Annotated in this window: 48 protein-coding genes (2 of these 48 cut by a window edge); 16 read left to right on the top strand and 32 right to left on the bottom strand. The window is 72.1% G+C overall.

Annotated elements, in window-relative coordinates; all coding sequences use genetic code 11:
- The 4 genes from ACZ7L1_RS23955 to ACZ7L1_RS23940 all read right to left on the bottom strand — a co-directional run.
- On the bottom strand, positions 1–1508 hold the beginning of the coding sequence (locus tag ACZ7L1_RS23955) for a hydantoinase B/oxoprolinase family protein (protein ID WP_471439967.1). The gene continues 2200 nt to the left of window position 1, outside the view; only the first 1508 of its 3708 coding nucleotides appear in the window; the start codon lies at positions 1506–1508; its stop codon lies off the left edge, out of view.
- A 102-nt stretch (positions 1509–1610) separates the two neighbouring features.
- The gene (locus ACZ7L1_RS23950; protein ID WP_471439965.1) at positions 1611–2006 is read right to left on the bottom strand and encodes a DUF742 domain-containing protein; all 396 of its coding nucleotides are present in this window, start codon (positions 2004–2006) and stop codon (positions 1611–1613) included.
- Between the two features lie 9 nt (positions 2007–2015).
- Positions 2016–2456, bottom strand: coding sequence for a roadblock/LC7 domain-containing protein (locus ACZ7L1_RS23945; RefSeq protein WP_471439963.1), 441 nt, complete (start codon positions 2454–2456; stop codon positions 2016–2018).
- On the bottom strand, positions 2453–5242 hold the full coding sequence (locus ACZ7L1_RS23940; protein ID WP_471439962.1) for a sensor histidine kinase: 2790 nt from the start codon (positions 5240–5242) through the stop codon (positions 2453–2455). Before ACZ7L1_RS23940 ends, ACZ7L1_RS23945 begins: the two co-directional genes overlap by 4 nt.
- A 422-nt stretch (positions 5243–5664) precedes the next feature.
- On the opposite strand from ACZ7L1_RS23940, the gene ACZ7L1_RS23935 reads away from it, so the two are divergent.
- The gene (locus tag ACZ7L1_RS23935; RefSeq protein WP_471439961.1) at positions 5665–6180 is read left to right on the top strand and encodes a hypothetical protein; all 516 of its coding nucleotides are present in this window, start codon (positions 5665–5667) and stop codon (positions 6178–6180) included.
- Between the two features lie 95 nt (positions 6181–6275).
- Here ACZ7L1_RS23935 and ACZ7L1_RS23930 read toward each other — a convergent pair whose 3' ends face one another.
- The 4 genes from ACZ7L1_RS23930 to ACZ7L1_RS23915 all read right to left on the bottom strand — a co-directional run bounded on the left by ACZ7L1_RS23930 (position 6276) and on the right by ACZ7L1_RS23915 (position 14207).
- Entirely contained in the window at positions 6276–10910 is a 4635-nt protein-coding gene (locus ACZ7L1_RS23930) for a coiled-coil domain-containing protein (RefSeq protein ID WP_471439960.1), read from the bottom strand.
- Positions 10911–10958: 48 nt separating this feature from the next.
- Positions 10959–11837 carry a hypothetical protein gene (locus ACZ7L1_RS23925; RefSeq protein WP_471439958.1) on the bottom strand — a complete coding sequence of 293 codons (879 nt, stop codon included), beginning with the start codon at positions 11835–11837 and terminating at the stop codon, positions 10959–10961.
- Between the two features lie 46 nt (positions 11838–11883).
- On the bottom strand, positions 11884–13410 hold the full coding sequence (locus tag ACZ7L1_RS23920; RefSeq protein WP_471439956.1) for a hypothetical protein: 1527 nt from the start codon (positions 13408–13410) through the stop codon (positions 11884–11886).
- Positions 13411–13496: 86 nt separating this feature from the next.
- Positions 13497–14207, bottom strand: coding sequence for a GntR family transcriptional regulator (locus tag ACZ7L1_RS23915; RefSeq protein WP_471439954.1), 711 nt, complete (start codon positions 14205–14207; stop codon positions 13497–13499).
- Between the two features lie 171 nt (positions 14208–14378).
- Here ACZ7L1_RS23915 and ACZ7L1_RS23910 point away from each other — a divergent pair, with 171 nt between their 5' ends.
- The 5 genes from ACZ7L1_RS23910 (at position 14379) to ACZ7L1_RS23890 (ending at position 18869) form a co-directional block, all read left to right on the top strand.
- The gene (locus tag ACZ7L1_RS23910; RefSeq protein WP_471439953.1) at positions 14379–15698 is read left to right on the top strand and encodes an MFS transporter; all 1320 of its coding nucleotides are present in this window, start codon (positions 14379–14381) and stop codon (positions 15696–15698) included.
- Complete coding sequence (locus ACZ7L1_RS23905) at positions 15695–16564, top strand: putative hydro-lyase (RefSeq protein WP_471439951.1); 870 nt, start codon at positions 15695–15697, stop codon at positions 16562–16564. Before ACZ7L1_RS23910 ends, ACZ7L1_RS23905 begins: the two co-directional genes overlap by 4 nt.
- Positions 16565–16636: 72 nt before the next feature.
- Entirely contained in the window at positions 16637–17389 is a 753-nt protein-coding gene (locus ACZ7L1_RS23900; RefSeq protein WP_471439949.1) for a LamB/YcsF family protein, read from the top strand.
- The gene (gene pxpB / locus ACZ7L1_RS23895; protein ID WP_471439948.1) at positions 17386–18000 is read left to right on the top strand and encodes a 5-oxoprolinase subunit PxpB; all 615 of its coding nucleotides are present in this window, start codon (positions 17386–17388) and stop codon (positions 17998–18000) included. Before ACZ7L1_RS23900 ends, pxpB begins: the two co-directional genes overlap by 4 nt.
- Positions 18000–18869 carry a 5-oxoprolinase subunit C family protein gene (locus ACZ7L1_RS23890; protein ID WP_471439946.1) on the top strand — a complete coding sequence of 290 codons (870 nt, stop codon included), beginning with the start codon at positions 18000–18002 and terminating at the stop codon, positions 18867–18869. Before pxpB ends, ACZ7L1_RS23890 begins: the two co-directional genes overlap by 1 nt.
- Before the next feature lie 9 nt (positions 18870–18878).
- On the opposite strand, the gene ACZ7L1_RS23885 is transcribed toward ACZ7L1_RS23890, so the two are convergent.
- From ACZ7L1_RS23885 to ACZ7L1_RS23865, 5 genes are all read right to left on the bottom strand, one after another.
- Complete coding sequence (locus ACZ7L1_RS23885; protein WP_471439944.1) at positions 18879–19733, bottom strand: SGNH/GDSL hydrolase family protein; 855 nt, start codon at positions 19731–19733, stop codon at positions 18879–18881.
- Entirely contained in the window at positions 19730–20941 is a 1212-nt protein-coding gene (locus ACZ7L1_RS23880) for a glycosyltransferase (RefSeq protein ID WP_471439942.1), read from the bottom strand. The genes ACZ7L1_RS23885 and ACZ7L1_RS23880 overlap by 4 nt, the downstream gene beginning before the upstream one ends.
- Complete coding sequence (locus ACZ7L1_RS23875; protein WP_471439940.1) at positions 20938–22065, bottom strand: glycosyltransferase family 4 protein; 1128 nt, start codon at positions 22063–22065, stop codon at positions 20938–20940. Before ACZ7L1_RS23875 ends, ACZ7L1_RS23880 begins: the two co-directional genes overlap by 4 nt.
- Positions 22066–22204: 139 nt before the next feature.
- Complete coding sequence (locus ACZ7L1_RS23870) at positions 22205–23623, bottom strand: HEAT repeat domain-containing protein (protein WP_471439938.1); 1419 nt, start codon at positions 23621–23623, stop codon at positions 22205–22207.
- A 300-nt stretch (positions 23624–23923) separates the two neighbouring features.
- Positions 23924–24316 (bottom strand): ankyrin repeat domain-containing protein, encoded by a 393-nt coding sequence (locus tag ACZ7L1_RS23865; protein WP_389000899.1) that lies wholly within the window; start codon positions 24314–24316, stop codon positions 23924–23926.
- Between the two features lie 301 nt (positions 24317–24617).
- On the opposite strand from ACZ7L1_RS23865, the gene ACZ7L1_RS23860 reads away from it, so the two are divergent.
- The gene (locus ACZ7L1_RS23860) at positions 24618–24812 is read left to right on the top strand and encodes a hypothetical protein (RefSeq protein WP_263228856.1); all 195 of its coding nucleotides are present in this window, start codon (positions 24618–24620) and stop codon (positions 24810–24812) included.
- Positions 24813–24848: 36 nt separating this feature from the next.
- Positions 24849–26492, top strand: coding sequence for an ATP-binding protein (locus ACZ7L1_RS23855; protein WP_471439936.1), 1644 nt, complete (start codon positions 24849–24851; stop codon positions 26490–26492).
- A 25-nt stretch (positions 26493–26517) separates the two neighbouring features.
- On the opposite strand, the gene ACZ7L1_RS23850 is transcribed toward ACZ7L1_RS23855, so the two are convergent.
- A complete protein-coding gene (locus ACZ7L1_RS23850) occupies positions 26518–28029 on the bottom strand; it encodes an SCO1417 family PLP biosynthesis transcription factor (RefSeq protein ID WP_471439934.1) in 1512 nt (503 codons plus the stop codon).
- Positions 28030–28171: 142 nt separating this feature from the next.
- On the opposite strand from ACZ7L1_RS23850, the gene yczE reads away from it, so the two are divergent.
- The 4 genes from yczE to ACZ7L1_RS23830 all read left to right on the top strand — a co-directional run bounded on the left by yczE (position 28172) and on the right by ACZ7L1_RS23830 (position 31616).
- On the top strand, positions 28172–28819 hold the full coding sequence (yczE, locus tag ACZ7L1_RS23845) for a membrane protein YczE (RefSeq protein ID WP_471439932.1): 648 nt from the start codon (positions 28172–28174) through the stop codon (positions 28817–28819).
- The gene (locus ACZ7L1_RS23840; RefSeq protein WP_471439930.1) at positions 28816–29583 is read left to right on the top strand and encodes a glycerophosphodiester phosphodiesterase; all 768 of its coding nucleotides are present in this window, start codon (positions 28816–28818) and stop codon (positions 29581–29583) included. The genes yczE and ACZ7L1_RS23840 overlap by 4 nt, the downstream gene beginning before the upstream one ends.
- 44 nt (positions 29584–29627) lie before the next feature.
- On the top strand, positions 29628–30974 hold the full coding sequence (locus tag ACZ7L1_RS23835; RefSeq protein WP_471439928.1) for an MFS transporter: 1347 nt from the start codon (positions 29628–29630) through the stop codon (positions 30972–30974).
- Between the two features lie 267 nt (positions 30975–31241).
- The gene (locus ACZ7L1_RS23830; protein WP_003977404.1) at positions 31242–31616 is read left to right on the top strand and encodes an RNA polymerase-binding protein RbpA; all 375 of its coding nucleotides are present in this window, start codon (positions 31242–31244) and stop codon (positions 31614–31616) included.
- 142 nt (positions 31617–31758) lie between these two features.
- Here the strand turns inward: ACZ7L1_RS23830 and fxsA are convergent, their stop codons facing one another.
- The 4 genes from fxsA to ACZ7L1_RS23810 all read right to left on the bottom strand — a co-directional run bounded on the left by fxsA (position 31759) and on the right by ACZ7L1_RS23810 (position 35898).
- On the bottom strand, positions 31759–32316 hold the full coding sequence (gene fxsA, locus ACZ7L1_RS23825; protein WP_471439926.1) for an FxsA family membrane protein: 558 nt from the start codon (positions 32314–32316) through the stop codon (positions 31759–31761).
- Between the two features lie 74 nt (positions 32317–32390).
- A complete protein-coding gene (locus tag ACZ7L1_RS23820; RefSeq protein WP_471439924.1) occupies positions 32391–33191 on the bottom strand; it encodes a polyprenol monophosphomannose synthase in 801 nt (266 codons plus the stop codon).
- A gap of 602 nt (positions 33192–33793) precedes the next feature.
- Positions 33794–35410: an amidohydrolase gene (locus ACZ7L1_RS23815; RefSeq protein WP_471439922.1), complete on the bottom strand. Its 1617-nt coding sequence runs from the start codon at positions 35408–35410 to the stop codon at positions 33794–33796.
- A gap of 47 nt (positions 35411–35457) precedes the next feature.
- A complete protein-coding gene (locus ACZ7L1_RS23810) occupies positions 35458–35898 on the bottom strand; it encodes an Lrp/AsnC family transcriptional regulator (protein WP_103842293.1) in 441 nt (146 codons plus the stop codon).
- 267 nt (positions 35899–36165) lie between these two features.
- Between ACZ7L1_RS23810 and ACZ7L1_RS23805 the strand changes: the two genes are divergently transcribed.
- Positions 36166–36603: a hypothetical protein gene (locus ACZ7L1_RS23805; protein WP_471439921.1), complete on the top strand. Its 438-nt coding sequence runs from the start codon at positions 36166–36168 to the stop codon at positions 36601–36603.
- 102 nt (positions 36604–36705) lie between these two features.
- Positions 36706–36969 carry a hypothetical protein gene (locus ACZ7L1_RS23800; protein WP_403623420.1) on the top strand — a complete coding sequence of 88 codons (264 nt, stop codon included), beginning with the start codon at positions 36706–36708 and terminating at the stop codon, positions 36967–36969.
- Here ACZ7L1_RS23800 and ACZ7L1_RS23795 read toward each other — a convergent pair.
- The 3 genes from ACZ7L1_RS23795 to ACZ7L1_RS23785 form a co-directional block, all read right to left on the bottom strand.
- Complete coding sequence (locus tag ACZ7L1_RS23795) at positions 36932–38104, bottom strand: acyl-CoA dehydrogenase family protein (protein ID WP_471439996.1); 1173 nt, start codon at positions 38102–38104, stop codon at positions 36932–36934. The genes ACZ7L1_RS23800 and ACZ7L1_RS23795 overlap by 38 nt on opposite strands.
- A gap of 366 nt (positions 38105–38470) precedes the next feature.
- On the bottom strand, positions 38471–39130 hold the full coding sequence (locus ACZ7L1_RS23790; RefSeq protein WP_471439919.1) for a TetR/AcrR family transcriptional regulator: 660 nt from the start codon (positions 39128–39130) through the stop codon (positions 38471–38473).
- 143 nt (positions 39131–39273) lie between these two features.
- Positions 39274–40632: a peptidase C39 family protein gene (locus tag ACZ7L1_RS23785; protein WP_471439918.1), complete on the bottom strand. Its 1359-nt coding sequence runs from the start codon at positions 40630–40632 to the stop codon at positions 39274–39276.
- 282 nt (positions 40633–40914) lie between these two features.
- Between ACZ7L1_RS23785 and ACZ7L1_RS23780 the strand changes: the two genes are divergently transcribed.
- Complete coding sequence (locus ACZ7L1_RS23780) at positions 40915–41556, top strand: uridine kinase family protein (RefSeq protein WP_471439916.1); 642 nt, start codon at positions 40915–40917, stop codon at positions 41554–41556.
- Between the two features lie 453 nt (positions 41557–42009).
- The gene (locus tag ACZ7L1_RS23775; protein WP_471439914.1) at positions 42010–43872 is read left to right on the top strand and encodes an AAA family ATPase; all 1863 of its coding nucleotides are present in this window, start codon (positions 42010–42012) and stop codon (positions 43870–43872) included.
- Between the two features lie 52 nt (positions 43873–43924).
- Here ACZ7L1_RS23775 and ACZ7L1_RS23770 read toward each other — a convergent pair whose 3' ends face one another.
- The 11 genes from ACZ7L1_RS23770 to ACZ7L1_RS23720 all read right to left on the bottom strand — a co-directional run.
- Positions 43925–47653, bottom strand: a complete 3729-nt coding sequence (locus tag ACZ7L1_RS23770) for an NACHT domain-containing protein (protein ID WP_471439912.1) — start codon at positions 47651–47653, stop codon at positions 43925–43927.
- Positions 47646–48446 carry an SIR2 family protein gene (locus ACZ7L1_RS23765; RefSeq protein WP_471439910.1) on the bottom strand — a complete coding sequence of 267 codons (801 nt, stop codon included), beginning with the start codon at positions 48444–48446 and terminating at the stop codon, positions 47646–47648. Before ACZ7L1_RS23765 ends, ACZ7L1_RS23770 begins: the two co-directional genes overlap by 8 nt.
- Positions 48443–49567, bottom strand: a complete 1125-nt coding sequence (locus ACZ7L1_RS23760) for a polyprenyl synthetase family protein (RefSeq protein ID WP_471439908.1) — start codon at positions 49565–49567, stop codon at positions 48443–48445. The genes ACZ7L1_RS23765 and ACZ7L1_RS23760 overlap by 4 nt, the downstream gene beginning before the upstream one ends.
- Positions 49564–50865, bottom strand: coding sequence for a B12-binding domain-containing radical SAM protein (locus ACZ7L1_RS23755; protein WP_471439906.1), 1302 nt, complete (start codon positions 50863–50865; stop codon positions 49564–49566). The genes ACZ7L1_RS23760 and ACZ7L1_RS23755 overlap by 4 nt, the downstream gene beginning before the upstream one ends.
- Positions 50866–51326: 461 nt before the next feature.
- On the bottom strand, positions 51327–52418 hold the full coding sequence (locus ACZ7L1_RS23750) for a hemolysin family protein (protein ID WP_471439904.1): 1092 nt from the start codon (positions 52416–52418) through the stop codon (positions 51327–51329).
- Positions 52415–53752: a hemolysin family protein gene (locus tag ACZ7L1_RS23745; protein ID WP_471439902.1), complete on the bottom strand. Its 1338-nt coding sequence runs from the start codon at positions 53750–53752 to the stop codon at positions 52415–52417. Before ACZ7L1_RS23745 ends, ACZ7L1_RS23750 begins: the two co-directional genes overlap by 4 nt.
- Positions 53753–53977: 225 nt before the next feature.
- On the bottom strand, positions 53978–54433 hold the full coding sequence (locus ACZ7L1_RS23740) for a PH domain-containing protein (RefSeq protein ID WP_471439901.1): 456 nt from the start codon (positions 54431–54433) through the stop codon (positions 53978–53980).
- Positions 54434–54447: 14 nt separating this feature from the next.
- Positions 54448–55296 (bottom strand): ATP phosphoribosyltransferase, encoded by an 849-nt coding sequence (hisG, locus tag ACZ7L1_RS23735; protein WP_471439899.1) that lies wholly within the window; start codon positions 55294–55296, stop codon positions 54448–54450.
- 63 nt (positions 55297–55359) lie between these two features.
- Positions 55360–55632 (bottom strand): phosphoribosyl-ATP diphosphatase, encoded by a 273-nt coding sequence (locus ACZ7L1_RS23730; protein ID WP_125496055.1) that lies wholly within the window; start codon positions 55630–55632, stop codon positions 55360–55362.
- Between the two features lie 34 nt (positions 55633–55666).
- Positions 55667–56152, bottom strand: a complete 486-nt coding sequence (gene ribH, locus ACZ7L1_RS23725; RefSeq protein WP_263228872.1) for a 6,7-dimethyl-8-ribityllumazine synthase — start codon at positions 56150–56152, stop codon at positions 55667–55669.
- A gap of 19 nt (positions 56153–56171) precedes the next feature.
- On the bottom strand, positions 56172–57197 hold the 3' portion of the coding sequence (locus ACZ7L1_RS23720; protein ID WP_471439897.1) for a bifunctional 3,4-dihydroxy-2-butanone-4-phosphate synthase/GTP cyclohydrolase II. It continues 267 nt past the right edge of the window; the window shows 1026 of its 1293 coding nt (coding positions 268–1293); its start codon lies beyond the right edge, outside the window; the stop codon is at positions 56172–56174.

Below are 57197 nucleotides of genomic sequence, written 5' to 3'. Positions count from 1 at the left end.
AGCACTCCCGCCATGGGCGGTACGAGGACGGTGCGGATGCCCAGGGAGTCGGCGACCAGGCACGCGTGCTGGCCGCCTGCCCCGCCGAAGGTGGTGAGCGCGTAGCGGGTGACGTCGTGGCCCTTCTGGACGGAGATCCGTTTGACGGCGCCCGCGATGTCGGCGACGGCGATCTGCAGGTAGCCCTCGGCGACCTGCTCGGGGGTGCGGTCGTCCCCGGTCCGCTCGCGGATGTCGCGGGCGAGGGCGGCGAACCGCTCGCGGACGAGCGCGTCGTCCAGGGGCTGGTCTCCGCCGGGGCCGAACACGCGCGGGAAGTGCGCGGGCTGGATGCGCCCGAGCATCACGTTGGCGTCGGTGACGGTCAGCGGGCCGCCGCCGCGATAGCAGACGGGTCCTGGGTCCGCACCCGCCGAGTCCGGCCCTACGCGGTAGCGGGAGCCGTCGAAGTGGAGGATCGAGCCGCCGCCCGCCGCGACCGTGTGGATGTCGAGCATGGGGGCGCGCAGCCGCACTCCGGCGATCCTCGTGGTGAAGACGCGTTCGTACTCGCCTGCGAAGTGCGAGACGTCCGTGGAGGTGCCGCCCATGTCGAAGCCGATGACACGGTCGTGACCGGCGAGCTGCGACATCCGCGCCATGCCGACGATGCCGCCCGCGGGCCCGGACAGGACGGCGTCCTTGCCGCGGAACTGTCCGGCCTCCGCCAGCCCGCCGTTGGACTGCATGAACATCAGCCGTACGCCCCGCAGTTCGTCGGCGACGTGCTGGACGTAGCGGCCCAGGACGGGCGAGAGGTAGGCGTCCACGACGGTCGTGTCGCCGCGCGGTACCAGTTTCATCAGGGGACTGACCTCGCTGGACAGCGAGATCTGCGGGAAGCCGGTGCGGGCGGCCAGCTCACCGATGGCCTGCTCGTGGGCGGGGTGCAGATGGCTGTGCACGCACACCACGGCGATCGCGCGGATCCCGTCGCCGTACGCCTCCCGCAGCGGTCCGGCGAGGGCGTCCAGGTCGGGGGCGCGCAGGACGGTGCCGTCGGCGGTGATGCGTTCGTCGACCTCGACGACCCGCTCGTACAGCAGCTCGGGCAACTCGATCGCGCGGGCGAAGATGTGCGGGCGGTTCTGGTAGGCGATGCGCAGGGCGTCGCGGAAGCCGCGGGTGATGACGAGGAGGGTGCGTTCACCTTTGCGTTCCAGCAGGGCGTTGGTGGCGACGGTGGTGCCCATGCGGACGGCGTCGACGGGGCCGCCGTCCTTGAGGAGTGCGCGTACGCCCGCGACGGCGGCGTCCGCGTACCGGTGGGGATTGTCGGACAGCAGCTTGTGGGTGAGCAGCCGGCCGTCCGGGCGGCGCGCGACGACGTCGGTGAAGGTACCGCCGCGGTCGACCCAGAACTGCCAGCCCGTGGTCACGTCCGTCTCTCCGATCGCGCTGCTCGGAACCCTGCCCGCAGGTCGGTGATCGGCACGCTGCGGTGGGTGGCCGACGATCACTTGGATCATATCGGGACGGGAGTTGCGGCGCCGGTCCGCGCGCGGGAGGGCACGTCGGCGCCGCCCTCGGGGGCGACCGCGCACTCGGCCGGAGCGCGCGGCACCCCCGGCTCACAAAGCTCGCAGGCCGTTGATCACATCGCGCAGGATGCTCTCGTCCACCAGTTCGGCGGGCGGTACGGGACGGCTGACGTGGACCAGTTCCTCGTCCACCAGGTCCCCGACGAGCACGCGCACCACGCCGACGGGCAGATCGAGCTCGGCGGCGAGCTCGGCGACCGACTGGGGAGTGTCACGGCACCGTTCGACGATGTCCACGTGCTCGGGGGACAGCGACGGGTCCCTCTCGGGATCGTTCACGTGCGGCTCGGTGACGACCACCGCGATCAGGTCGAGGCGGTGCTGCACCTCGTGGCTGGTGCGGCCGCGCGTCATGGCGTACGGACGGACGACCGGTCCGGCCTCGTCGTCGAACCAGTGGCTGCTTCCCTGACCGTCTCGGCTCATGCCGTTCCACTACCCGCCCGAGGGCAGATCGGTGCGCGGAGCGGACCCCAGATGTGTACCGACCCGCTTGACGAGAAGGGTCATCTCGTAGGCCACCTGTCCGACGTCGGAGTCGGCGTCCGACAGGACGGCGAGGCAGCTGCCGTCGCCAGCGGCGGTGACGAACAGGAAGGCCTCGTCGAGTTCGATGATGGTCTGTCGGACTCCGCCGGCGTCGAAGTGGCGGCCGACGCCCTTGGCGAGGCTGTGGAATCCGGAGGCGACCGCGGCCAGGTGTTCGCTGTCCTCCCGGCTCAGCTCCTTGGAGACCCCTGTCGGCAGACCGTCGCTGGAGAGCACGAGTGCCTTGCGGATGCTGGCGACGCGCTCCACCAGGTCGTCGAGGAGCCAGTTCAGCTCCCCCGACGCCTTGCTGGTCGCGGTGGACCCTGTGGCCTTCGGTGCGGTCATCGACCGTCCCCCTTTGTCGTTCCTCGTGCTGAGCCGTTCTGGGCCTCGTCGCCCGCGGCGTTCTCCTCGCGGCCGCGCTGCCAGCCCCGCTGGAGCGAGGCGAAACGGCTGCGAACCTCGTCGGCGTCCCGCTCGGCGCGCCCCGCCCGGTCCTCGGTCCCCGACTGCTCGCGTTCGGCGCGCCGGCCGGGCCCGTCCTTCAACTGCGGGGCGAGGCTGGCCTGCCGGACCCGGCGCGGCAGCGGGTCCGCCCCCACGTCCGCCCCTCCGGCCGACGTGTCCCGGTTGGCCATGGTCCCGTCCGGGCCGGACGGGGGCGGGGTGCGGCGCCGCCGGGGCAGGGCAGGAACCTCGGTCCGATCATCGTTCGAATGGACGGCGCCGGCCTTGGGTTCCCCGGAGCGGCCGGACGGCCGACGGTCTTCGTGGAGCCCCGTCACGCCGCGGTCGGGCGGGCTCTGCTCCTCTTCGGCCGCGGACCGCCGCAGTCCCTTTCCGGTCACCGGGCGGCCGTGGGAGCTGATCAGCTTGGGGGCGCGCCGGCGGGGCAAGGGGACCGGGGCGCCCGGGCGGTCGGTGTCGCCAAGGCGGGCGGCCTCGCGACGTGTGTCGCGCGCCTGCTGGTGTTGCTCGCCCGGGGTGTCCGCGAGGGAGCGGCGGGGCCCGAAGACGCCAGGTTCGTCGTCCTGCTCGTCGAGGGCGCTCGCGAAGTCGTCGAGCGCGTCCAGGTCGATGGGGGCTTCGAGCTCGACGGGGCCGCCCAGGATCGACGCGGGGACACTGGGGAGTCCGACGGGGGCGTGGGACAGTGCCGAGGCGCGGCCCCTGCGGGTGCCGGACGCCGTGTCGGGCCGGGCGCGGTCGAGACGGAAACCGATGCCGTTGGTGTCCGGGACGTCGTCGGTGAGGAGTGTGTCGGGAATGAAGACGACGGCCGTGGTGCCCCCGTACGGGGACGGCTGGAGGGAGACGCGGACGCTCTGCCGCCGGGCCAGCCGGCTGACGACGAAGAGGCCGAGCCGGTCGGTGTCGGAGAGCTCGAATTCCGGCGTTTCGGCCAGCCTCAGGTTGGCGTCCATGAGCGCCTCCGCGGTCATGCCGAGACCGCGGTCGTGGATCTCCAGGGTGAAGCCGTTGGCGACGCGCTCGCCGACGACCTGCACGGCGGTGTGCGGAGGCGAGAACACCGTGGCGTTCTCCAGAAGCTCGGCCACCAGGTGGGTGAGGTCGGCGACGGCGGGCCCGGTGACGGCGACGCGGGGCAGCCGGCGCACCTCGACACGTTCGTAGTCCTCGACCTCGGCGACGGCGGCGCGAACCACGTCCATGAGCTGGATGGGCTTGCGCCACTGCCGGGAGGGGGCGGCTCCGGACAGGATGACGAGACCCTCGGCGTGGCGGCGCATGCGCGTGGTGAGGTGGTCGAGACGGAACAGGTCGGCGAGTTCCTCGGTGTCGTCCGTCCTGCGCTCCATGGCGTCGAGCAGGGTGAGCTGCTTGTGCAGCAGGACCTGGCTGCGGCGGGCGAGGTTGACGAAGACCTCGGAGACCCCGGCGCGCAGCTCGGCCTGCTTGACGGCGGCCTCCACGGCGGCGCGCTGCAGGGTGTTCAGGGCCTGGCCGACCTCGCCGATCTCGTTCTTGTCGTACTCCAGGCGGGGCACCTCGGTTTCGACGTCGACCTGTTCGCCCGCCGAGAGGCGGCGCATGACACTGGGCAGCCGCACCCCGGACGCCTCGTGGGCCTCCAGGCGCAGCCGACGCAGGTCACGGATGAGGGCACGACCGACCCGGACGGACATGATCAGGGACACCAGCAGGGCGATGAGGCCCAGGACGCCGGGGATGGCCGCTTTGATGACGACGTTGACGGCGAGGGGGCGGACGCGGTCCTGGTAGCGGTCGTCGGCCTGCGTGCTCATCCGGTCCAGGTGGTCCAGGACCTGGCCGGCGGCCTCGTCCCAGCTCTTGGCGGTGACGCCGTGCGGGCTGCCGGGAGCCGCCTCGACAACGGCCCGTTCGGCCACGCGCAGGGGCGCGGTGTCGGCGTTCTTCCAGTAGCGCTGGAAGCGTTGGCTCTCCGAGGCCGGCAGCAGCGGCAGGCTGACGTCGTACATCACGGAACGCTGGGTGACGAGGACGGAGACGTCGCGGATGTCGTCGCGGGTGAGCCGGCCGGCGACGAGTGCGGAACCGAGGAGGGCGTCCTCGCGGGAGAGCAGTTCGCGGGCGCGGAAGACGTCGACCAGAGCGCGGCCCTGTTTGTCCATCTCCACGTTGTCGAGGAGGTGGAGATTGGCCAGCAGCGTGAAGCAGGGGTCGACGAGGCGGTTGTAGAGGTCGAGGGCCTGGGAGCGGTTGACGGTGCCGTCCTCGACGCTGCGGCGCAGCGACGCCATGCCGTCCAGGGCGTCGAGGATGGAGGTGAGGCGCTCGGCGGTGCTCTGCCCCATGTCCTCGTGGAGATCCTCGTCCTTGCTGTTGCGACGGAGCTTGGCCACCGTCTCGTCGGTGGCGGCGCGGCTGCGGCGGAGCGCGGCGAGGGAGTCGGAGGCGCGCGGGTCGGCGAGATAGACGAGGGTCTGGCGGCGTTCCTGCTGCAGGACGCGGACGGTGTCCTCGGTGGGGTAGCCGACCTCTTCGACGATGTGGGACACGTTGAACAGCGACTGGGCCTCACGGCCGGTGAGAACCGTCGCGAAGGCCCAGATGGCGGTCAGGGACATCAGCGGCACGAGAAGCAGCGCCACGATCTTCCGGCGGATGGACTTCCCGCGAAAGCGCATGGCCTCCCCCAGCTCGCCCCCCTCCGTCCCGGGGGTACACATGTGCGTCAACAAACGGCGTGAGCCTACTACCGACCCACGGGTATCTCGAAGGAGCGAGCGGGCGCGCCGCCCGCGGAAGGCCAGCAGCAGGTGGGCAGTTGTCCTGCCATTACGGCACTTCGCCTCCCCTCGACCGGCGCGCGGTGCGGCGGGGCATCCGGCCGGGAATTGGGGGCTCCTTGGCCGGAATTTTTCGTTCGCTGGGAATCTTCGCGGAACGACGATCGTCTTCCTGTACGGGAATTGGGGCGGAATCGGCCACAGGCGCCGTATGCCGCACTCGGGCGGCGTAAAACAGCGCAAGCCGGGCAGCCACTGGGGAGGCGGTGTCGGGTGACACCGGGACGAGTGGTCTGCGGGCGGTGGGGAGTGACGGGTTGATGGACACGGCGGAGCGGCGCGGGGCACCCGGGACGGGCGCCGCGGCGCCCACAGCAGCGCGACGGGGCCCCCAGGCACCGGATCGCGACACCACGGCGGGCGTGGAGCAACGGGACGCGCCGTCCTACCGGCCGTTGTGGGTGGAGGAGCCCGCGCGTCGGCGGCGGCTACCGGATCCCGTGCGGACGGCGGCGGTGCGGGCGGTCCTCATCATCGCCGTGACGCTGATCCAGGCGGTGGTCGCCGTGCTGTGCACGCTGGCCGACTCCTGGCTGGCGTTCCCCATGGTGCTCAGCAGCGTGGCGAGCACGGTGGTGGCGACGTGGGGCGCGCTGGACGTCTGGGTGACGCGCCAGGTGTGGAACCAGCGCTATGGAGTGGTGTCGGCCCCGAGCAGCACGGCCCGCGCCCTGCGCCGTGAACGCCGCGCGGCCCGCCGCCGGGCACGGGTGGCGGAGCGGGCTCAGGAGCGCATGCGCCGGCGGGGCGGGACCGGGCAGTTGTCGCATCCGTGACGGGATGAGGGCCCCACGCTCCCGGGAGGGCAAGCGGGGGCACGGCGTGCGGTGGGCGGGCCGCGACCGGGCCCGCCCCACGCTCACGCGGGCAGTCACGTGGGCCGCTTGAACATCCGGGTCGCCGTGATCTCGCTGTGTACCGCCTCTCCGGCCTGGGGCTGCTGCGGCAGTCCCGGCCGGAGGTGTTCCTCCACCCGGATGTACTTCAGGCCGGCTCGCAGGTCGGCGTCGTTGCGCAGCCGGATGACCAGCGGGAACTCGGCGAGGGCGGTCGTGTCGAACAGGCCGGTGGTATAGAGGAGTTGCACTCCGAGGGCGTCCGAGACGGCCCGCTGCAGCTCCAGCAGGTACGTGGCGTTGGCCCGTCCGATGGGGTTGTCCAGGAACAGCGTGCCCGCGTGGCGGTGCTTGTCGCGGCCCCGGTCGTTCGAGCGCAGGGCGGCCATCGTGCAGTACAGCGCGATGGCGGCGGTGAGCAGCTGGCCGCCCGAGAAGACGTCTCCCATCTGTCCGACCGGCACCCGCTCGGCACGCAGCACGGCGTCCGGCTTCAGGATCTCGACGGCGACGCCCTTGGGTTGGAGTGCCGCGCTGACGCCGCGCAGGAGAAGGGACATGCCGTCGCGGCGCAGGTCGGAGTTCTTCTTGACGGCTGCGCGGGTCGCCTCGTCGATGACCTCGCCCAGCCGTTCGATGAGCGTGGCCTGGTCGGGCTCCTCGAAGCGGATCCGCAGGAACTCCTGCCCCGACCACTCACCGAGCCCCTCGGGCAGCCGGGACAGGCGCTGGGCAGAGCGCAGGGTCGCCAGCGCGGACTCCACGAGGCCGCGCAGCCGGTCCACGATGGAGTCCCGGTTGCGCTCCAGTTGCACCAACTCGTCCGTCAGGACCCGGAGTCGGGGCGCGAAGGCCTCCGCCCAGCGCTGCGCGTGCTCCGGCAACGCGGATGCGGGCAGTTCGCGGATCTGCTGGCGGGCGGGTGTGCGAACCTGCTCGTACCGTGTGGAGTTGGCGTGCCGTACGAGTACGTCGCTCGCCTCGCGTACGGCGGCCTCGGCGGCGGACAGGTCGGCGGCGCAGCCACGCAGGGAGCGGCGGGCCTCGGCGGCGGTCTTCCGGACCTCCTCCAGGGTGCCCGGGTAGGGCTCCGGCTCCTCGTGTTCCTCCTCCGGGGCGTGTTCGCGCAGCAGGTCGCGGAGCATCGCGGCGATCTCGTCGAAGCCGCTCGCCGCGTCCTCGGCGGCCCGGTGGGCCTGAAGGAGTTCGGCATGGGCGTCGCGGGCCTGGGTCAGCGCCTCGGTGCGGGAGGCGAGTTCCGCCGTCGCGGTGCGCAGCAGGGCCTGGGCGTGCTCGGCGTCGCGCGGCACCATCTCCTCGGGGAGTTCTGTGTGGGCCTCGCCGTTCTCGGGTGCGTGCCGCTCGGCCTCACCGCGCAGTCGGCCGAGTTGCTCGCTGGCGGAGGACATCCGGGTCTCCAGGAGCTGCACCAGCTCCTCGGCGCGGGCGGCGGCGGCCTGCCGGGACGGCCCGTCGGAGCCGTCCGGGGAGGCGAGGAGCTGTTCGGCGCGGGTGCGCACCTTGTTGCTGAGCCGGTCCAGTTCGGCGCGTGCCGCGGACTCGTCGCTCTCGGCCCGCGCCTGCTCGGCGCGCAGGTCGGCGCCGACGCCGACCTTCTCGTAGACCTGGGAGGCGGCCCGGTAGGCCTCGCGGAGGGCGGGCAGGGACGCCTTCGGCGCGTCCCTGTCGTCCTCCGGTACGTCGTCGGGGGCTCCCGCGATCTCCGAGCGCTCGGCGCGCAGCGCACGCGCCGTGCGGCGGGCGTCGTCGGCGGCGCGCTGGGCGGCGCGCCGGTCCTCGTCGGCGGCGCGGGCCCGCTCCAGGCAGGCATGGGCGCGGGCCTCGGCCTCGACGGCCTCGTCGGCCAGTTCGCGCAGCTTGACCTGCCAGCCGGCGCGTTCACGCAGCCGGAAGGCGAGTCCGGCGAGGGCGTCGGCGGCGCGGCGGGCCTTCTGCGCGGCCTCCTGGCGCTCGTCGCGCACCTGGGCGGCCTCGGCGGCCGTCTCTTCGGCCTCGGCCCGGGCGGTGCGTGCCTCGGCCAGTTCCGCCTCGGCCTCCTCTGCGAACGCGCGGGCGTCCCGGGCGGCCTGCGCCAGCTCGGAGAGCCGGCCCGCCGGGCACCCCGTGCGCCAGGAGGCGAGCCGGGCCGCGAGCTCGCGGTCCTTGCCGAGCCGGGCCGCGAGCGTCCGGATCTCCTCGTCCCGCTGGGTGGCGCGGGCGCGCAGCGCCTGTCGCTCCTCGTCGGCGGCGTGCTCGTCGTGCATGGCCGGGTTCGGCGGGACGAGGAACACCTCGCCACTGTTGTCGCGTCCGTCGACGGGCGGGGTCGGGGCGAGCAGCGCGGCGGCGGTGCCGACGGCGACGGCGGAGCGGGGCAGCAGCGCGGCCTCGCTCAGCGCCTGACGGGCCCGGACGTGCGACTCCGGGTCGGTGATGATCACGCCGTCGACCAGCTCGGGCCGGGCCGTCAGCACGCGTGCGTGGTCTGCGGGGTCGACGGCCTGCGCGAGGTAGCGCCAGCCGGGCAGCGCGGGAATGCCGTGTTCGCCGAGGTACTCGACGGTGGCGAGCACGTCCGGGCCGGGGGGCAGCAGCCCGCCGTCGCCGAGGGCACCGAGGATGCGCGCGTCGTCGGCCGCCGCGGTCCGCAGTTCGAAGAGCTGCCGCTCGGCGGAGGAGACGGAGTCGTCGAGCAGTTCGCGCAGTTCGTCGGCGAAGCGGTCCAGTTCCTCGGCGGTGAGGGCGCCGTCCGGTGCCGTCGGGGTGTCGGCCTCGCCGGTTTCCTCGTCGCGCCGGGGCCCGGGGACCCGGGGGCGGGCGCCGGTGCCGGACAGGCTCAGCAGTTCCGCCAGGCGCTCCTCGGCCGCCAGCGCCTCGGCGGTGCGCCGCTCGGCCTCGTACGCCCGCTCGGCGGCCGTGGCCGCGTCGGCGCCGCGGGCCGCCGTCAGCACCGCCCGGGACTCGGCGGACGCCGCCTCCCGCGCGTGCTCGGAGGCCCGGCGGGAGGCCTCACGTGCGATGTCCCAGGCGGCGACGGCGGTCTTCTCGGCGTCGCTCGCGGCGAGCGCCGCCCGCGCCGGGTCGGCGTCGGGGGCGCTGTCGTCCAGCCAGCCCGCGCGCACGGCCTCGGCGGTCTCCTGCTCGACCTCGGTGAGCCGCTGGCGCAGATGCCCGGCCTCGCTGCGGGCGCGCTGCGCCTCGGTGGCGGCGGAGGTCGAGTCCCGGTAGGCGGACTCGCTCACCTCCTGCAGGGCGGCGGACCGCTCCTCCTCCTCGTTGGCGAGGGACTCGGCGCTCTCGGCGGCCGCGTGCAGCGCCCGTACGAGATCGACGGCGGCCTTGGCGCGGGCGGCGAGCGCAGGCGCGGCGTCCCGTTCTGCCTCCTGGATGGCGGCCGACACGCGCGCCACCCGGTCGGCGGCGGCACGGTGCCGGAGCACCGCCTCGGCGGCCTGCCACGCGGAGTACAGCTGGCGGGCGTCGGCCAGTTCGCGCTTCTGCGCGGCGGCGGCCTTCTCGGCACCGGCGAGCGCCAACGAGGCGTGGCGGTAGGCGAGTTCGGCCGCGACGAGCGCACTGCGCTCGCGGGCGGTCTCTGCCTGGGTGACGGCGTGCGCGGCCGCGGTGACCTGCTCGGCGAGGTCGGCGGTGCGCATCCGCTCCTGCACCCCGCGCGCGGTCAGGCGCCGCACCAGCGTGCGTGTCCGCCGCTCGGCGCCCGCGTGGATGTCACGCGCCCGCGACCGGGCCTCGGCGGCGTCGACGATGCGTCCGAGCAGATCCACGGACCCGGCGGTGAAGTCCCGTTCGGCGATCAGCTCGGCCCGTCGACCCAGCTTGTTGCCGAAACCGCTGACCAGGTCCGCGAGTCCGTCGGTGTCCCGGGTGTCGGTGACGGCGCGCAGCAGCAGGTCCGTGAAGTCGGAGTCCTTCTTGACCGCGAAGAGACCGGCGGCCTCACCCTCGTCCGCGTTCATCTCCCGCTGGTAGCGGAAGAGTTCCGGGTCCAGGCCGAGGTCCGTCAGGTGCTCGTTCCAGCGGTCGTGGATCTCCTCCCAGTGCACCTCCAGGTGCGGATAGACCTTCCCCGCCTCCATGAGGGCGTCCCGGAAGCCCTTCATGGTGCGGCGCCGCCCCTGAGCCCCGGAGGTGCCCTCGACGGGCGGCCGTACGGCGGTGGACTCGGCGACGGGCAGGTTGTCCAGGGTGAGTCCGGGGCCCGGGCGGAAGGAGTACCAGGCCTCGGCGAACTTCCGCGGGTCGTTGGACACCTGGCGCCCGCGCCACTCGCTGACCTTGCCGACGACGACGCACTCTCCGGTCTGCACGTGCTGCCACTCCAGGGCCACGTGTCCGCAGTCGTCGGCGAGCAGGAACTTGCGCAGCACGCCGGAGCTGGCACCGCCGAGCGTGTTGCGGTGGCCCGGCAGCATCACGGAGAAGATCAGCTTGAGCAGGACGGACTTGCCGCCGCCGTTCTCCAGGAAGAGCACGCCCGCGGGGGCGGGCCTGCGCGGCGGCCCGGTGGGCTCCTCCTCGAAGAACTCCGCCTGGGTGGGCGCGGGTTCGGGCACCGGATCACCCACGCCCCGCAGGTCCAGCACGGTGTCGGCGTAGCGCGCACCGGCCGGGCCGATGGAGTAGAGGCGGACCCGGGACAGCTCGTACATGGCGGCGGACTCTCGTCGTAAGTCTTGCTGGTGTTCGGAAAAAGCGGTTCAGGAGTGGAACGGCAGTCCGGCGTCGGCCACGAGCTCCAGGTCGTCGGTGTCTTCGGCGGGCAGCAGGGTCGCCGTGCCGTCGGTGACCGGGACGATGCCCAGCTCGAGGAGTTCGGCCATGGCGGCGCTACCGGCCATGTCGCGCACCTGGAGCTGGTAGCGGGCCGTCGTGCGGTACGTGCCGCCGTTTTCGTCGCCCGTGCGCTGGAGGAAGCCGGAGTCGGTGAGGAACGCGACGGCCTTCGCGACGATGCCGGTGGTCGAGGCGGCCGGTCGGCGCGCGTCCTTGGTGGCCCCGGTCGCGCTGCGTCTGGCCCAGACCCGCCAGGCGGCCTCCAGTCCGGGCGCGTCGGTGGCCGGGTCGGTGTTCTCCCCCTGCTCCTCGGCCCGCTCCTCCAGGCGGCGGCAGGCCTGGCGGACGAAGGCGTCGACGCCGTTGACCGTGACGCGCCCGATGTAGCCGTCGTCGGCGAGGTCCTCCGGGCGCGGGAACGCCAGGGCGGCGACGGCCAGATGGGCGAGCCCGTGCAGGAAGCGGTCGGCGGAGTCGGCCGCCGTGCGACGCGCGTAGTCGCCCATGCGGACCGCGAACACCGAGTCCTCGGCCGCGGTGACGGCCATGCCCGCGCGCGGGGACACCTCCAGGACGATCAGGCCGAGCCCGGTGGCGACGGCGTCGGCGAGCCGCGCGAACGGCGGGTCCTCGCGGTAGCGGCGAAGCAGGTCCGCGTACTCCTGGTCGCGTGCGGGCTGCAGCTTGGGCTGCAGCCCGAAGGCGACGAGCCGCGCCGCGTCGGCGGCGTCGGCGGGGGTGACAGCGCCGCCCACCGGCGCGGCGGCGGCCTCCGGCTCACTCCACTCGACGTGCTCGGTCACGGTTGGGGCTCCTTGGTGCGCTGGTGCTTGCTCGTGGTCATCGGCGTCATGCCGCTTCCGTCCGGTCCGCCGCCATGCCCGCCGCGTCCAGCAGAGCCGTGCCCACTATCAGGTCGGCCCCGCCGAACTCCGGGTCGTCCAGCTCCGTGCCGTCGTCCACCGCGAACAGCAGCTTCTCCTCCCCCTGCCGGTACGCCGTGCCCACCGGCGGGCTCGCCGCGTGCACGGCCAGCAGGGCGACCAGATAGGCCAGGTCGGGGTCCTTGCGGCGAGCCTCGGCCAACAGCCCCGACAGCCGCCGTGGCGCGTCCGCCGGCAGGTCGAGCAGTTCCATGGCGGCGGCCATCTGCTCCTCGCTGAACCTGCTGTCGTCCGGTGTGGCGATCAGGTCCGGCTCGGGCATCTCGGCGCCCAGGTGCTCGCGCTCCACCGGAGGCGTCAGCAGCAGGTCGACGAGGTCTCCGAGCCGCACGGAGAACGGCGTACGCAGTCCCGTACCGTGTGTGAAGAAGGTGTCCGTGACGCGGGTCGCCCGCTCGAGCGCCAGGGGCAGCACTTGCGCGACGAGATGCCCGTACAGGTCGATCCCGGACGTCGCGGCGGGCGTGGCGAACGCCTGCCGGTCCTGCTCGGCGCGGAACAGCGGGCCCGCTTCCAGGAGCCGGGACTGCAGCTGGGTGTGCCGGCGGATGCAGTCCTTGACGATGTCGACGAGTTCGGCGGCGCGCCGCTTCTGCTCGGGGTCCTCGGACTCGTCTCGGGCCTTGCGGATGTTGGTGAGGATCGCGTTCTCGTGGCGGTAGCGCTCGGCGACGTGGTCCAGGGCCTCGGTGATCATGTCGGGGACCGCGTTGAGCCAGTCCACCGCGCGGACGTTGCGCCGGGTGGCGTCCAGGGCCTTGCGCAGGGATTCCGAGTACTGCACGGTCCGGTAGCGCGCCTGCTCGGCGGCGAGCTGGGCGTCGGCGAGGCGGCCCCGGCTGATCAGCACCTCCAGTTTGACCTCTGCGGCGATCTGGGCGCTGGTGACATCGGTGTCGAGGGCGCCGACGAGGACGTTGACCGCTTCGTCCGTCGTCCGCAGGTAGACGCCTCCGCCGTAGCCCGGGACCTCCTCGATCAGCTTGAAGTCGTAGTCGCGGCGGACATACGTGCCGTCCGGGGCGAACGTGCCGTAGACGGCCCGGAAGCCGCGGTCGACGCTGCCGACGTTGATCAGGTTCTCCAGGACCCAGCGGGCCACGCGCTCGTGTTCGGCGGGCGGGCGCTGCGGGGCCTGGGCGGCGATGCGCGGGATGAGGCGGGCGACTATCTGGTCGTGGTCCGCGCCCGTGTCGAAGTCCATGTTGAGCGTGACCAGGTCGATGGCGGCGAGGGCGATCTCCGCCATGCCGTACACCGAGTACTCACCCGCGAGGTTGGCCTTGCGCGCGTCCAGGTCGTGCAGCGGCGCGGTGCAGGCCAGCGCGCGAAGCCGCCGGGCCAGCCCCTCGTCGGCGGCCGGCCCCGAAGCGGGGCGCGGCCCCGTGCTGAACTGGGGCGGAACACGATCCGTCGATGCAGGCGAAGTCACGGTGCACAGATTAGGTCCTGGGTCCGACAACGGCCCAAATCGCCGGGTGCGCTCCGTCGGCGGCCCCCGGGGCAAAGCCGCCGGTGTCAAGCCCCGCGCCTCTGACCTGTGTCGGCCACCCGGCGCCCGTACACCTCGACCAGGCCCGCTCTCGAGTCGTCGAGGTAGACCGTCAGGAGCTGCTCGGCGCTCTCGCGCTGCCCGGCCTGCAGGGTCCGGAGAATCTGTTCGTTGCGAGCCAGGTAGGGCTCGTGCAGCCGCCGCGGGTCCGCCACCACGTGGAACGCCAGGCGCAGTTCGGCGAAGACGCTGCGCATCAGTTCGTCCGTGCGTTCACTTCCGGCGAGCGCCACCAGTTCACGGTGGAAGTGGATGTTGGCCGTCGAGACGCCTTTCCAGTCACCTTCGCGCGCCGCCCGCTGCCCCTCCGCGACCGCCGCCGCGAGACCTTCCAGGGCGTACGGCGGCTGCCCGAGGCCCCGTACGACGGCGCACTCGACGAGCGTGCGGGTGCGGTAGATGTCCTCGACGTCGTCCACCGTCAGGACCCGTACGAAGACGCCCCGGTTCAACTCGTGGACGAGCAGCCTCTCGTGCGTGAGCAGCCGGAAGGCCTCCCGCAGCGTGTTGCGCGAGACGCCGAGCGCGCCGCCGATGCCGTCCTCCGACAGCCGGGTGCCGGGCGGGAAGTAACCCTCGGCGATACGGCTCCTGAGGACGTCCGACACCCGCTCGGCGGTGCTGGTGCGCCCGAGCAGCGCGCGGTCGTCGGCCAGTCCCGTCAGCTCCTCTGCCATGCCCGGAATTCAAGCGCAGAGACAAGGCCGAGACAACATGGGTATTGAAGGATCGTTCAACGATCCTCTACCTTGCTGGGCACGGCACCGCTCCGCTCACCGTGGCGTCGCGGCTTCCGCACCGCACGGCTCATCCCGCAAGCACCCTCCGTCCCTCACTGCGAGGTGCCCATGAGCACGACTCCCTCCTCCCCGGCCCCGACCGCCGACGCCCGCTCCGGCGCCGGTGAAGGCGACGCTGACGACGGCGCGTTGGGCTGGCTGCGCGCCCTCGGCCCGCGTGGCCGCCGTGCCTTCGCGGGCGCCTTCGGCGGCTATGCCCTGGACTCGTACGACTACTTCACGCTGCCGCTGAGCATGGTCGCGCTGGCGGCGTACTTCGGTCTGAACAGCGGCCAGACCGGCCTGTTCACCACGGTCACCCTGGTCGTCTCGGCGGTCGGCGGCGCCGTCGCGGGTGTGGTCGCCGACCGCGTCGGACGGGTGAAGGCCCTGATGATCACCGTGGTGACGTACGCCGTCTTCACGGTCGCCTGCGGCTTCGCTCCGACCTACGAGACCCTGCTGGTCTTCCGTGCCCTCCAGGGCCTCGGCTTCGGCGGCGAGTGGGCGGTCGGCGCGATCCTGGTCGCCGAGTACGCGAGCGCCCGGCACCGGGGCCGTACGCTCGGCGCGATCCAGAGCTCCTGGGCCGTCGGCTGGGCGCTGGCCGCGGTCGTCTACACCCTGGTCTTCTCGTTCCTGGGCGACGACCTGGCCTGGCGGGTGATGTTCTGGACCGGTGCGCTGCCCGCGCTGCTGGTGATCTGGATGCGCCGCCGGGTGCACGACGCGCCGGAGGCGACGGCCCAGCGCGAACAGAGCGCCGACAAGGGCTCGTTCGCCGCGATCTTCAAGCCGGGCAGGGGCGGGCAGCCCGGCCTGCTGCGCACGACGGTCTTCGCGGGGCTGCTCTCCACCGGTGTCCAGGGCGGCTACTACACACTGGCGACCTGGGTGCCGACGTACCTGAAGTCGGAGCGAGGCCTGTCGGTCGTCGGTACCGGCTCCTACCTGACGTTCCTGATCTCCGGGGCCTTCCTCGGCTACCTCACCGGCGGCCACCTCACCGACCGGCTCGGCCGCAGGCGCAACATCTGGCTCTTCGCCCTGCTGTCGGCGATCTGCATCCTGGCGTACGCGAACATCCCGAGCGGCGCCAACACCCTGCTCCTGGTGCTCGGTTTCCCGCTCGGGTTCTGCATGTCGGCCATCTTCAGCGGCTTCGGGTCGTACCTGAGCGAGCTGTACCCGACGGCGGTGCGCGGCACGGGGCAGGGCTTCACCTACAACGCCGGCCGCGCGGTGGGCGCCGCCTTCCCGACCCTGGTGGGCTTCCTGGCCGACAGCTGGGGCGTGGGCGGTGCACTGGTCTTCGGGGCGATCGGGTACGGGATCGCGGCTCTGGCGCTGCTGGGCCTGCCGGAGACGCGCGGGAAGGAGCTGCGGTGAACCGCACGGAAGACCACTCCCCCGCCCCCGCAGAAGACCACTCCCCGACCCTCACGGAAGACCGACCGCTGATCCTCGTCGACGAGCACGCGCACACGTGGAGCGCGAAGGACGCCCGGGCCCGTGTCCGGGAGGGCCTGAGCGGCCCCACCGCCGGGGTCGCCGCCGGCCACACCCAGGTCAATCTGATCTCGGTGCCCGCCGACTGGGCGTACGACACCCTGCTGTTCTGCCAGCGCAACCCCAAGCCCTGTCCGGTCCTGGACGTCACCGACGCGGGCTCCCCCATGACGGTCCTCGCCGAGGGCGCCGACCTGCGGACCGATCTGCCGCGCTACCGGGTGTGGCGGGACGGGGAACTGGTGGACGAGCCGACGGACGTGCGCGCGCACTGGCGGGAGGACCTGGTGTCGTTCCTCATCGGGTGCAGCTTCACCTTCGAGTGGGCGCTCGGCGAGGCGGGCGTGCCCCTGCGCCACATCGAGCAGGGCCGCAACGTCCCGATGTATCTCACCACCCGCCCCTGCCGTCCGGCAGGGCGGCTGTACGGCCCCATGGTGGTGTCCATGCGCCCGGTCCCGCCACGGCACCTGCCCGCCGCGATCCGGGAGAGCAGTCTGCTCCCCGCGGTGCACGGCGGCCCCGTACACTGCGGCGATCCCTCGGCCCTCGGCATCGAGGACCTCGGCCGGCCCGACTTCGGCGACCCGGTGGACGCCGAAGTCGACGACATCCCGGTGTTCTGGGCCTGCGGGGTGACCCCGCAGGCCGCGGTGATGGCCTCGCGCCCGCCGTTCGCCATCACCCACGCACCGGGGCAGATGTTCATCACCGACGCCCGCGACGACCAGTACCGCGTGGTCTGACGACGACCGGTACCACGTCGCCCGAAGACGACCGGTACCGCGTCGCCCGACGGCGCCCGACCAGGAGGGACCATGATCGATCTGAACGCCGATCTCGGCGAGGGCTTCGGCCGCTGGCAGCTCACCGACGACGAACGGCTCCTGTCGGTCGTCACGAGCGCCAACGTGGCCTGCGGGTTCCACGCGGGGGACGCGGCCACCATGCGCCGGGTGTGCGAACTGGCGGCCGAGCGCGGCGTACGGATCGGCGCCCAGGTCTCCTACCGCGACCTGGCCGGTTTCGGGCGGCGCTCGATGGACGTGCCGCCCGACGAACTGACCGCCGAAGTCGCGTACCAGATAGGCGCGTTGGAGGTCTTCGCGCGCGCGGCGGGCTCCCGCGTGTCCTATGTGAAGCCGCACGGCGCGCTCTACAACCGGGTGGTCCACGACGAGCGGCAGGCCCAGGCGGTCGTGGACGGTGTGCTGCTCGCCGACGCCGCGCTGCCGGTGCTGGGGCTTCCCGGGTCGCGTTTCCTGGAGGTGGCCGGCAAGGCCGGGCTCCCGGTCGTCACCGAGGCGTTCGCGGACCGCGCCTACACCGAGGAGGGCACGCTCGTGCCGCGTGGCCGGGACGGGGCGGTGATCACCGACCCCGACACGGTCGTCGCGCGCTCGGTGGGCCTCGCCCGTGCCGGGACCGTCGCCGCCCACTCGGGGCGTGAGATCCCGGTGCGCGCGCGCTCCTTGTGCCTGCACGGCGACACACCGGGCGCGGTCGACCTGGCCCGCCGGGTGCGCGCCGAGCTGGAGGCCTCGGGCGTGCGGGTGGAGGCCTTCGCATGAGGGTGCTGCCCGTCGGGGACGAGGCGCTGCTGGTCGAGCTCTCCAGCGGCGACGAGGCACAGGCCCTGCACGCCGAGCTGCTGCGCCTTCGGGCCTCTGGTCGGCTGACCGCGCGTGAGGTCGTCCCCGCGGCCCGCACGGTCCTCCTCGACGGCGTCGCCGAGCCCGCCCGGCTCGCGGCCCGGATCACCGGGTGGGACATCCCGCCGGTCGCCACGCGCGCGGAGAAACCGGTCGAGATCCCCGTACGGTACGACGGTCCCGATCTTCCGGAGGTGGCCGCCGCGTGGGGCGTATCTCGACAGGAGGTGGCGCGGATCCACGCGGCGGCCGAATTCCGGGTCGCCTTCTGCGGGTTCGCGCCGGGGTTCGGCTATCTCACCGGCCTGCCGGACCGGTACCACGTGCCGCGCCGGGCCACCCCGCGCACGGCCGTCCCGGCGGGCTCGGTGGCGCTCGCGGGCCCGTACACCGGGGTCTATCCACGCTCGTCGCCGGGGGGCTGGCAGCTCATCGGCACGACCGACGCGGTGCTGTGGGACCACGCGCGCGTGCCGGCCGCGCTACTCACCCCGGGCGTCAGCGTCCGCTTCGTCCCGGTGGGATCCTGATGGCGGACCGTGCTCTCGTCGTCGTACGCGCCGGGCTGCTGACCACCGTGCAGGACCGGGGCCGGGCCGGCCACGCCCATCTCGGGGTGCCGCGTTCCGGGGCGCTCGACGCGCCCTCGGCGGCGCTCGTCAACCGGCTGGTCGGCAACCCACCGGAAGCCGCCGTCCTGGAGACCACGCTCAACGGCTGCGCGCTGCGCCCGCGTTCGACGGTCACCATCGCGGTCGGCGGCGCGCCCTGCACGGTCACCGTGGACGGCCGCCCCGCCCCGTGGGGAGCGCCGGTCCGCGTGCCGGGCGGGGCGCTGCTGGAGGTGGGGCCCGCACGGGCCGGAGTACGCGGCTACGTCGCAATCGCGGGCGGAGTGGCCGTGGAGCCGGTGCTCGGCAGCCGCTCCACCGACCTGCTCTCCGGTCTCGGCCCGCCGCCGCTCACGGACGGTGCCGTGCTGCCCCTGGGGGTGCCGGCCGGCCCTCACGCGCGCGTGGACACCGTTCCCCAGCCGGCTCCGCCGGCCGAGCTGGTGCTGCGTGTGACGCTGGGGCCGCGCGCCGACTGGTTCACCCGGGACGCGCTCCGCACGCTCGTCACGGGCGTGTACCGGGTGTCCGCCGCGAGCAACCGCATCGGCCTGCGCACGGAAGGACCCGCCCTGGAGCGTGCCCGGACCGGTGAACTCCCCAGTGAGGGCATGGTGCTGGGCGCGGTGCAGGTGCCGCCCGACGGCCGTCCGGTCGTCTTCCTGGCCGACCATCCGACCACCGGGGGGTACCCGGTGATCGCGGTCGTCCGCACCGCCGACCTCGCGGCCGCCGCCCAGGCGGCCCCGGGCACCCCCGTGCGGTTCACGGCCGTGAGCCGTCGGTAGGCGGGCCGCTCACGCCGCGTCCGGCTGCTCCGCGACCGACAGCGCGGCCAGTGCGGAGGCCACCGCGTGCGAGGCGGTCAGGTCCAGTCGGGCGCTGGTCCCCCTGGCCTTGTGGCGGACCTCGTCGGCGGCCAGTGTGAGCAGCTGCGGCAGCAGATCGGTGCACCGCCTGACCACCCAGCCCGTCCCGGCGGTGGCCAGCCACCAAAGGCTCGCCGAGCGGCTCGGCGCCGGAAACTCGGGTTCCACCGAGGGCACGGCACCGGTGGCGAGGCCCGCCTCGGCGAGCAGCGCGTGGAAGCGCAGGGCGAGCTGCCGGTGCCCGCGCTCCCCCGGATGCAGCCGGTCCGCGCTCCACATCGCGCGGTCGCTGATCCAGTCCCCGTCCGCCCCGTGCAGATGCACCGCCCCGTGCCGTTCGGACAGCGCGTGCACGACCGCGTTGACGGCCCGCTGCCGCCGCGCCAACGGGCGCGCCAGCGCCCCGGGCAGCCGCAGCATCGTGCCCGGGTCGGGCAGGCAGGCCGTGAGCAGCACCGTGCCCTGAGCGCGGAACGCGGCGTACACCCGGTCGAGGCGGGCGGCCACGGCGTGGATGTCGAAGGTGCAGCGCAGGGTGTCGTTGACGCCTATGACCACGGAGACGACGTCGGGGCGCAGGTCGAGCGCGGCCGGGGTCTGCCGCTCCAGGACGTCCCGGGTCTGGGCGCCGCTGACGGCGAGGTTGGTGAACTCCGCGGGGCTGTCCGCCGGGGCGAGCCCGTCGGAGAGGAGCGCGGCCCACCCCCGCCAGGTGTCCCCGACGGGGTCTCCCACGCCTTCCGTGAGCGAGTCGCCGAGCGCGACGAACCGCAGGGGTCTCATCGCGCGCCCTCCCGGGCCGCCTCCCGCGGGCGGGCGTCACCGACCGCCGTCGGAGCGTCGAACGGCAGGGCGTCGTGGGCCGCGAGGAACGCGTCCACCGCCGCCTTCCAGCCGAAGCACTCGGCACGCGCGCGTGCCGTCTCCCGGCGCTCGCACTCGGACCGCTCCATGAGCAGCTCCACCGCGTCGGCGAAGGCATCACCGGTGTTCACGGCGGTCGCCCCGGCCGAGCCGATCACCTCGGGCAGCGCGGACAGGGCGCTGGCCACCACGGGGGTGCCGCACGCCATCGCCTCCAGGGCGGCGAGCCCGAAGGTCTCGGCGGGTCCCGGGGCCAGGCACACGTCGGCCGTGGCCTGCAGCGCGCCGAGCAGGTCCCGGTCGGCGACGTGGCCGAGGAAGGTGACGGGCAGCCGCCGCTCCTCGGCCCGCTGTTCGAGCCGGGCGCGCAGCGGCCCGTCCCCGGCGACCACCAGCACCACCCGCCGTCCGCGGTGCAGCAGGGCCTCCAGGGCGTCCAGGGCCGTGCCGGGCTTCTTCTCCACGGACAGCCGGGAGCACAGGACGAGCAGCGTCTCGTCCCCGCGCGCGTACCGTGTGCGCAGCCCCGCGTCCCGCAGCGCCGGGTGCCGCTGGTCGAGGTCGACGCCCAGCGGTGCCCGTACGACGTTGCGGGCGCCGATCCGCACGAACTCCCGCTCGGCGAACTCCGTGGTGCACACCACGCGCGCGTAGGTGTGCGCCGTACGGATGTTGAGGGCGTCGGCGGCGCGCCGGGACATGGTCTCGGACAGGCCCCAGGTGCGCAGAACACCGTCTGCGGTCTCGTGGGAGACCATCACGGCGGGGACCCGGGCGCGCCGGGCCCACTTGCCGGTCCAGCGCAGGGTCGTGCGGTCGGAGACCTCCAGACGGTCGGGGTCCAGTTCCTCCAGGAGTGCGGCGACGCGGCGCTTGTCCACGAGGACGCGGTAGCCGCCGGTGCCGGGCAGCAGCGGACCGGGCAGGGTGATGACCCGGCCCTGCTCGGTCGTCTCGTCGGTGTGGCGCTCGCCGGGCACGATGAGCACCGGCTCGTGCCCGGCCTCCTTGAAGCCCTTGCCCAGCTCGCGCAGCGCGGTGCGCAGACCGCCGGACGCCGGGGCGACGAAGTTGGCGAGCCGCACGATGCGCAGCCCGGCGCCGGTCCGCTCGGTGGCGAAGCTCATGCCGCCACCACCGTCCTGCGCGTGGCGAGCACGTCCGCGTAGTGGCCGATGAGCTGGTCGCCGACGGCAGCCCAGGTGCGGCCCTCGACGAGGGTGCGCGCGGCGGCCCCGTAGGCGGCCCGCAGCGCCGGGTCGGCGGCCAGGGACCACGTGGCGTCCCGGAAGGCGGCCGCGTCCCCGGGCGGCACGAGCAGTCCCGTGCGGCCGTGGGCCACCAGGTCGAGCGGGCCGCCCGCGGCGGGCGCGACGACCGGCACGCCGCTCGCCATGGCCTCCTGCACCGTCTGGCAGAACGTCTCGAAGGGGCCGGTGTGCACGAAGACGTCCAGCGAGGCGAAGATCCGGGCGAGTTCGTCGCCTGTGCGGCGGCCCAGGAAGACCGCGCCGGGCAGGGCGGCGCGCAGGGTGGTCTCGCTCGGCCCGTCGCCCACGACGACGACGCGTACGCCGTCAAGACCGCAGGCGCCGGCAAGGAGTTCGATGTGCTTCTCGGGGGCGAGCCGGCCGACGTAGCCGACGATCAGCTCACCGTTCGGGGCGAGTTCCCGGCGGATCGCCTCGTCCCGCAGGTCTGGCCGGAAACGGACTGTGTCGACGCCGCGCGGCCACAGCTGCACCCGGGGCACGCCGTGTGCCTCCAGGTCGTGCAGGGCCGCACTGGAGGGCGCGAGGGTGCGGTCGGCGGCGGCGTGCACGGAGCGGATGCGTCGCCAGGCCGCTGCCTCGCCGGCGCCCATGTAGGTGCGGGCGTAGCCGGCGAGGTCGGTCTGGTAGATGGCGACGGCGGGAATGCCGAGCCGGGCGGCGGCCGCCATGCCGCGGACGCCGAGGATGAAGGGGCTGGCCAGGTGCACGATGTCGGCGCGGTGTTCGGTGATGGCCGCGGCGACGCGTCGGCTGGGGAGTGCCACGCGCACCTGGGGATAGCCGGGGAGCGGTAGGGAGGGGACACGGACGACGGGGCACGGCGCGAGGGCGTCGGGCCCGGTGCCGGCTGCTGTGGCCGGAGCGACGACGAGGGGAACATGACCGCGATCGACGAGGTGCCGGGCGGTCTGCAGCGCGCAGTGGGCCACGCCGTTCACATCGGGGGGAAAGGATTCGGTCACGATGACGACACGCATACCCGTGTTCTCGCCGCGCCGGACGTGGCCACGTCAACGTCGATCTTTCCGGCCGGGGAACGTCCCATGAGCGTTGAGCTGCACAGCCGAGCAGGTCCACCCGTGTCCACGCACTCCTGACGCGCGGGTCACCGGATGTTCACACGGCCGGCATGTCGGGCCCGATCCGGCTGCGTACGGCGGTCTGCACCTCGGCCTCCTCGGCGGGATCCGCGGCGAGCCGGCGCAGCCGCTCCACGACGCGGGCGTCTCCCGTCTCGGCGTGCCGTGCGGCGATCTCGCGGGTGGACTCCTCGCAGTCCCAGAGGCATTCGACGGCGAACCCCGAGGCGAAGGAGGGGTCGGTGGCGGCCAGCGCGCGGGCAGCTCGCCCCCGGAGATGGGACGACGCGGTCTCTCGGTAGACATGGCGCAGGACGGGTGCGGCGCAGGCGATGCCCAGCCGTCCGGCGCCGTCGACGAGGGTCCACAGCGTCGGCGCATCGGGGCCCTCGCCCCGAACCGCCTCCCGGAGCGCCTCGAGGACCAGGTCGCTGTCCTGGGCACCACCACGGCAGGCGAGCATGCGCCCGGCGGCGGCCCCCAGGGCGTCGGGCCGGCGGGCCCAGCCCCGGGCCCGGTCCACGGCGGCGAGACTGCGCATGCGTTCGAAGGCGTCCACGGCCGCGTCGACGACGAGCGCGGAACCTGTGGTCAGGGCATCCTCGATGAGCTCCAGGGCGTCAGGATCGTTGCTGTCGGCGAGGTATCGCAGGGCCGTCGAGCGGGCTCCGTCGCCGCCCGAGCGGGCGGCCTCGACGATCTCGGCGCGGTCCTCGGGACCGGCGACGGCGGTGAGGCAGCGCGCGGCGGGCACGTGCAACGCGGCACCGCGTTCGATGCCCTGCTGCGCCCAGTCGAAGACGGCCTGCACGCTCCACCCCGGGCGAGGTCCCTGGGGCCGCAGTTGCCGCTGCCAGCGGTCGAAACAGCCGGCCTCCTGTGCGGCACGCACGCGTGAGGCGATGGATTCGCGGGGGTCGTCGGCCCACAGCCGCCAGGGCCGTGGTTCGAAGGCGTCCCGGACGGCGGCGGCGAGTTCGGCCTCGCCCTCGGGGTCGGCCGGGAAGCGGGCCAGCACGGGAGCGGCCAGGGCGCGCAGGCCCGCGTCGTCGTCGCGCAGGGCGAGCTCGTCCAGGGCCCAGGCCCAGTTGGAGCCCGAGGCGGCGTACCTGCGCAGCAGTTGGAGCGCGTCGCGCCTGCCGTACGAGGCGAGGTGCCCGAGGACGGCGAGCGCGAGTCCGGTGCGGCACTCGTCCGCCTCGAGGACGTCCTCGGCGCTGAACAGGTGCGCCTCGATGGCGTCCAGCTCGCCGCCCAGGTCGAGGTAGAGCCGGGCGTAGTACAGGGAGCGGTTCTCCACCTGCCAGTCGTGGCGGGGGTCGCGCAGCACACAGTGATCGAGGGCCGCGAGCGCCTCGGCGCGGGGGGCGGTGAGCGCGTGCAGTGTGCCGTCGCCACGGCCCCTCTGGAGCAGGCCGAGCAGCGTACCGCTGGGCGCTATGACCGGTTCGAACATGGGAAACAGCCTCACATCAAGCGTCGACGCAACCGGGGGACACGCATCACCTGGCCGCGTGACAACACGTCGGGGCGCCCGCCGTCTCTTGCTTGCTGAAGACCATTTTCCTCTGCCTCTCGTTGGTGGCCCGTGGGGACCGATCACGGTCCGCGCGGTGCGGCATCACCTGCCCGGCCGTCGCGTCCGTGAATCACGACGTCATGATGACCCGGGCCCTCGCGCTGCCGCGACCTTATTTCGGGCGGTCCGGTACCGCCTCCCCCGTTTTGGTCGTTTCCGCTGGTCAGTGTGTTCGGATCAGTGTGCGCCGAACAGTTCGAGCAGGTCCGTCTTGCCGAACATCTTGGCGGTGTCGATCGCCGAGGGCGTCCCCGCGGCCGGGTCGGCGCCGCCGTCCAGCAGGGCCCGGATGACTTCGGCCTCGCCCTTGAAGACGGCTCCGGCGAGCGGTGTCTGGCCTCGGTCGTTGGCCCGGTCGGCCTCCGCGCCGCGCTCGAGCAGGGCCCGGACGGCGTCGGCGTGGCCGTGGTAGGCGGCGAGCATCACCAGGGTGTCGCCGCGGTCGTTGGTGAGGTTGGCCGGAACGCCCGCGTCGACGTATGCCGCGAGCGTCTCGGTCTCGCCTCGGCGCGCCAGATCGAAGATCTTGGTCGCGAGCTCCACGACCTCGGGGTCGGGGGCTTCACTCATAGGCCGGACCGCCTCTCCACTACGGCTGCTGGTACTGATGCCCCAAGGATGCCTGGACTGGTGCCCCGTATGGGTGAATCGCCAGCGTACTGGCTTCCGCATCACATGACCGGCACCGTACTAGGCAAAGATCCCGACGAGGCCTGTGGCGGGTTTCAGCGCTGGTCAAGGGGTGCAGGCGGCTCGGCCGACCGAGGGAAATCCAGTGAATTTCACCCAGTTGCACCTTTTATCGTATGGATACATTCTGTGAGCCTGGAAGGACTCATGGTGACTGCCCCCACGAACCAGGAGAGAGCAAATGATTCTGAACATCTCGGGCGTCCTGCTGCTCGGCACCATCGTCTTCCTGTTCTGCCGCAAGGACGGTCTCAAGGGCCGGCACGCGATGACCTGCGGGCTCTTCGGGTTCTACCTCTCGAGCACCGCCATCGCGCCGAGCATCAAGGCCGGCGGGGCGAGTCTCGCGGGCCTCCTCGGTGGGATCAATTTCTGACCCGGCCCCCGTCCGCACACACCCCCAGGAGAACGAGTGGTTCGGCGTCCCCTCCCCCGCATTCTGAGCAACGGCGGCGACCGGATCGCCCGCAGCCGGGAGCTGGCGCGGGCGGCGGCCGGCGGCGCCACCGACGTCCTCCACCCGCTGATCACCATCACGCGCGGCCTGCGCCGGCTGGCCGCAGCCGGGCGGCGCAGGTGGGCGGACACGCCGAAGGACGGGCGGGGACCGCTGCTCTTCCTGGTGGCTTCGGTGATCCTGGTCGTGGCGCTGATGCCGTACGGGCCGCTGCTCGCCGCCATCACGCTGATGGCGGCGTCGGCCTGGACGGGCCGGGAAAGCAGGCCGACGGCGCCGCCGGGCCCGGACCCCGCGCAGACCAAGCGGCTGAGCGCCCTCTACGAGGCCCTGGTGCCGTACTTCTCGGCCGCCGAGGACCCGGCTCCGCTGTACGCGCACGGAGGGGACTTCACCCGGGTCTTCTCCTCCAGCGAGTTCGACGACACCGGGCGCGTCTCCCGCCTCGTCATCCGCTATCCCGCCTACTTCACCGACGGCGAGCCCGCATCACGGGCCAGGATCGAACAGCTTCTGCACGCCAAGTCGGGCCGGGGCCGGGAGTACCACTTCGCCTGGGACGAGGAGGGCAACGAACTGACGGTCACCGTGCTGCCTCCCCTGCCCACCGACATCGCCGCGCAGCGTTTCGTCACCGCCCCCGGCGAGACGGTCCTCGGCTTCACCGACCCCACCGGTGTCCAGCGCACGCTCCCCCTCACCCACGGCGAGGAGCGACGCGACGTGCCGCCGGTGCTGTGGCGCACGGGTCCGCGGTGCACCGAGCCGCACCTGCTGATCGCGGGCACACCCGGCAGCGGTACGACGACGCTGGTGCGCTCCATCGCCCTGCAGGCGCTGCAGTACGGGGACGTGCTGATCGTCGAGGGCGGCGACACCGGCGAGTACGCGTTCCTGACCGGCCGGGGCGGGGTGCTCGCCGTGGAGTCCGGACTCGCGGGAGCGGCGGCGAGCCTGGAGTGGGCGACCCATGAGACGGAGCGTCGGCTGATCGCCGCGAACCGCGCCCGGCAGGCCGGGCACCCCCCGCCGGACGACGTCAGGCGTCCGCTGTGGATTCTGCTCGACCGGCCGACCGTCCTCGGGCACCTGGCCGCCGCCGACGGCCGCGCCGATCCCCAGGCGCTGCTCCAGGTTCCGCTGCGGCACGGCCGCGCGGCGAACGTCACGGTGGTGGTCGCCGAGCAGGTGGACGCCCTGGACGGCCTGTCCGACGCGGTGCGGCAGCACACCCGCGCGCGCGTGGTGCTCGGCCCGGCGGCTCCCGGCGAACTGGAGGCGGTGCTCGGCACGCCGCCGCACACCACCCCCGTCAAGGACGTACCGCCCGGCCGTGGTTACGCCCGCCTGGGCTCGGGCCCGGTCCACCGCCTCCAGGTACCGGCCACTCCGGACCCGTACGACGACACCGCCGCAGAACCACACCGAAAGGCGGTCCTCGGCCTGCTGCCCCCGCGCAGCGAACCGGTCTCCCCCAGCGAACCGGCCTCCCCCAGCGCACCGATCGACTCCAGCCCACCGATCGACCTCGGCAAACCGGCCGACCGCGGCGCACCGGTCGAGTCGGTCCCGACGGAGGCGCTGGCCGTGGAGGGCTGACCGCAGCCCCGCACCGGGCCTCTGATCAGGCCACGAACGTCCGCGGTGCCTCCGCCGACCCCGACGCGCCCGTCTGGACCAGGCGGGCGGCGGCGGCCAGACGCACCGCCGCCTCCTCCGCCACCGCGCCGCCCACCGTGAAGGGCAGTCGCACATAGCCCTCGAACGCCCCGTCCACGCCGAAGCGCGGCCCCGACGGAACCCGGACACCGACCCGTTCCCCGGCCTCCGCGAGACGGGAGCCCGACAGGCCGCCGGTGCGCACCCACAGCGTCAGGCCGCCCCGGGGCACCGAGAACTCCCACGTCGGCAGTTCCTTGCGCACCGCGGCGACCAGAGCGTCCCGGTTCTCCCGGGCCTGGCCGCGCCGCAGATCCACCGCCTGCTCCCAACCGCCCGTGCTCAGAAGCCAGTTCACGGCCAGCTGCTCGAGGACCGGAGTGCCCAGGTCGGCGTAGGCGCGGGCCGCGACCAGGCTGCGGATGACGTCGGGGGCGGCCCGCACCCACCCGATGCGCATGCCAGCCCAGAACGCCTTGCTCGCCGAGCCGACGGTGATGACGGTCGAGCCCGCCGGGTCGAAGCTGCTCACCGGACGCGGCATCTCGAGCCCCTCCTCCAGGTACAGCTCACTCATCGTCTCGTCGACGACCAGGACCGTCCCGGCGGAGCGGGCCGCCTCCACCAGGCGGCGGCGTTGGTCCTCGTCGGCGAGCGCGCCCGTCGGGTTGTGGAAGTCGGCGACGACGTAGGCGAGCCGCGGTGCGGCCTCGCGCAGCACCTGGCGCCAGCGGTCCAGGTCCCAGCCGCGGAGCCCGTCGGCCATGGCGACGGGGACGAGCCGGGCGCCAGCCTCCCGCATCAGCTGGAGGATGTTGGCGTACGACGGCGACTCGACGGCGATGCGCTCACCGCGCCCGGCGAACAGGTGGCAGATCGCGTCGATCGCACCCATGGCGCCGGTGGTCACCATGATCTGCTCGGGCATGGTCGGGATGCCGCGCGCCGTGTAGCGGTCGGCGAGCATGGAGCGCAGCGCGGGCAGGCCCGCCGGGTAGTCGCCGTGCGTGTGCGCGTACGGCGGCAGTTCCTCGAGGGCACCCTGCACGGCACGGGTGAGCCAGGGCTCCGGCGCCGGCAGCGCGGCACAGCCCAGGTCGATCATCGAGCCGAGCGCCTCGGGCGGGAGGGGTTCGAGGCCGCGCGCCGGCAGCGGGTTCCCGGCCGGGACGGCGGTCCAGCTGCCCGCTCCGCGGCGGGACTCCAGGAACCCCTCGGTGCGCAGCGCCTCGTACGCGGCCGCGACCGTGGTACGGCTCACCGACAGGGCGAGCGCCAGCTCCCGCTCGGCGGGCAGCCGGGCGGCGACCGGCACCCGGCCCTCCAGCACGAGCAGCCGGATGCCGTCCGCGAGCGCCCGATAGGCGGGCGGCCGGCGGCTGCCGGTGCCGGTGCCGGTGCCGGCGGGACGGTCCTGCTGGGAGGTGAGCAGCCGGGCCAGCTGTGCCGCGCCCACCGCCGAAGTCCACTGCGCCATGAGTCCCAGTCCACCTTCCCGGAATTGGCCATGGATGGCTTCGCATTCCAAGCCACAGAGTGACATACGCCAGGCCACTACCACCACAGGGGGGCACGATTTGTCTGCCGACGCACCGGGCGACCGGTCCATTGACACGTCCATGAGGAGCCGTCTCGGGCGGCGGTTCCTCCAGCTCTACGCCGGTCTCGCCCTCTACGGCGCGAGCTCCGCCCTCCTGGTGAAGGCGGGTCTCGGCCTGGAGCCGTGGAACGTCCTGCACCAGGGTCTGTCCGAGCTCACCGGGCTCAGCATGGGTGTCGTACTGACGATCGTGGGCGCGACCGTCCTGCTGCTGTGGATCCCGCTGAGGCAGCGTCCGGGACTCGGCACCGTCTCCAACGTCCTGGTGATCGGTCTCGCCATGGACGCCACCCTGGCCGTGCTCCCCGAGGTGCGCTCACTGGCCGTCCGCGCGCCCCTCCTGGTCGCGGGTGTGGTGCTGAACGGCGTGGCGACCGGCCTCTACATCGCCGCCGACTTCGGTCCCGGCCCGCGTGACGGCCTGATGACCGGACTGCACCGGCGCACGGGCCGCTCGATCCGGCTGATCCGCACGGCCGTGGAGATCATCGTCGTCGCGACCGGCTTCGCCCTCGGTGGCACCGTCGGGATCGGCACCGTCGTGTACGCGCTGTCCATCGGACCGCTCGCCCAGTTCTTCCTGCGCGTGTTCGCCGCCCCCGCGGCATCGGGGCGCAGCACGGTCGTTGCCGCCGGGCAACCGGAGCGCGCGATACTGCGTCCGTGACCACCCTCATACGCCACCCGTACCTCGACCATCCCGGCCCGATCGCCTTCGCCCACCGGGGCGGGGCGGCCCACGGCCTGGAGAACACCATGGCGCAGTTCCGGCGCGCGGTGGCGGCGGGCTACCGCTATATCGAGACGGACGTGCACGCCACGGCCGACGGGAAGCTGGTGGCCTTCCACGACGCGACCCTGGACCGGGTGACCGACGGCGCGGGCCGGATCGCCGACCTGCCCTGGGAGGACGTGCGGCACGCGCGCGTGGCGGGCAGCGAGCCGGTGCCCCTCTTCGAGGACGCGCTGGAGGAGTTCCCGGAGGTGCGCTGGAACGTGGACGTCAAGGCGGAGCCCGCGCTGCGACCCCTGCTGGACCTCATCGAGCGCACCGACGCCTGGGACCGGATCTGCGTCGGCTCGTTCTCCGAGGCACGCGTGGTGCGCGCCCAGCGCCTGGCCGGACCGCGCCTGGCGACGTCCTACGGCACCCGCGGTGTCCTCAACCTGCGGCTGCGTTCCTGGGGCATCCCGGTGGCGGTGCGCCGCTCGGCGGTCGCCGCCCAGGTACCGGAGTCCCAGTCGGGCGTCCCCGTGGTCGACCGCCGCTTCGTGCGCACCGCCCACGCGCTCGGACTGCAGGTGCACGTGTGGACGATCAACGAATCCGACCGCATGCACCGGCTCCTGGACCTGGGAGTGGATGGCATCATGACCGATCACATCGACACACTGCGCAAGGTCCTCGAAGAACGGGGCACCTGGGCCTGAAAGCCCCGCGCGCGATCACGTTCCACGGGGAAGCGAGGGCACGGGTGGGCACCGACACCGTGCGGGCACAGGCCGGCGACGAGGCCGCCGAGCGGCGGCGCGAACAGCGCGGCTGGTACTTCTACGACTGGGCGTGTTCGGTCTATTCGACGAGCGTGCTGACCGTGTTCCTCGGCCCCTATCTCACCTCGGTGGCCAAGTCGGCGGCGGACGCGGACGGATATGTCCACCCGCTGGGCGTTCCGGTGCGTGCCGGCTCGTTCTTCGCCTACTGCGTCTCGGCCTCGGTCGTCGTGGCGATTGTCGTGATGCCGCTCGCGGGCGCGGCGGCCGACCGCACCGGCCGCAAGAAGCCGCTGCTCGCTCTGTGCGCGTATCTGGGCGCCTCGGCCACGACGGGCCTGTTCTTCCTGGACGGTGACCGGTATCTGATCGGCGGCCTGCTGCTGATCGTCGCGAACGCGTCGGTGGCCGTCTCGATGGTGGTCTACAACTCGTATCTGCCGCTGATCGCCCCACCCGAGGAGCGTGACGCGGTCTCCTCGCGCGGCTGGGCCTTCGGCTACGCGGCCGGTTCGCTGGTCCTGATCGCGAACCTGGTCCTGTTCACGGCCCACGACTCCTTCGGCGTCTCGGAGTCGACGGCGGTCCGCATCTGCCTGGCCTCGGCGGGCCTGTGGTGGGGCGCCTTCACCCTGATCCCGCTCAGGCGTCTGCGCGACCGCCGTACGACGTCCACGGCTGCGAGGGTGCACGGCTGGCGGCAACTGGCCGCCACGGTCCGGGACATGCGCCGCACGCCGCTCACCCTCGCCTTCCTGCTGGCGTATCTCATCTACAACGACGGCATCCAGACGGTGATCTCACAGGCGTCGGTGTACGGCTCCCAGGAGCTCGGTCTCGGCCAGTCGACGCTGATCGCCGCCGTGCTGCTGGTGCAGGTGCTGGCGGTGGGCGGCGCGCTGGGCATGGGCAGGCTGGCCCGGACGTACGGCGCCAAGCGCACCGTGCTCGGCTCGCTGGTCGCCTGGACGGCGACGCTCGCCGCCGGGTATTTCCTGCCCGCGGGCGCGCCGGCCGGGTTCTTCGCGCTGGCGGCCTGCATCGGGCTGGTCCTCGGTGGCAGCCAGGCGCTGTCCCGGTCGCTTTTCTCACATCTGGTCCCGCCCGGCAAGGAGGCCGAGTACTTCTCCGCGTACGAGATGAGCGACCGCGGCATGAGCTGGCTGGGCCCGCTCCTGTTCGGGGTCACGTACCAGCTGACGGGCAGCTACCGGGACGCGATCATCTCGCTGGTCGCGTTCTTCGCCCTCGGGTTCGTGCTGCTGGCCCGGGTTCCGGTGCGCGAGGCGGTGCGCGACGCGGGCAATCCGGTACCCGAGAGGATTTAGCGTCCGAGGACAAAGGGCGGTAGTGTACGCGTTTGGCCTGCCAGGCGTACCGTTACTGCGCGTCAAAGGAGCCGAAACGCTGGGTGACATCTGCTAGCAGATGTGACAAACCGGGCGCCGGTGGGTACAACAAGGGGCGGCTACGACGGCGACGCATGACCCGGAACGGGACTCGGAACGGGAATCTTTACCGCCGACCGGACGTTGACCGGATGACGACGACAGCGACACCTGTCCTGTGGGCGACAAGCCCGGGAGGCACGATTCATGAGTGAGCGAGCTCTTCGCGGCACGCGCCTCGTGGTGACCAGCTACGAGACGGACCGCGGCATCGACCTGGCTCCGCGCCAGGCCGTGGAGTACGCATGCGAGAAGGGGCACCGGTTCGAGATGCCCTTCTCGGTCGAGGCGGAGATCCCGCCGGAGTGGGAGTGCAAGGTCTGCGGTGCACAGGCGCTCCTGGTGGACGGCGACGGTCCGGAGGAGAAGAAGGCGAAGCCCGCGCGTACGCACTGGGACATGCTGATGGAGCGGCGCACCCGTGAGGAGCTCGAAGAGGTCCTCGAGGAGCGTCTCGCGGTTCTGCGGTCCGGGGCGATGAACATCGCGGTGCATCCCCGGGACAGCCGCAAGTCCGCGTAGTCCCTCCGGAGGCGGGCGGGCCACCGCGCGCGCCGGATATCGATGGGCGCCGTACGTCTTCGTGACGTACGGCGCCCACTGTTTTGTTCGGGTTCCGGTGCGTTGGGCACGCCACCTGGGGCCCCGCCCCGCCCCGGAAAGGTCAGCGTGGCAGGGGCGGGCGGGGCTCCCCCTGGATGTCCGCGGGCTCGTCCCTGATGACCTCACCCTGGACGATCTTCCCGTCGGGGCGGTGCATACGAGCCTGCTGGAAGGCGTCACCGAAGCCGCCGTACGGGGACTGACGGAGTTTGCGGTCGATCGTGCGCTCCGCGTATCGGCCGACCGCCGTCTGCACCGGCGGGAGCAGGAGGAGCAGGCCCGCCGCGTCGGACATCAGGCCCGGCAGCATCAGCAGCAGGCCGCCGAGCATCATCAGGCCGTTGCCGCCGGTCCTCGACGGGGAGCCGCCCCTCTGCAGCGCCTCGTTCAGGTTCCGGAAGGCGCGGCGGCCCGCCCGCTTGATGACCACGGAGCCGAGCACCAGGCCGGCGACCAGCAGCAGGAAGACCGTGAACCCGCTGGTCGCACCCGCGACCACGGTCAGCAGCCAGATCTCCAGCACCAGCCACGCGGCGATGCCCAGCGGCAGAAAGGTGCGCAACCGGGAACGCCGGGGCCGGGTCGTGGTGCGGGGAGAGGTCGAAGCGCCAGTCGTCATGCTCCCAGTGTGCCCGGACCCGGCTCAGTGCGGGATAAGGGGCGTCAGCGCCCCCCATGACGCCGCCCGTGTCCCTACCGGCGCTGCTTGCCGCCCCGGCCCAGGACCTTGCCGAAGCGCTCCTCCGCGCCCCACGCCGTGACGCGCCACAGCGCCTCCACGACGATGTTCCGGCTCATCTTCGAGTCGCCGAGCTCGCGCTCCACGAACGTGATCGGCACCTCGACGACGTGGAACCCGGCCTTGACCGCGCGGCGCGCCAGGTCGACCTGGAAGCAGTAGCCCTGCGAGGCCACCTGGTCGAGGCCGAGGCCCTCGAGGGTCTCCCGGCGGAAGGCGCGGTAGCCGCCGGTGATGTCGCGCAGCGACAGGCCGAGGGCCAGACGCGAGTAGGTGCTGCCGCCGCGGGAGAGGAACTCGCGGGACTTGGGCCAGTTCACGACCCGTCCGCCCGGCACCCACCGGGAGCCGAGCACCAGGTCCGCGCTCTTGAGCGCGGTCAGCAGGCGCGGCAGCTCTTCCGGCTGGTGGGAGCCGTCGGCGTCCATCTCGACGAGGACGCCGTAGTCGCGCTCCAGACCCCAGCGGAAGCCGGCGAGGTACGCGGCGCCCAACCCTTCCTTGCCCTTGCGGTGCATGACGTGGACCTGATCGTCCTCGGCCGCGAGCTCGTCCGCGAGCTTGCCGGTGCCGTCGGGGCTGTTGTCGTCGGCCACGAGGACATGCGCCTCGGGCACCGCCGACCGCACTCGGCCGACGATCGTCTTGATGTTCTCCGCCTCGTTGTAGGTCGGAATGATCACCAAGGCGGTGCCGAGCGGACCGAACTGCTTGCCCTGGGCCGATGCCCCGAGGGTCCCGTCGCCGTGGTTCACTGCTGCCCCTTCACATCCGTACGCAGAGGTCCACCATAGTGGTCGCGGCACGGGCCTCCGCCACAGCGGGTTCGTTTGGAGGTGTCGATTCCATAAGGTTCGGGTAAGAATGCCCGCCGCGTCGGCGGCACGGACCGGCCGGTCGCACCGGTCCCACGGGGTTTCGAGAGCGGGTCCCGTGCTTGCCACGCCCCGGGCGGCTGCGGATCGGGGCCCGGCGCCCTTCGGGCCGACCTGGGACCCGCTGGCTGCGGATCGACCGAAAGCCGTTGTCTACTGGACGTCCGGGCCCCACCCGGGTCACACCCTGCCGACCGACCGGAACGTTGCCCTCGCCGTGGCGCGGGCGCTGAGCCTGGCTCCCAGTGGTGATGCGCCGACGCGGCACACCATCCCTGACCCAGCGGCGCTCGGGCGACTGCGCGGAGGTTTCCCCGGTCGGACGATTCGGTGGTGGACCCGAACCTACCGGCCCTCCGCGCCTCACTGTCAACAGCCGCCCCACCTGCGGGTCTTCGGCGAAGGGCCTGGTCGCAGCGGAGGATACGCAGGTCGCGCGACGGAGTTCTGACGGCTCGTCGCCGCCGCGCCACCCCGGGAGATCACTCGCCCGGCCCTACGAACACGGTCCTGCCTGCGACCACGGTGCGCAGGCAGACGGGAAGGTCGGTCCCAGGGGTGAGATCGGGCAGTCCGGGGGTGCCGGAGCGGGGGTCGGTGGACCAGCGGGCCACCCGGTCGTCGGGGGCCTGGACGACGAGTGCGTCGGTGCGCCACACGGCGTAGTCCGCGGGGGCGCCCGGCACCAGGACGCCCGCATCGTCCCGTCCGATCGCCCGCCAGCCGCCGCGCGTGTGCGCGGTGAACGCGGCGCGTACGGAGACACGGTGGTCGGGGGTGCGGTGGAACGCCGCCGCGCGGACCGTCCCCCAGGGGTCGAGGGGGGTCACCGGGCTGTCGGATCCGAACGCCAGCGGGACGCCTGCGCGCAACAGGGCCGCGAACGGGTTCAGCGTACGGGCCCGTTCGACGCCGAGGCGCTCGGCGTACATGCCGTCCTCGCCGCCCCACAGCGCGTCGAAGGCGGGCTGGACGGAGGCGGTCAGGCCCAGTTCGGCGAAGGCCGCGATGGTCTCGGGCGTGAGCATCTCGACGTGCTCGACGCGGTGGCGGGCGGCGCGGATCCGGGCCGGGCCCACCTTCTCGGCGGCGGCGCGCACCCCTTCCACCACGGCTGTGACGGCGGCGTCGCCGATGGCGTGGAACCCCGCCTGCAGCCCGGCCTCGGTACACGCGACGACATGCGTGGCGACCGCGGCGGCGTCCAGGTAGGCGGTGCCGGTGTGGGCGGCGTCCGCGTACGGCTGGTGCAGACAGGCGGTGTGCGAGCCGAGGGCGCCGTCGACGAAGAGGTCGCCCGCCGCGCCGAGCGCACCCAGCTCCCGGGCCTTGGTGACGTCCTGCTCGGCCCAGTAGCCGACGACGCGCGGGCCGGGCTCCTCGGCGGCGAGACGCAGCAGCCCGGCGAAGTCGTCCGGAGAGGAGATCTCCGGGCCGGCGCACTCGTGGAGCGAGCCGATGCCGAGGGAGGCGGCGTGGGCGCGGGCGGCGCGCTGGGCCTCGGTGCGCCGGGCGGGGGTGACCGCGGCGAACGCGGCGGCCCGTACGGCGTGGTGGGCGTCCCGGGTGAGCGGCTCGCCGTCCGTGAAGCCGGCCTTGTGGCGCACGCCCGGGGTGAGGTCCAGCAGGGCGGTGGTGACGACGGCCGAGTGGACGTCGATGCGACTGAGATACAGGGGACGCCCACCGGTGGCCTCGTCGAGCTCTTCGCGTCGAGGCGCCCGCCGTTCGGGCCAGCGTGCGGCGTCCCAGCCGTGGCCGAGCAGCACCCGGTCGTCCGGCCGGGCGGCGGCGAAGTCCCGTACGAGGGCGAGGGCGGCCGTCAGGGACGGGGCACCGGACAGGTCGAGGCCGGTGAGCGCGAGGCCGGTGGCGGTGGTGTGCACGTGAGCGTCGGTGAACGCGGGAGTGACGAGGGCGCCGTCGAGGTCGATCACCTCGTCGACGCCGTCCGCGAAGGCGTCGGCCGCGCCCTCGGAACCGACCCAGGCGACATGTCCGGCCTCCACGACCATCGCGGTGGCGAAGGGATCGGCGGGACTGTGGACCTCTCCGCGGCGCAGGAGGACGGTCTTGGGCTCGGCGGTGCGCTCACTCATGGGAAACAGTGTCGCCCCTGGCGGGGGACGCCCCGCAGGGAGGTCGATCAGATCCGGGGCGGCCGTGCCTCGTACGGTGTGGACAGGACCACGGTGGTGCGCGTCGACACCCCCGCAAGGGTCCGCAGCCGGGCGAGCAGCTCCTCCAGTTCGTGCGGCGTGGCCACGCGGACCTTGAGGATGTAGTTCTCGTCGCCCGCGACGCTGTGGCAGGCCTCGATCTCCGGGACGCCCGCGAGGCGTTCGGCGATGTCGTCGGGGGCGCTGGGGTCGAACGGCTTCACCGAGATGAAGGCGGTCAGCGGCAGGCCGACGGCCTCGGGGTCGACGACGGCGGCATACCCGCGGATGACGCCCCGCTGCTCGAGCCGGCGCACCCGCTGGTGCACGGCCGATGTGGACAGGCCCGTGGCCTTGCCCAGGTCGGTGTAGCTCATCCGCCCGTCCTTGACGAGCAGCTGCACGATCTGTCGGTCCAGCTCCTCCATGGCGCTAGAACCTACAGTGCGCCCTGACTCCGCGGATACCTCAGCAGCGCAGGTCATACCCGGTTTGTGATGTTGGTGAGAACGGTCGGTGAGCCGCCCGGGTGACCCGCGGCCGCGCGGGGCACCTGCGAATGGCATGTGACGAACGCCACAGTGTCCGGCCAGGCTTCGTGATGCTCTCGTGATTACCCCGGAGACGGGACGGGAAGTGCTTGCTGTGGTCGAGGCCGCGGTGCCTTGTCGGCCCAGCCCGAGGGGGAGAAACCCATGCAGAATTCCAAGCGCCCTGGTCGTACCGTGCCCAAGCGGCAGCAGCCGGTCATCGAGCCCGAGCCGGAGGGCGTCGAACCCGACGCCCTCGACGGCGAGGAGTTCGACGCGTACGACACCTTCGAGATGTACCGGGTGATCTGCCCGGACTGCGCGCAGCCCATCGCGCTCCTGGCGGACGAGGAGGTCCTGCCCGAGCACGCGCTGTGCGCCTCGCCGTGGAACCCGTTCGGTCTCACGGTCTGCTCCGGCACGGGCCGCGCGGCGGCCGACGCCCGCCCGGCGGACGAGTCCGTGGAGCCCCAGCAGCAGGACACCGCCCTGCTGCTGACCCTCCCCCAGGGGCTCGACTGGCGCACGCAGCCGTTCTCGCACGTCGGCGGCCCGGGTTCACGCCCGCTCCCGATGGCGACACTGCGCCGCCAGGCCGCCTGACACGCCGCGAGCAGCGGCGGTTCCCCGGTCGGTCCGCCGCGGAACTCACGCTCGATTAGCGGGGCCGGTGACCTCGGCGGGCGTCGGGGCGTTGCTCCCTTCATGAGCCCCAGTTATTCGGCGACCGGGCCCCGGCGGCCGGTGTTCATTCCGGTACCGGCGGCGACGCTACCGCCGCCGCAGCCGCAGGACCCGCCCATCTACCGCGCACTGATGCGCACCTGGGCCGACCGCGGGCGCACGCTCCCCGGGCGCCACGACCCGGAGTGGGTGCGGCTCGCGGCGCCCCCGGCCGGCCCGCGCCGGCTCGCGGCGGGCCAGGAGTCGTTCAGCGGGACTCGGGACCAGCGAGGTGACGGGCGATGACCATGCGCTGGATCTGGTTCGTCCCTTCGACGATCTGCAGCGCCTTGGCCTCCCGCATATAGCGCTCGACCGGGAAGTCCACGGTGTAGCCGTACCCGCCGAGCACCTGGACGGCGTCGGTGGTGACCTTCATCGCCGTGTCGGTGCAGTGCAGCTTGGCCATGGCCGCCTGCTTGGCGAACGGCCGCCCGGCGTCGCGCAGCCGTGCCGCCCACAGGTACAGCGCCCGGCCCGCCTCGATCTGCGTCGCCATGTCGGCGAGCAGGAAGCGCAGCCCCTCGAAATCCGAGATCGGCCGTCCGAACTGCCGGCGCCCGGTGGCGTACGCGACGGCCTCGTCCAGCGCCGCCTGGGCCAGGCCGATGGCGCAGGCCGCGATGCCGAGCCGCCCGGAGTCGAGTGCGGACAGCGCGATCGCGAAGCCCTGTCCCTCGTCGCCGATGCGCCGCGCTTCGGGCACGCGCACCCCGTCGAAGTGGACCTGCGCGGTGGGCGACCCCTTCATGCCCATCTTCTTCTCGGGCGCCGCGGCACTCAGTCCTTCGGCGCCGCCGGGGACGAGGAACGCGGTGATCCCACGGGGGCCCTCCTCGCCGGTGCGCGCCATCACCGTGTAGAAGTCGGCGATGCCTCCATGAGTGATCCATGCCTTGGTGCCGTTGATCACCCAGTGGTCGCCGTCCCGGACCGCCTTCGTCCGCAGGGACGCGGCATCCGACCCGGACGACGGCTCGGAGAGGCAGTAGGCGCCCAGAAGGCCCCCGCCGAGCATCGCGGGCAGGTGTTCCAGCTGTTGTTCCTTGGTGCCGTAGTGCGCGAGGGCATGACAGGAGAGGGTGTGGACGCTGACGCCGAGGCCGACGGTGAGGCGGGCCGCGGCCAGCTCCTCGAGGACCTGCAGGTAGACCTCGTAGGGCTGGTCACCACCGCCGTACTCGGAGTCGTACGGCAGGCCGAGCAGTCCGGAGTCGGAGAGCAGGCGGAAGGTCTCGCGCGGGAAGTGCCCGGAGTGCTCCTCCTCGGCCGCCTTCGGGGCGATCTCGCGCTGCGCGATGTCGCGGACGAGCGAGATCAGATCCCGGGCCTCGTCCGTGGGCAGTTGTCGGTCCACCGGCTGCGGGGCGCGGTCGGGCATGGCGACGCTCTCCTCCCTCTTGGGCACGTCGGCGGACATGCGCCTTGGGTGGGGCGGCGCCGCCGGGTCTCACTGAGCCTGGCCGATGCTCGCCGCTCCGGGTCGCGGAGGCGGCTGACCAGCGGCTGTGGCGCTTGGAGTATGCCCGATCGGAGGCATGGCGTCACCGGTTAACGACCGCTTACTTCAAGAAAGCGGAATGCCGTGCCGCGGCGTGATCGACATTCGACGGAGGAGTCTGGTTCCGAGGCCGTCTCCGCTCGCCGTGGACGTGTCCGTGGCGCCCTCGCCCGTAGACCTGCCCGTGACGGCCTCACCGGCGCCCGGAGGGGACCGCTGGGAGATCGATCGGTCCTCCCGGCGCGGTCAGGTCGGCCGGCGGGCCGGAGGCGGGGCCGTGTACGCGGGCTCCAGTTCCTCGATCGCGCGCAGGGTGCCTCCCAGCGTCTTCGCGAGCAGGTCGCACATCGTCTCGCGGGACAGCACCGGGCGGTCGATCCAGTCCAGGGTCACGCCCTCCACGCCGCATACCCAGCCGAGCAGTCCCGTGCGCACCAGCGGAGCGATGTCGCGCCGCCCGTACGCCCCCTCGGCGATCGTGGTGACGATCGCCTCGCGCACCCCGTCCCGGATGGCATGGACCTGTGCGTCGAAGCCCACGCCACCGCTGACGATCGTGCGGTAGGCGGCCTGGTTGTGCTCGGCGTAGCGCAGATAGCGGTCGATGGTGCGGTGCACCCGTTCCACCGGCGGCAGGTCCAGGCCGGCGGCCGCGGAGGTCACGAGGTCGGCCACCGAATCCTCGACAATGGCGAGGTAATAGCCGCGTTTCGATTTGAAGTAGTAGTAGATCAGCCCTTTCGCCACCTGGGCATGGCGCGCGATGTCGTCCATCGACAGCGTGTCGTAGGACGTGTCGGCGAATAACTTCCGTCCGATGGCGATGAGTTCGGCGCGGCGCGCCAGGGAGCGATCGGTACCGCGCACCTGGGGGCGCACGGCACCTCGCTGTTGACTGCTCTTCAATTTCGGCCCAAGTCTCCAACTACCGGCGGGACATCCGCAGTATTGCAGAATGACACCACCAGCATGTTCGACTCAGATCGGCGGAGTCGATCGCGGAGTCGGGCGCTGTTGGGAAATGGGCCGCCTCGCTCCCGGAGGACGCGTCAGCTGACGCCCACCGCCGCCAGCGCCTTGCGCTGCCGGGAGGTGGGACGGGCCGGGAAGTACAGGTAGCAGACGCCGCCGGTGCCGGAGGTGACCTTGCCGGAGGCGTTGTACCGCTTGGTGCGCAACCAGATGTTCTCGAATTCCCGCCGCCGGTACACGCGCCGCACCGCCTCGTCGCTCGGCGACGCCGGGTCGTTCGCGATCACGTCGCCGTCGGCGGTGAACCCGATCACGGTCATCAGATGCCCCGCTGTCCCGTACCCCGCCCCGGTCAGTTCCTCCTTCAGGAACGACTGCGAGGTGATGGCCGGGATGCCCGCAGCGATCAGCGTCTGAAGGTCGGTGAGTGACGAGAGCCGGGTGACCACTGCCTGCAGGTCCTCGAACGTCGCCGCGTAGGCCGCGTTGAAGGGCCAGTTGCCGCAGCCGTGGTACTGGTGGTCATAGGTGAACCGGGCCGCGTGGCAGACCTGCGGGTCCGCGTAGGACGGATCGACCCAGGACAGTTGTTCGGGGGTCAGCCTCCGTCCCCAGTACTCGATGATCATCTGGGAGGAGGTGGGGCTGCACCAGGCCTCGCCCCCGTTGTCGTACTCCGGGTACTGGCCCTTGTGGATCTCCTGCGAGTAGCGCGGGACGAGCAGTTCCTCGGCGAGCCCGGGCGTGGAGGCCGGGACGGTGAACCGGTCGGGGATGTCGGAGCCCATGGCTCCGAGCCGCCACACGGTCGGCGTGATCCGTGCGCCCGGTGTGCGGTACAGGGTCAGGCGCAGGCGGTACGACACCAGGCGCAGACCCGAGGCGGGATCGGCGATGGCGAAGGTGTCGGTCCAGATGTTGCTCCTGCCGTCGCTCTGGCCGTCCACGGAGGTGCGGCGGATGTCCTGGTCGCCGGCCGCCCAGCGGCCCATGACGTACCAGGGGGTGTCCGTGCCGTCGGAGTAGGTGCCCTGCACCTCGACCTGGAGCCAGGTGCCGGCCGGGGTCTGTGCGTTCCAGGAGGCGACGAGTTCGGTGGCCGGGACGGCGAGGCGGTGCGCCGGGGAGGTCCAGGTGGCGAACTCCCAGGTGGCGGACTTTCCGGTGTGCGGGTCGGTGTAGTCGGTACGACCGGCGGGCGTGGCGATCACCAGGCCGGGGCGGACGCCGGCGACGGCGCGAACACCCTGCGCGGCGCCGCTTCGCCAGTCGGGGTACGAGGTCCAGGCGCGGTAGTCCACGAGGCTCGGGGATGCTTTCGTCGGCCGGGCGGTCGGCGTGGCCGCGGCCGCCGGGCCCGCGGTGCCGGCCGCCGTTGCCGCGGCGACGGCCGCGGCGAGGATGGTTCTGCGGGACGGCTCTGAAGCTCTGGTCATCGGTGGGTGACCCCCAGGAGTCCTTCAAGCAGCGGTTCGGACACACGGTGTGCGCCAACTATGGCCGCCACACACGGACTTCTGCCAGCACTTCGGCCGCCGACGCGCCCACCAATATTGGTCCCGACCTGTGGCGGTCTCCTGGGAATGGGGGCGGGAATTCGGGGAGGCGATCACCCGCGTTCACACCGAACCAGAAATAAGAGGAAATTCCGGAGAGAGGTCGCTTTTCCCGCGAAGGGGGACAGTCTGTTTGCCCGAGTAAGCTGTCCCCTCGGAAACATGCCGAAACATGCCGACACGCCTTCTCGCCCGGGAATCGCCATTCACGCTCTCGCGTCCCGCCTTCAGCGTCTACCTCCCTCCTGCGGCCCCGTCCGCCTCGTCGGCGTCGACGGGCACGCGGGGTCGGGGAAATCCACGTTCGCCGCACACCTGGCGGCCGCACTCGGCGGCGCGCCCGTGCTGCACCTGGACGACATCGCCACCCATGAGGAGCTGTTCTCCTGGACGGAAAGGCTGCTGCGGGAGGTGATCGAGCCGCTCGGCCACGGGCGGACCGCGCACTACCGGCCCTACGACTGGCGCGCACGACGCTCGGGTCCCGCCCGTGCGCTGCCGCCCGCCCCCGTGATCCTGATCGAGGGGGTCGGCGCCGGCCGCCGGGCACTGCGCCCGCATCTCGCCCGGCTGCTGTGGATGGAGCTGGCGCAGGAGGAGGCGTGGACGCGCGGGCGGGCCCGGGACGGCGAGGAACAACGCGCGTTCTGGGACGGCTGGGTCGAAGCGGAGCGCCGGCACTTCGCCGAGGACCCCTCGCGACCCCACGCCTGCCTCCTGGTGCATCAGAAGCCGGAGGGATATGAGGTGTTTTCCGGGACCACCGGGGCTTCCTGGTCCGGACCAGGATCTCACCCACAGTGACGACCCATCGGCAGTGTGCTGAACTCGTGAAGGACCCTCGCCGGGCAACTTCCCCGAGTGCTCCAAGTCGGCTTGACCGGGGGGCCGTACAGGTCTTACGTTCTCAATGTGCGGCTTTCGCAGTCGCACCCAGACGCGAAGCCCCCGGTTGTTCCCCCGTGATCGGGGGCTTCGTTCTGCTCTCAGCACCTTGTCTGGGCGCCAAGAGGCGTGATCCGCTCACCCTCGGTCACGACGCGCCGGGCGTCCCCTCTGCTCCCACCTCGCCGAACGACCCGTGCGGCACCCTTCGTGCGCCCCACCCCCGCAGGTACGATGCCTCTCGGTGCGACGTTCGGACGCTGCTCTGCGCACCGTGGCAACTCCGGTCCGCGGCACAGCGGTTCGAGCAAGGCAGCCGACGGGCACGGGCCCGGCGGTGAACCATCGGGGGCACGGTTTGTGGGGGACGTGATGGACTTCGGCACGCAGGGCCCTCAGGCCCCGGCCGACCTCGCCTGGCTGCGAGGGGTCGACGCCTACACGATGGGCGCCTATCCGCAGGCGGAGGAGGAGTTCCGCGCCGCGGTCCGGATGGATCCCGGGATGGCCGACGGCTGGCTCGGGCTGCACGCGCTGCGCGTCGACACGACGACCGCGCTGCTGAGGATGTACCGCCACCGCGACCGCTTCGGGGAGCAGCGGGCGCGACACCGGCGCGGCCTCAACTCCTGGTACTGGCTGGGCTGGTGGGTGCAGCCGGTCCTGGAGAGCCCGCGCGACCTGCTGCTCGCGCACGCCTCGCACTGGCTGGACGGCCGCCACGTCCCGGAGTTGGACCGCGCGCTGGCGGGCCTGCCGCCGGTCGACACCGACCCCCAGGTGCGCTTTCTGCACGCCTGCCGGGCCTACCTGGTCAAGGACTGGGAGCAGTTGGTCCGGCACACCGATCCGCTGATCGACGATCCCATGCTCGGTATAGAGGCCGGGCTGTTCGGCGGCATGGCCCGGGTCCGTCTGGAGATGTACAGGCAGGCCGAGCCGCTGCTCGCCACCGCCCTGATGCGCTGCCGCAGCGAGCAGCCGCAGCGCAAGGAGCTGCGGTACTGGCTGGCCCGGGCGCACGAGGGCACGGGTCGCTCGGCCGCCGCGCTCCCCCTCTACCGGGCCGTGCACCGGGTGGACCCGGCGTTCATGGACACCTCGGCGCGGCTCGCCGCGATCGCCGAGGGGGACGGGTACGACGACTCGACCGACCTGACGGCGATGGCGCTCGCCGGAGGCGGCGACACGCTGGAGGCACCGGACGGTCTGGACCCGCTCTTCGGCGCCGAGGGCCGGGACGTGAAGCTGTCCGAGCCCGAACCGCCGCCGACGGGTCCGCTGCCGGCGCAGGGCGACCTCGTGCGCGAGAAGGCCGCCTCGGTACCGGCGCAGTCGTGGCCGGCCGGGCCCACGGATCCGGCACTGCTGGAGGAGGCGCTGGCCGAGCTGGAGCGCATGGTCGGCCTGGAACCGGTCAAGCGCCAGGTCAAGGCATTGTCGGCGCAGTTGAACATGGCCCGGCTGCGGGCCGGCCAGGGCTTACCCGTGCAGCCGCCGAAACGGCACTTCGTGTTCTCGGGGCCCTCCGGCACCGGCAAGACGACCGTGGCGAGGATCCTGGGCCGGGTCTTCTACGCGCTCGGCCTGCTCGGCGGCGATCACCTGGTGGAGGCGCAGCGGGCGGACCTGGTGGGCGAGTACCTGGGCCAGACGGCGGTGAAGGCGAACGAGCTGATCGACTCGGCGATCGGCGGCGTCCTGTTCGTGGACGAGGCGTACTCGCTGTCCAACTCGGGATACGGCAAGGGGGACGCATACGGGGACGAGGCGCTTCAGGTGCTGCTGAAGCGGGCGGAGGACAACCGGGACCACCTGGTGGTGATCCTCGCGGGGTATCCCGAGGGGATGGACCGGTTGCTGGCCGCGAACCCGGGACTGTCCTCACGCTTCACGACGCGGGTCGACTTCCCCTCGTACCGTCCCTTGGAGCTGACGGCGATCGGCGAGGTGCTGGCCGCCGAGAACGGGGACGTCTGGGACGAGGAGGCTCTGGAGGAGCTTCGCTCGATCGCCGGGCATGTGGTGGACCAGGGGTGGATCGACGAGCTCGGGAACGGGCGGTTCCTGCGGACGCTGTACGAGAAGAGCTGTGCGTATCGGGATCTGCGGCTGAGCGGCTATCCGGGGATGCCGTCGCGGGACGACTTGTCGACATTGCGGTTGCCGGACCTGATGCAGGCGTACGGTGAACTGCTCTCCGGGCGGGGGCCGCAGGATCCGTCAAGCCTGTGAGCATTCACCGGGCACCCGGCTCGGCCGCGCGCCCGGCCGTGGTCACGCCCGCTCAATCGTCAAGGATCGCGCCGCGTTCGCCCATGAAACGCAGCCACTCCTTGTGCCACCCTGTAGTGCCACGCAGGTCCACGCCGTACCAGTCCGGATCGGAGCGCCGACCGATGAGCCGCTCGCCCAGCGGCTCCCCGGATCCGCTGTCGAAGAGACGCACCCAGCCGTCCGCGCCGGCGGTCGCCACCACACCGGCCTTGGCGTGCAACGACACGGAAAGGATGGGGTGCCCCCGGGCGACCGACCAGTTCATTTCGCGGCGCGTGACGTTCCAGGAGCTGAGTGTCCCATCCCGGCAGCCACAGAAGAGCACCCCTGTGCCCGCGTCGTGGACCAGGCCGAGCACCGTGTCCCCCAGGCTGGCGAGGTCGGCGACGTGGGTGCCGTCCCCCTGCGCGAAGAGCCGAATACTACGGTCGTCGCTTCCGCTGGCAACGAGTCCCGTCCCTTTCAGCGCGCACAGGGAGTACACGCCGCCATCCGGATGCGGCACCCAGTCGCGGACGTAGCGGCCGTTCGTGGCGTCCAGTACGACGACCACTCCGGCCGATGAGCCGGCGAACATCAGATCGGTCTCGGGATCCAGCGCGAGGGAGCGCACATACCCGGACGTCACATGCGTCTGCCAGACCTCGTCACCGTCGAGGGTCCACAGACGCACGGTGCCGTCGGTACCACCGGACGCGAAGCGGGCTTCCCCGACCGCCACAGCGGAGGTCGCCGGCGCGCCGTGGTGGGCGATGTCCAGGAAGGCCTGGCCGTTCTCCCGGTCCGCCAGGTAGACGCTGCCGTCCATACCCGCGACGACCACGTATCGGCCGTGGGAGATCAAGGAGAGATTGCGGAAGCCGCCCGGGCACCGCATGGTCTCTCGGGTTTCGAGTCCCACTCGGCCCAGCACATGGACGAGCCCTTCCGCCGTGCCGACCACGACTCCGCCGTCCTCGGGCAGCATGCCCACCACGGCGACGACCTGCGTCTCGTGCATGATCGCCCCGTGCAGCCACGCGCCCCGCAGATCCGCTCCCGTCACCACGGCACCCTGGAGCAGTACCGACCGCAGGTCGCACTCCCGTAGGTCGGCACCGCTCAGCTGCGCACCCTGCAGGTCGGCTCCCCGCAGATCGAGTCCTCGCAGCGAGCGTCCCGCCAGGGCGATGCCCATGCGGTTGGCGAGCGAGAGGCAGTTGGCGGGCAGCCGACCACCGGTCAGGCTGCCCACCGGCCTGGCGTCGGGCCTTCGGACAACCGGAACGGGGCTGCTCTCGGGCAGCCAGTCCATGGGCGAGAGCCCGGCCGCGGCCAGCTGCTCGGCAAGGTAGCGGACGGGTTCGGGCAGCAGCAGCCGCTCGTCCAAGGGCGACGGATCTCCGGCACGGAGCGCCGTGCACAAGCTGCGCGCGGTGAGGAACTCCCGCATGGTCTTGAGCCGAAAGCGCACGGTGCCGTCGGCGGCCACCCGTAGGAACGCCTCCCAACGCGGGTCCGTGCTCAACGTCCCGCCCGGCGCGCCGGAACCGAGCGCCGGCACCTCCAGGATCTCGCGGGCCACCGGCGCGGGCAGCGCATGCGTTCCCCGGCTGTGCATCCGTCCCGCGAGCGCCGCGAGCCGGTCGATGTCGGCACCGACGGCATCGCTGTCGACGGCGACACGTTCGGCTCCGCCCAGAAGCACGGTCACGTACTCCTCGAACAGCTCCGAGGCGGTCGCCGGTGTGTCTCCCCGCGGTGCGGACAGGACCACGGACATCAGGTCGAGAAGGCCGGGCAGCCGGGCCAGGTCGGTGAGGGCGCTGCTGGCGTCGATAAGCCGTCGCACCGGTTCCGCCTTCTCCCCCAGTCGCCGTACCAGCGCCTGGACGCGCTGTTCGTAACCGAGGTCCGCAAGCCGGATCACCTCGAAGGTGGACCCACCCGACAGCTCGAGACCGACCGCGTCGACGTCGTCCTCGCCCCCGGAGAACAGCGCTTCCGCTCCCGAAGGGTGCGGCGCGGAACGGTCGTGCTCGAAGTAGCCCGGCCGGCTCGCCAGCAGGACCTTGCTCTCCGGGCCCACCAGATCGGCGAGCTCGGCCAGGGTCCGCCGGGCACGCTCGGGGGTCACCTGCCAACGCAGTTCATCGAGGCCGTCGAGGACGATGACCAGTCTGCCCGTCTCGTTCGCGTACCGGAAGGACGCCTTGCCACCCTGCAGTTCAGCTCCCTTGTCGCGCATCTGTGCGATGAGGAAGTCCTCCAGCGAGCCGGTGGCCGGCATCTCCGACAGGAGCGCGAGGACCGGGATACGACCACGTTCGGGGTCGTCCAGACATCGACGGGCGAGGGCATAGGCGAGATGACGGCAGTACCAGGATTTGCCGCTGCCCGGCTCACCGAGCAGCGTCAACTGGCTGTGCGATCGCTCGCGCAGCCACGAGTCGACGTAGTCGTCGAGCCAGTAGGCATCGCCACGCACCGGTGCCACCGCGTCGGAGAGCGGCCGCTGGCACTGGAGGTCGACATAGGCACGCCGCTGGTTCCCGCTTTCGTACTCGTCGAGGATCCAGCGCAGATAGGGCTCGATCCCCAGGACGCGTTCCAACAGGGACTGGCGCGTGTGCAGTTCGATCCGGTCGTCGGCGGCCGCGAGATGCCGGGCCGTGTTGGAGATCCTGGTCTCGGTGACCACCATGCCACGGCCGTGTTCGTCGAGTCGCGCGGTGAGTCTGCGGACATCTGCACCCGACAGCTCCCCCTCGACGATGTGCACGGTGAGCAGGCCCTGCTCGGTGGGCTGGCTGAAGACCGACTCCACGGCGCGGTCGTTCAGCCGCATCGAACGCTGCACCACCCAGCCGAGCACGCCGAGCTGGTCCTCGCACTCTCTTATGGCCGGTGACTCACTGCGGAGCAGCTCGGAGGTCTGCCGCTCGGCGGTACGGCGGACCAGGACGAGCAGTTCCCGGGCACACGCTGCGGGCGGCGCACCGCCCGATGTGAGGACCCTGATCTGACGCCGGCCGTATGCAGCGCGCACGCTGTCGTCGGCCTCGGGCAGCACCACCACGGCTCCCCGCCAGTACTCGCCGAGGGAGTGCAGCGCGGGAGCCAGCAGCTCCTCCAGTACCGGGTCGTGCGGCGCGAAGCCCACGAAGACGAGGGTGTGTGACGCGGGCAGATCGCCGAGCCGCGCGGTCAGCAGCGGGCGCAGAAAGCGGGCGGCGCGGCGCTCCCGTTCACTCAGAAGGGCATCCTGAGGAGCGTCCAGGCAGCCGAAGAGGTGAACGATCTGGGGCTGGGAATTGTCCCAGAAGGCGAGCCCCGTCTCGGTCCTGACGACGTGGAACGGGCGTCGGAACCGGCGGTAGGCATGCTCGGCCGTCGGGTGCAGGGACGTCACGAGCAGGCAGGCCGGAGGCTGGGAAGCAAGGCATTCATAGAGCGCGTCCGATGCCGACAGCGGATGGGACGGCTCCTCGTGATCCACTCTGCCGCGCCAGGCCGTCCGCATCAGCGAGACCAGGGCGGGGCGGCCGAAGCGGGTCAGGTACTCGTCCGTGAGCCTGCCCAGCGGCGGGGGCGCCGCATCGTCGGACCTGCCGAGTTCGGTCAGCAGCGCCCGGTGCACCACGTCGTCCGTTTCGCGGTCGAACTCGGGTCCGAGTACCACGGCAAGCGAGCCGGTCTCCCAGGCACGGGCCAGCTCGACGACGAGGTGCGCGTCGAACTCCGATGTCCTGTCAGGCATGGGCAGTGGTCAGCCCGTCCAGCCAGCGGGCCAGCGCCTGCGTGACACCGTGCGCCGACACGTCGAGCGGTACCGTGCGCAGGCCGCGGGTCAGCGCCACGCGTTGCTGGAATGGGGACGCGTCGGCCGTCACGACCCAGCCGACCGGCTTGTGATCGCCGAGTCCCGCGGCTGCCAGGTCCCACAGCATGTTGAACTCGGGATCCGACGGCCCGGCACCGAGAACGAGCAGCTCGTGGGTTTCCAGCAGGCTCCGGACGTGTTCGGCGAGTCGCGGCTTGGTCGCGCCGTAGACCGCGAAGTCCCGACGGGTGATGGTCAGTGCTTCCGGGTTGAGAACGTCGCCGCACATCTTGACCAGGCGCGGCCGCGTCGGAGCGGTGTAGGCGAGGTCGGAGTCCCGGACGACGACGTCGACCAGCCCCGCGACGGCCTCGAGGGCGTCTTCCAACAGCACGTCGTAGTTGGTCGTGAGGATTTCCTTGAGTCCGGTCGCGGCCAGTGCCCGGTGCGCCTCGGTGTAGGCAAGGGAGCGGCGCAGTTCACGTCGCAGATGCGAGATGAGGCTGTTGCGGCCGTATTCCGCCTCGTACGCCTCGGCCAGGGTGGGGAGGTCGTCCGGCAGCCGGGAGCCATCCGCGACAGCGCCCAGGGCGTGCCCGAGCGGCTCGAAGAGGCGGGACCAACTCGGATATCCGGCGCCCATCGACAGCCCCGCACCCACCAGTACGGCAAGGCGGCCCTCCGCCGCCCGGCCGGCGAGGTGGCCGAGCACTCCGTCGGCTGCTGTCATGACCGCCCACCGTCCCCGTTATCCAGTCCGACAGAGCCACGCAGCTCCGCCACGGCGGCTTCGAAGGCGGAGATGGAGGCGTCACCCCAGCCGTAGGCGCGGTGCACTCCGACCTCGAACTGCCTGGTGACCCAAGCGTCCCACACCGTTCGGGCATGCGGGCGGTCCATCATGCCGATCGCCGTTCTGATCCTCTCCACCAACCGGCCTGCCGACACGGTGACATCGGAACGGACCGCATAGTGCTCGACCATGCGATCCACCCGGACGAGTGCCCCGGCGGAGGGCCGGCCGCGTCCCCACACGTGCTTTCTCAGCCACCGCCGGTCGACGTCGTCGGCGCGTTGCCACAGGAGTCCCGTCACCGCGGTCACCTTGCCCTCACCGAGGTCCGAGTAGCGGACTCCTCCGTCGAGGCTCTCCCGGCCGGTCGTGTTCCGCAGGTCGTTACGGAGCTGGCCCGCTTCGGCACACCAGGGGTAGGCGGTCGTCACGAAGGTGGCCGCCTGTACTTGGTCCGCGGCGGCCAGGGCGTCGATCCAGGCTCGTCCGACGAAGGCCGTACGTCGGCGGGCCGCTCCCACGTAGCGCTCCCAGGAGAACTCCTCGGGAGTGAGAGCGTGACGCTCGGACTGCCCATCGGTCATCTCCGCCAGGCACTCATCCCAAAGCTGACCGGACAGCCCGGCAAGCCGTCCGGAACGCGGCACTCCTCGCCTGGCCTGTTCGAGGGACCGGGCCAACTCCTGCCGTCCGTACACGGCATGGGCCGTGGGGGTCCCGTACCGCACGTCCTTGCGGTCCGTCAGGTCGTCGAGGCAGTAGAACACCGCGAAGAGGAGCTCCGGGGCCAGACACCGGGGCAACAGCCACCGAGAGCAGCCGACGGTCAGCCAGGGAAGCACCGCACGGAACTTGCGACCCGGCATCGCCTCGATGTAGTGCACCGCCGCCGGTCCCAGCCAGTCCTCGGCGGCACCGCGCAACCGCGTGCTCCACAGGTCCTGCGTGAAGACTGCGGTGAACGTCGTCTCCACGGCCCCGTACCACGTGGTGGCGGCCCACTGGGGGCCATGGGGGCCGGTGGGAGCGAAGTCCGCCGTGCCGGGAAGGGCGCTCACGGCGCCGCCTGAGACGCGACGTCGCCGGGCGTCTCGAGGTCGGGCGCGATGCCCGCGGTGTCGAGCCACCGCTCCCAGGAGTGGACCGCGAGTGCCGTGTCCCGCATGGACAGAGTGCCGCGCCCGAACGGTTCCCGCACCGTCTTGCGGTTGGCCCAGAACACGTCGGTGAAATCCTCGGCGGCGGCGAGACGACGGTAGTCGACGTAGGTCATCGGGCGGGGTACCGCTCCGGCGGACCGCACGGCGTCGAGCGTCGCGGCGACCTCCCTGCGCGTCTGGCCGGGGAGCCCGACCATGAGGAAACAGATCAGCATGACGCCCTCTGCAGCGCACCAGGACCCCAGCTCTGCCAGTCGGTCGGCGCCGATACGCCCGGAGAAGCGGTTCCTGCCGTCCGGAAGCAGTGACTCGACGCCGATGGCCACCCGCGTGCATCCCGCTGTGGCCATCTCACCCAGCAGCGGCGGATCGAGCTCGCCGTAGGAGGTGACGCACTTCCATGTGACGCCGGTGCGCCCGGCTCCCACCCGTGCACAGAACTCGTGCACATAGTCCCGGTCGAGCGTGAAGTTGGCCCCGAACAGTGAGACCGCGGTGTAGCCGTGTGTCTCACGGGCCTCTGTGAGATAGCGGGCCAGCGCCTCGAGGTCCCGGCGGAAGTACTCGTGCCGCCCCATCACATCGGGGATGGGGCAGTAGCCGCAGTAGCTGTCGCATCCGCGCGACACCCCGACGGCCAGTTCCCGCTGGGGTTCGCGGCCCGGGTACGACTCATCCTCCGGGAGCCGCGCGTACCCGGCAACGGGTAACAGGTCCAGCGCGGGCAGTTCCCAGTCGCCCTCCAGGCGTACGCCCGCCGAACCGCGCGTCCATGTGCCGGACACCCGGCTCAGGGTGCCCGGCACGGGGCTCGGTTCGCCGCCCGAGGCAACCAGTTCGGCGATGGCGGCGATCGCCACCTCCCAGTCCTGTTCGAGGACGATCCAGTCGACGTCGGTCCGTTGGAACAGCTTGCGCAGGTGGAACACGCCCCGCCCGTACAGGGCGATCCGCGTCTTGGGGGACAGCTCGCGCAGCAGACGAACGGTCCGAGCCGTCTCCAGCACGTTGTCCAAGCTCACGTGCAGGACGACGAGTTCGCCGGCGTCCAGCGCCTCGTCGATCACCGAGCCCCATGTGACGTCCGGCAACACGCCGTCGAGGACGCGGACGTCGTGCCCCGCGCGGTTGCGGAGGTGGGCGGCGATCTCGCCCAACTCCACATAGTGATAGTCCAGATTTACGTACGCACTCACACAGGGAGCTGAGATCACAGGGATCAGCATGGCCGACCTCCAGGCTGGTCGCGCGAGCGTTCCCGGACAGGAAGGAGCTGCCGCGACGAACAGGCCACATACCGCCCGTGCGCGCGGTGTAGCGAACTATGACACACAGTCCGGCGCACGGGCAGCAGTGTGCGCATTTCAAGAAGTGCCCGGCATCAGGGACTTGCGGGAGTTCCGGCTGTCCCGGAGCATCGCCTTGGATGAGACGTCTGCGCAATGTCGAGACCTACGCGGCAGCGGCGCTCGCCGCTGTGTTCGCCATCCTGTCGGTCATCGGCGACATCGTGCCGGTGGACCTGCGCTGGGCGGCGCTGCTCGCGGCGGTGGCCCTGCTCGTGTACCGGTCGGCGCCGGACACCGCAACCCTGTCCTCCCACGAATGGCCCGCCCCTGCGTGCCGGCCCACGCTGGGGGGCCGGCACGCACGAGGGTCAGCTCGCGAGTACCCCTTCCGGGGCCTCGCTGGAGCGGGGGTCCGCCAGCTTCGGCTGCGGGGCGTCGGCATCCCGGTGCGCCGGGTCCCTGACCTCGCCGACCAGGAGTTCCAGTACGTCCTCCAGCGCGACCAGGCCCAGGACGCGGCCGGAGGTGTCCGCCACCTGGGCCAGATGGGTGGCCGCCCGACGCATCACCGTGAGCGCGTCGTCCAGCGGGAGCTCCGCCGCGAGCGTCGTCATGGGCCGCCAGAGCTGCTGCGGCACCGCCCGTTCGGATTCCTCGAGGTCGAGGACGTCCTTGACGTGCAGATAGCCCATGAAGGCACCGCTCCCAGCGACCACGGGGAAGCGTGAGTAACCCGTGCGCGCGGTGAGCGCCACGACCTCGCCCGGGGTCACCGTCGGCTCGACCGTCACCAGCAGGTCCGGGTCCAGGAGCACGTCCGTGACCGGGCGCGAGCCCAGCTCCAGGGCGTCCTCGAGGCGCTCCGCCTCCTCGGGGTCGAGCAGGCCGGCCTGGCCGGAGTCCTCCACGAGCTGGTTGAGCTGCTCACTGGTGAAGGCGGCCTCGACCTCGTCCTTCGGTTCGACGCGGAACAGTTTGAGGATCACCCGGGCGCAGGCGCTCAGCGTGACCGTGACCGGACGGCACAGCCGCGCGAACGCCACCAGGCCCGGGCTCAGCCACAGCGCGGCCTTCTCCGGGGCCGCCATCGCCAGGTTCTTCGGCACCATCTCGCCGATCACCAGGTGGAAGAAGACGACCGCCGCGAGTGCGATCACATAGCCGAGCGGGTGGACCAAGTTGTCGGGGATGCGCGCCGCAGCGAACATCGGTTCGAGCAGATGCGCCACGGTCGACTCGGCGACGGCGCCCAGTGTCAGGGAGCACACGGTGATCCCGAACTGGGCCGCGGCCATCATCTGCGGCAGCCGTTCGAGGCCGTACAGCACCTGCCGCGCCCGGGCGGTCCCCAGCGGCTCGATCTGGCTGCGGCGCACGGACACGAGCGCGAACTCGGCGCCGACGAAGAACCCGTTGACGAGCACCAGCAGCGCCGCGAACAGCAGTTGGAGCAGGCTCATCGCACCGCCTCCGCGGCCGGCGCGGGAGCGTCCGCGAGCTTCACGAGCCTGACGCGCTCGGCGCGGTAGTGGCCGACCTGACGGACGGTGAGCCGCCAGCCCGGCAGCTCCGCCCGGTCACCGAGGGCGGGGATCCGGCCCAGCAGGTCGGCGACCAGTCCGGCCACGGTCTCGTACGGCCCCTCGGGCACGTCCAGGCCTATCCGCTTCAGGACGTCGACGCGACAGCTTCCGTCGGCGTCCCACGCGGGGCGCCCCTCCTCGGGCGGCGCGACGGCGAGTTCCGGCAGGTCGAGGCCGTCGTGCTCGTCGCGCACCTCGCCGACCAGTTCCTCGACGATGTCCTCCAGGGTGACGACGCCTGCCGTGCCGCCGTACTCGTCGACGACGACGGCGATGGGCTGCTGGCTGCGCAGCAGCTCCAGGAGGGGCTGCACGGGCAGCGTCTCCGGGACCAGCAGCGGTGCCTGGGCGATCCGGGTGACGGGGGTGCGCAGCCGTTCGTGGGAGGGCACCGCCAGGGCGTCCTTGAGGTGGACCATGCCGACGATCTCGTCGATCTTGTCGTGGTAGACGGGGAAGCGGGACAGGCCGGTGGCCCGGGTGAGGTTGACCACGTCGTGCGCGGTGGCGGAGGACTGCAGCGCGCTCACCCGCACGCGCGGGGTCATGACGTGCTGGGCGGTCAGCTCGCCCAGGGACAGCGTGCGGACGAACAGGTCGGCCGTGTCCTGTTCCAGTGCGCCGGCCTGGGCGGAGTGGCGGGCCAGCGAGACCAGCTCGCCCGGGGTGCGGGCCGAGGCCAGCTCCTCGGCGGGTTCCACGCCCAGGGCCCGCACCAGGCGGTTCGCGACCGCGTTCAGGGCCGCGATGACCGGCCGGAACAGCCGGGAGAACAGGTGCTGGGGGCCCGCGACGAAGCGGGCGACCTGGAGCGGCCGGGACACCGCCCAGTTCTTGGGGACGAGTTCACCGATCACCATCTGCGCGGCCGAGGCGAGCAGCATGCCGACGACGACCGCGACGCCGCTCGCCGCGCCCTCGGGGAGCCCGATCAGCGCGAACGGGGCGTGCAGCAACTCGGCGAGCGCCGGTTCGGCGAGCATGCCAACGACGAGCGAGGTGATGGTGATGCCGAGCTGGGTGCCGGAGAGCTGGAAGGACAGCTCCCTGAGCGACTCGACGACCGTACGGGCACGCCGGTCGCCCTCGGCCGCGGCCCGCTCGGCGTCCGGGCGCTCGACCGTGACGAGCCCGAACTCGGCCGCCACGAAGAAACCGTTGGCGAGAATCAGCAGGAACGCCGCCCCGAGGAGCAGCAAGGGGGTGGTCATGATGCCGCCGCCTCCGCGTTCACACGGACACGGTCCGCGCTATGTCGGCAGGGGGCGGCGCAGGTACTACAGGACGATCCGTCCATCGCCGGAGGGAGTCACTCCTCGGGTAGCAGGAACCCCTGAGCACCGGGTGGAACCTCAGGGGCGGAGGCGCCACGTAAGCGCCTCTGCCACCAGATTAATCAAGACTCCGCCCTGTGCGGCAGGGTGGACGTCCCCGAGTCAGCCCTGATGTCGCTCGGGACAGGCCGTGGAGCGGGCCTCGGCGAGCGCCCGGAGGGTGTGGGCGTCCTCGATCGCGCGTTTCTTGGCGATGCCCGGCTGGATGCCGAGGGCGGGCAGGCTGGTGCCGTCGCTGAGGTTCAGGAACACCCAGGGGTCGCCGGGGCGCAGGTTGACCTGCACGATTTCCGCCCAGTCCAGCTGACGCCGGCTGGCGATGTTGACGACGGTGACCCCGCTCTCGTCGGCGACGACCTTGGGTCGGGCGAGCAGGAGCAGCACTCCGAAGAGAAGGGCCGCCGTGAGGATGAAACTGAGACGTTCCCCGGTGGTGAGCTGGTCCAGCAGCAGCGCGACCGTGGTGATCACCACGAGTATCGCGACGCCGGCGGTCAGCAGCACGGCACGGGTGCGCCCCGGCCGGAAGGTGACGGGAAGGGTGGGCAGGTCCGACATCGGTGCGCGGTTCCTCAGAGGCGGCAGGCGTGGATGGCCGTGGTGAGGATGGCACGGGCGCCGATGTCGTACAGGTCGTCCATGATCCGCTGGGCCTCCTTGGCCGGGACCATGGCCCGCACGGCGACCCAGCCCTCGTTGTGCAGCGGCGACACGGTCGGGGACTCCAGGCCCGGGGTGAGGGCGACGGCCTTCTCGAGCTGCTCGACGCGGCAGTCGTAGTCCATCATCACGTACGTCCGGGCCACCAGGACGCCCTGGAGGCGACGCAGGAACTGCTGGACCTTGGGCTCTTCGGCGTCGGCACCGGTGCGGCGGACGACGATCGCCTCGGACTTCATGATCGGCTCGCCGATGACCTCCAGGCCGGCGTTGCGCAGCGAGGTGCCGGTCTCGACCACGTCCGCAATGACCTCGGCGACGCCGAGCTGGATGGCGGTCTCCACCGCGCCGTCCAGGTGGACGACGGCGGCGTCGATGCCGTTGTCGGCGAGGTGCTTGGCAACGATGCCCTCGTAGGAGGTGGCGATCGTCATGCCGTTGAGGTCCTCCACGCCGTTCGCCGTGCCGGGCTTGGTGGCGTAGCGGAAGGTGGAGCGGGCGAAGCCGAGCGGGAGGATCTCCTCGGCGTTGGCGCCGGAGTCGATGAGCAGGTCACGGCCGGTGATGCCGATGTCGAGGCGGCCGGAGGAGACGTAGATCGCGATGTCGCGGGGACGGAGGTAGAAGAACTCGACCTCGTTCTCCGGGTCGACGATCCTCAGCTCCTTGGACTCCCGGCGCTGCTGGTAGCCGGCCTCATGCAGCATCTCCGCCGCAGGGCCGGACAGTGAACCCTTGTTGGGGACGGCGATGCGCAGCATGAGGTCGGCTTCCTTCGTTCGTGCGTATGGGCTACGGATATTCGATTTACGGCGGTTTGCGACTCAGAGGTGGGCGTAGACGTCGTCCAGGGAGATCCCGCGCGCCACCATCATCACCTGGACGTGGTACAGCAGCTGGGAGATCTCCTCGGCGGCCGCCTCCTTGCCCTCGTACTCGGCGGCCATCCAGACCTCGGCGGCCTCTTCGACGACCTTCTTGCCGATGGCATGGACGCCCTTGCCGACCAGCTCGGCGGTGCGGGAGGTGGCGGGATCGCCGTGGGCGGCCTTGTGCTGGAGCTCGGCGAAGAGCTCCTCGAACGTCTTCTTGGACATGGTGGTCCTAACCCTACGCGCTGAGGGCCGTACCTCAGTGCCAGGGTTCAGATACTGAGCGGAGCGTGGCGGCCGTCGCCACCGCCGCCGTCACCGCCTCGTGTCCCTTGTCCTCGTTGGAACCCTCAAGGCCCGCGCGGTCCAGGGCCTGCTCCTCCGTGTCGCAGGTCAGCACCCCGAAGCCGACGGGGACGCCGGTCTCGACGGAGACCTGGGTCAGGCCCTGGGTGACGCCCTGGCACACGTAGTCGAAGTGGGGGGTGCCGCCGCGGATGACGACACCGAGGGCGACGATCGCGTCGTACCCCCGGCCCGCGAGCACCTTCGCCGCGACCGGCAGCTCGAAGCTGCCGGGGACCCTGAGCAGGGTCGGCTCGTCGATCCCCAGCTCCCGCAGGGCGCGCAGGGCGCCGTCGACCAGACCGTCCATCACCTTGTCGTGCCACTGTGCCGCGATGACGCCGACCCGCAGGTCGCTCACGTTGCGTACGGACAGCTCCGGTGCACCCTTGCCGCTCACGTCTCTCCTCAGTGCTCTCTTACTGGTTGCCGCAGGCGGACACGGCGGTCGCGTCCAGCCAGGGCAGGTCGTGCCCCATCCGGTCCCGCTTGGTGCGCAGGTAGCGGAGGTTGTGTTCACCCGCCTGGACGGGCATCGGCTCCCGGGCGGTGACCTTGAGGCCGTACCGCAGCAAGGCGTCGGTCTTGTCCGGGTTGTTGGTCATCAGCCGCACGCTGCTCACGCCGAGGTCCTTCAGGATCTGGGCGCCTGCGGCGTAGTCCCGGGCGTCGGCGGGCAGACCCAGCTCCAGGTTGGCGTCCAGCGTGTCACGGCCGCGCTCCTGGAGTTCGTACGCGCGCAGCTTGGACATCAGTCCGATACCGCGTCCCTCGTGGCCGCGCAGGTAGACGACCACGCCCCGGCCCTCGGCCTGGATGCGCTGCAGGGACGCCTCCAGCTGGGGGCCGCAGTCGCAACGGGCGGAGCCGAAGACGTCGCCGGTCAGGCACTCCGAGTGGACGCGGACCAGAACGTCCTCGCCGTCGCCGATCTCGCCGTGGACGAGGGCGACGTGCTCGACGCCGTCGACGGTGGACCGGTAGCCGTACGCCGTGAAGGTGCCGTGGGCGGTGGGCAGCCGTACCTGGGCCTCTCGGCGGACCGTCGGTTCGTCCGAGGTGCGGCGGTAGGCGATCAGGTCCTCGATGGAGATGATCGTCAGGCCGTGCTTGCGGGCGAACGGGATCAGCTCGGGCAGCCGCAGCATGTGGCCGTCCTCGCCGGCGATCTCCACGATGGCGCCGGCCGGGCGCAGTCCCGCGAGCCGGGCGAGGTCGACGGCGGCCTCGGTGTGGCCGTTGCGGACCAGGACGCCGCCGGGCTTGGCGCGCAGCGGGAAGACATGGCCGGGGCGCACGAAGTCGGAGGGCTCCGCCGTGCCACTCGCCAGCAGCTGCAGCGTGGTGGCGCGGTCGGAGGCGGAGATACCGGTGGTCACGCCGTGGGCGCCGGAGGCGTCGACGGAGACCGTGAAGGCGGTCTTCATCGACTCGTTGTTCTCGTC

Source organism: Streptomyces sp. NPDC107546 (assembly GCF_055639175.1).
This window is presented reverse-complemented; position numbering and strand designations above follow the sequence as displayed.

Excerpts from the sequence above, each read along its gene's own strand:
- ACZ7L1_RS23775 (WP_471439914.1), top strand. The coding sequence starts at position 42,010 with ATGGACTTCGGCACGCAGGGCCCTCAGGCCCCGGCCGACCTCGCCTGG.
- ACZ7L1_RS23810 (WP_103842293.1), bottom strand. The coding sequence starts at position 35,898 with ATGGAGGAGCTGGACCGACAGATCGTGCAGCTGCTCGTCAAGGACGGG.
- ACZ7L1_RS23730 (WP_125496055.1), bottom strand. The coding sequence starts at position 55,632 with ATGTCCAAGAAGACGTTCGAGGAGCTCTTCGCCGAGCTCCAGCACAAG.
- pxpB (WP_471439948.1), top strand. The coding sequence starts at position 17,386 with ATGAGGGTGCTGCCCGTCGGGGACGAGGCGCTGCTGGTCGAGCTCTCC.
- ACZ7L1_RS23935 (WP_471439961.1), top strand. The coding sequence starts at position 5,665 with ATGGACACGGCGGAGCGGCGCGGGGCACCCGGGACGGGCGCCGCGGCG.
- ACZ7L1_RS23745 (WP_471439902.1), bottom strand. The coding sequence starts at position 53,752 with ATGACCACCCCCTTGCTGCTCCTCGGGGCGGCGTTCCTGCTGATTCTC.
- ACZ7L1_RS23945 (WP_471439963.1), bottom strand. The coding sequence starts at position 2,456 with ATGACCGCACCGAAGGCCACAGGGTCCACCGCGACCAGCAAGGCGTCG.
- ACZ7L1_RS23785 (WP_471439918.1), bottom strand. The coding sequence starts at position 40,632 with ATGACCAGAGCTTCAGAGCCGTCCCGCAGAACCATCCTCGCCGCGGCC.
- ACZ7L1_RS23950 (WP_471439965.1), bottom strand. The coding sequence starts at position 2,006 with ATGAGCCGAGACGGTCAGGGAAGCAGCCACTGGTTCGACGACGAGGCC.
- ACZ7L1_RS23875 (WP_471439940.1), bottom strand. The coding sequence starts at position 22,065 with ATGCGTGTCGTCATCGTGACCGAATCCTTTCCCCCCGATGTGAACGGC.
- yczE (WP_471439932.1), top strand. The coding sequence starts at position 28,172 with ATGAGGAGCCGTCTCGGGCGGCGGTTCCTCCAGCTCTACGCCGGTCTC.
- ACZ7L1_RS23870 (WP_471439938.1), bottom strand. The coding sequence starts at position 23,623 with ATGTTCGAACCGGTCATAGCGCCCAGCGGTACGCTGCTCGGCCTGCTC.
- ACZ7L1_RS23940 (WP_471439962.1), bottom strand. The coding sequence starts at position 5,242 with ATGCGCTTTCGCGGGAAGTCCATCCGCCGGAAGATCGTGGCGCTGCTT.
- ACZ7L1_RS23900 (WP_471439949.1), top strand. The coding sequence starts at position 16,637 with ATGATCGATCTGAACGCCGATCTCGGCGAGGGCTTCGGCCGCTGGCAG.
- ACZ7L1_RS23860 (WP_263228856.1), top strand. The coding sequence starts at position 24,618 with ATGATTCTGAACATCTCGGGCGTCCTGCTGCTCGGCACCATCGTCTTC.
- ACZ7L1_RS23740 (WP_471439901.1), bottom strand. The coding sequence starts at position 54,433 with ATGTCGGACCTGCCCACCCTTCCCGTCACCTTCCGGCCGGGGCGCACC.
- ACZ7L1_RS23770 (WP_471439912.1), bottom strand. The coding sequence starts at position 47,653 with ATGCCTGACAGGACATCGGAGTTCGACGCGCACCTCGTCGTCGAGCTG.
- ACZ7L1_RS23805 (WP_471439921.1), top strand. The coding sequence starts at position 36,166 with ATGCAGAATTCCAAGCGCCCTGGTCGTACCGTGCCCAAGCGGCAGCAG.
- ACZ7L1_RS23910 (WP_471439953.1), top strand. The coding sequence starts at position 14,379 with ATGAGCACGACTCCCTCCTCCCCGGCCCCGACCGCCGACGCCCGCTCC.
- ACZ7L1_RS23850 (WP_471439934.1), bottom strand. The coding sequence starts at position 28,029 with ATGGCGCAGTGGACTTCGGCGGTGGGCGCGGCACAGCTGGCCCGGCTG.
- ACZ7L1_RS23830 (WP_003977404.1), top strand. The coding sequence starts at position 31,242 with ATGAGTGAGCGAGCTCTTCGCGGCACGCGCCTCGTGGTGACCAGCTAC.
- hisG (WP_471439899.1), bottom strand. The coding sequence starts at position 55,296 with ATGCTGCGCATCGCCGTCCCCAACAAGGGTTCACTGTCCGGCCCTGCG.
- ACZ7L1_RS23795 (WP_471439996.1), bottom strand. The coding sequence starts at position 38,104 with ATGCCCGACCGCGCCCCGCAGCCGGTGGACCGACAACTGCCCACGGAC.
- ACZ7L1_RS23915 (WP_471439954.1), bottom strand. The coding sequence starts at position 14,207 with ATGGCAGAGGAGCTGACGGGACTGGCCGACGACCGCGCGCTGCTCGGG.
- ACZ7L1_RS23750 (WP_471439904.1), bottom strand. The coding sequence starts at position 52,418 with ATGAGCCTGCTCCAACTGCTGTTCGCGGCGCTGCTGGTGCTCGTCAAC.
- ACZ7L1_RS23880 (WP_471439942.1), bottom strand. The coding sequence starts at position 20,941 with ATGAGCTTCGCCACCGAGCGGACCGGCGCCGGGCTGCGCATCGTGCGG.
- ACZ7L1_RS23930 (WP_471439960.1), bottom strand. The coding sequence starts at position 10,910 with ATGTACGAGCTGTCCCGGGTCCGCCTCTACTCCATCGGCCCGGCCGGT.
- ACZ7L1_RS23765 (WP_471439910.1), bottom strand. The coding sequence starts at position 48,446 with ATGACAGCAGCCGACGGAGTGCTCGGCCACCTCGCCGGCCGGGCGGCG.
- ACZ7L1_RS23890 (WP_471439946.1), top strand. The coding sequence starts at position 18,000 with ATGGCGGACCGTGCTCTCGTCGTCGTACGCGCCGGGCTGCTGACCACC.
- ACZ7L1_RS23885 (WP_471439944.1), bottom strand. The coding sequence starts at position 19,733 with ATGAGACCCCTGCGGTTCGTCGCGCTCGGCGACTCGCTCACGGAAGGC.
- ACZ7L1_RS23865 (WP_389000899.1), bottom strand. The coding sequence starts at position 24,316 with ATGAGTGAAGCCCCCGACCCCGAGGTCGTGGAGCTCGCGACCAAGATC.
- fxsA (WP_471439926.1), bottom strand. The coding sequence starts at position 32,316 with ATGACGACTGGCGCTTCGACCTCTCCCCGCACCACGACCCGGCCCCGG.
- ACZ7L1_RS23780 (WP_471439916.1), top strand. The coding sequence starts at position 40,915 with ATGCCGAAACATGCCGACACGCCTTCTCGCCCGGGAATCGCCATTCAC.
- ACZ7L1_RS23815 (WP_471439922.1), bottom strand. The coding sequence starts at position 35,410 with ATGAGTGAGCGCACCGCCGAGCCCAAGACCGTCCTCCTGCGCCGCGGA.
- ACZ7L1_RS23800 (WP_403623420.1), top strand. The coding sequence starts at position 36,706 with ATGAGCCCCAGTTATTCGGCGACCGGGCCCCGGCGGCCGGTGTTCATT.